Origin of the sequence: Rathayibacter sp. PhB179 (assembly GCF_004345345.1) — a bacterium.
Classification (GTDB): domain Bacteria; phylum Actinomycetota; class Actinomycetes; order Actinomycetales; family Microbacteriaceae; genus Rathayibacter; species Rathayibacter festucae.
The window spans coordinates 111,536-166,825 of sequence record NZ_SLVD01000001.1; the positions used below are offsets into that span (position 1 = coordinate 111,536).

Genomic DNA, 55,290 nt, shown 5'->3' on the forward strand with positions numbered 1-55,290 from the left:
GGTGAAGTTGGTGACCGCGCGGGCCTCCGACATGAAGCGGTCGATGCCGACGATGACGCCGACGCCGTTGACCAGGTCGGGACGGAAGGACTGCAGACCGCCGGCCAGGGTGGCGAGGCCGGCGCCGGTGACGCCCGCGGCGCCCTTGGACGCGACCATCATGAAGAGCAGGAGCCCGATCTGCTCCGGGATCGACATCGGGGCGCCGGTCGCCGAGGCGATGAAGAGCGAGGCCATCGTGAGGTAGATCGCGGTGCCGTCGAGGTTGAAGGAGTAGCCGGTCGGGACGGTGATGCCGACGACGGGCTTGGAGACGCCCAGGTGCTCCATCTTGGCGATCAGGCGGGGCAGAGCGGCCTCGGAGGAGGAGGTGCCGACGATGAGCAGGTACTCGCGGGCCAGGTACTTCATCAGCGAGAAGATGCTGACGCCGGTGACCAGGCGCAGCAGCAGGCCGAGGACGACGACCACGAAGATCGCGCAGGTGAGGTAGAAGCCGATCATCAGGGTGGCGAGGGCGACGACCGCGCCCCAGCCGGTCTTGCCGACCACCGCGGCGATCGCGCCGAACGCGCCGATCGGGGCGACCCAGAGCACCATCGAGAGGATGCGGAAGACCAGCACCTGCAGCTGCTTGATCGCGCCGAGGATCGGCTGGCCCTTGGCGCCCATCTTCTGCAGCGCGAAGCCGACCAGGAGGGCGACGAAGAGCGTCTGCAGGATGCTGCCGTCCACGAGCGAGGAGAACAGCGAGACCGGGATGATCCCGAGGATGAAGTCGCTGGTCGACTCCGCCTTGAGGTCGGTGGTGTCGTAGGTGGCGCTCGAGATGTCGAGGCCCTCGCCCGGGTGCAGGATGTTGCCGACGACCAGGCCGATGGCCAGCGCGAAGGTCGACATCACGATGAAGTAGCCGAGCGCGAGGCCGCCGACCTTGCCGACCGTCGCGGCCTTGGCGATCGAGCCGATGCCGATCACGATGGTGCAGAAGATGATCGGCGCGATCATCATCTTGATGAGGCCCACGAACGCCTTGCCGACGGGCTCGAGCGTCGCGGCGAACGCGGGGGCGACGAGGCCGACGATCACGCCGGCGACGACCGCGATGATCACGGCGATGTAGAGCCAGTGGTTGCGGTCGATCCGCCGGCGGGTCTTCACGGGGGTGAGGGAGGGGCTGAGCCTGTCGGTGCGGGGCCGGTCGGGGCCGCCGGGCGTCTTCGCCATGCGCGTGTCCTGTCTCTTCGTCGAGCTGGGAGGGGGTGAGACGATGCTCGCCCCCGCGGTCCGCCCGGCCGATGTTGCGTTCATACTGTTCACGGACACCGAGCTGTTCACGGACACCGAGCTGTTCACGGACATCGCGGTCCAGGTCGCGGACGAGGAGGTCGGATGCCCGGAACGAGCCCCCGCGGCAGCATCGCCGCGCGGCTGTTCGCCGTGCAGCTGATCTGCATCCTCGTGATCGGCGCGATCGCGGTGCTGGTCCTCGCGTTCGACGCCCGCGGGCGCGCCGGCGACGACGCGGCCCAGCGGAGCCTGGTGGTCGCGCGCACGGTCGCCGACAACCCGTTCGTCCTCGACGCGGCGCAAGGGGCCGACCCGTCGGCCTCGCTCCAGCCCTACGCGGAGGAGATCATGGCCGACACCGGCGTCGACTTCCTCACGATCATGAACCCCGACCGCACCCGCTACACCCACCGCGACCGCGCGCAGATCGGCCTGCCGTTCATCGGCACCATCGCCCCGGCACTCGAGGGCCGCACCTTCACCGAGACCTACACCGGCACCCTCGGCCCCTCGGTGCGCGCCGTCGCCCCGATCGAGAGCGCCGACGGCACCGTCGTCGCGCTGGTGTCGGCCGGCGTGACCCTGAGCCGGGTGGACGCCTCCTTCCTCCCCCGGCTCCAGGTCGTCGCCGGCGGCGTGCTCGGCGCGGTGGCCCTCGGCGGCATCGGCTCCTGGCTGCTCGCCCGCTACCTCCGCCGGGTCACGGGCGGCCGGGGGCCCGAGCAGATGAGCCAGGTCTTCGCCTACTACGAGTCGGTGCTGCACTCGGTGCGCGAGGGGCTGCTCCTCGTCGACGACCGCGGCCGTCTCGTGCTCGCGAACGACCACGCGCTCGAGCTGCTCGGACTCGAGGGCGTGTCGATCCCGGTGCCCGTGGCCGAGCTCGACCTCCCCGACGCCCTGCGCGCGGTGCTGCTCGCCGACGAGCCGGTCGCCGACCGCCTGGTCGTGGCGCACGAGCGGATCCTCGTGGTCAACGAGCGACCGGCCGCCTCCCCCGGTGCCCGGCCTCTCGGCACCGTCACGACGCTCCGCGACCGCACCGAGCTGCAGCGGGTGTCCGGCGAGCTGGAGTCGATGCGCACCCTCTCGGACGCGCTGCGCTCGCAGACCCACGAGTTCTCCAACCGCCTGCACACCATCGCCTCGCTGATCGAGCTCGGCCGACCCGAGGAGGCGCTCGCCTTCGCGGCGGGCGAGCTGAACCTCAGCCAGCGGCTGGCCGACCGGGTGCTCGGCTCGGTGCAGGAGCCGGTGATCGCCGCGCTGCTGCTCGGCAAGGCCGCTCAGGCCCGCGAGCGCGGGGTCGAGCTGCACCTCGAGACGCACCTCGAGCCGGGCTCCCAGGGCTTCGAGCCCGGCGACCTGGTGACCGTGCTCGGCAACCTGATCGACAACGCGCTCGACGCGGCCGCCTCCTCCGCCGCCGACCGCGAGCCGTGGGTCGAGGTCTACCTCGGCCTGGCCGAGGCGTCGGGAGCCGAGGGCGCCGAGCTGGTGCTGCAGGTCTCCGACAGCGGACCCGGCGTCGCCGAGGCGGCCGACGTCTTCGCGCGCGGCTACTCGACGAAGGAGTCCGACGCGTTCGGCCGCGGCATCGGCCTCGCGCTGGTGCGGCAGGTGGTGCAGCGGCTCGGCGGGAGCATCGAGGTGACCCGGCACGTCGGCGCGGTGTTCACGGTGCAGCTGCCGCTGCGGGACCCGGCCGGGGCGACCCGGTGACCGCCGCGCCGATCCGCGTCCTCGTCGTCGAGGACGAGCCGCTGACCGCGAGCGCGCACGCCGACTACGTCCGGCGCGTCGAGGGTTTCGAGGTCGCGGCGGTGGCCGGCAGCGGCGCGGAGGCGATCCGGGCCCTGCGCGCCGATCCCGCGATCGCGCTGATCCTGCTCGACATGAACCTGCCCGACATGGGCGGGCTCGACCTCTGCCGTGCCGTGCGCACCGCGGGCCTGGACGTCGACGTGATCGCGATCACCGCCGTGCGCGACGCCGCCGTGGTGCGCGCCTCCGTCGCCGCCGGGATCGTGCAGTACCTGATCAAGCCGTTCGTCTTCAGCGTCTTCGCGGCGAAGCTCGCCAGCTACCGCCAGTACCGCGAGCGGATGCACGGCGCCGACGTCGCGAGCCAGCACGAGGTCGACGGCGCCTTCGCGGCGCTGCGGACCTCCAACGCACCCGGGCTGGCGAAGGGGCTCTCGGCGGAGACGCTCGACGCGGTGACCGCGCTGCTCGGCCCGGTCGGCCTCTCCGCGGGCGAGCTCGCCGCCCGGCTCGATGTCTCGCGGGTCACCGCACGGCGCTACCTCGAGCACCTCGCCGACTCGGGAGTCGCCGAGCGCGCCCCGCGCTACGGCTCGCCGGGGCGGCCGGAGCTGGAGTACCGCAGGGTCTGAGGGGCTACTGCTTGTACGACGACAGGAAGTTCCCCAGCCGCTCGATCGCCTCGGAGATCACCCGCTCCTCCGGCAGCGTCACGATCCGCAGGTGATCGGGAGTCGGCCAGTTGAAGCCGGTGCCGGGCACCAGCAGGATGTGCTCCGCGAGCAGCAGGTCGTAGACGAGCCGCCCGTCGTCGCGGATCTCGTGCACCTCCGGATCGAGCCGCGGGAACGCGTAGAGCGCGCCCATCGGCAGCTCGCAGGAGACGCCGGGGATCGCCTGCAGTCCCTTCCACGCGGCGTCGCGCTGGCGCCGCAGCCGCCCGCCCGGCGCGATCAGCGCCTCGATCGACTGCACCCCCGAGAGCGCCGCCTGCACCGCATACTGCCCCGGCACGTTGGGGCAGAGCCGGGTCGAGGCGAGCAGGGTGATCCCCTCGAGGAACCCCGCGGCGTGCTCGCGCGGCCCGGTGATCGCGAGCCAGCCGGAGCGGTAGCCGGCGACGCGGTAGGTCTTGGACAGGCCGTTGAAGGTGAGGCAGAGCTGGTCCGGTGCGAGCGACGCCAGCGGGATGTGCTGCGCGTCGTCGTAGAGGATCCGGTCGTAGATCTCGTCGGCGAGCAGCAGCAGCGAGTGCTCCTCGGCGAGCGCCACGATCCCCTCGAGCACCTCGCGGGTGTAGACGGCGCCGGTCGGGTTGTTGGGGTTGATCACGACGATCGCCTTCGTCCGCGCCGTGATCTTCGAGCGGATGTCCTCGAGGTCGGGCTGCCAGCCGTCGTCCTCCGCGCAGCGGTAGTGCACCGCGGTGCCGCCGGCGAGGCTCGTCATCGCCGTCCAGAGCGGGTAGTCGGGCGCCGGGATGAGCACCTCGTCGCCGTCGTCGAGCAGCGCCTGCAGCGTCATCGTGATCAGCTCGGACACCCCGTTGCCGAGGAACACCCACTCCGGGTCCACCGGCGGGAAGCCGGGGACCTCCTCGTAGCGGTAGGTCACCGCGAGGCGGGCCGAGAGGATCCCGCGGCTGTCGCTGTAGCCGTGCGCGCTGGGCATCGCGGCGATCATGTCGCGGACGATCTGGTGCGGCGCCTCGAAGTCGAATCCGGCCGGGTTGCCGGTGTTGAGCTTCAGGATGCGGTGCCCCTCGCTCTCCAGCCGCGACGCCTCCACGAGCGCCTTGCCGCGGATCTCGTAGAGGACGTTGCGGAGCTTGGAGGACTGCTCGAGGGGGCGCGGCGGGGTCATCGGTCCAGTATTCACCGGCCGACGACCCCGAGAGCCGGTCAGCCCCTCGTGGCGCGGACCGCGGCGGCGATCTCCTCCTCGATGAGGTCGTAGTTGATCGCGGCGGCGACGCGGAGGCCGTCGGCGGCCGCCGCCATCACCTGCGACATCGGCTCGACCAGCGAGCCGGCGGCGAAGACCCGCGGCGCGGTGGTGCGGCCCATCGGGTCGACGGTGAGGTGCCGGGCGGCACCGGAGGGGTGGTCGACGAGCTCGAGGCCGAGGCCGTCGGGCAGGTTGCCCTCGACGCGGGGGCCGACGACCAGCGCGTCGAGCTCGAGCCGGCGGCCGTCGACGACGACGCCGACCAGGCGGTCGTCCTCGACGAGGACCTCGGTGACGGCGCCGTCGATCAGCTCGATGCCGCGGGCGGCGAGTCCCTCGGCCTCCTCCGCTCCCGGCGCGAAGACGCCGTTGGTGAGGATCGACACCCGGTCGCTGAGCTGCCGGAACATCTGCGCCTGGTGGCCGGAGAAGCCGCTGCCGAGCACGGCGATCCGGCGCCCGCGCACCTCGAAGCCGTGGCAGTACGGGCAGTGCAGCACGTCGCGGCCCCAGCGCTCGGCGAGCCCCGGGATCCCGGGCAGCCGGTCGGTGGAGCCGCTGGCGAGCAGCAGGCGGCGGGCGCGGAGCACGGTGCCGTCGGCGAGGGTCGCGGTGACGCCGCCGTCGGCGGTCGAGGCCGACACGATCCGCCCCGGGACGACGCGCACTCCGTAGCCCTCGGCCTCGGTCCGGGCGAGGCGGGCGAGCTCGACCGGCGCGGTGCCGTCGCGGGTGAGCACGTTGTGGGCGCCGGGTGAGGGCGCGTTGCGGGGCGGCCCGCCGTCGACGACGAGCACGTCGCGGAGGCTGCGGCCGAGGGCGGTGGCGGCGGCGAGGCCGGCGAAGGAGGCGCCGGCGATGAGGACGTCGGGGAGGTCTGAAGCGGTCATGTCCCGAGCATCCGGCGGCGGCGGCGGTCCGTCGAGGATCCGTGCCGTTCCAGCACGACCGCGCGGCCCGCGTGCCAGGATCGGGGCATGCACCCCGAGCACGACACTCCCTCCGACACTCCCTCCGACGACGAGATCGTCGCCGCTGTCGGACCGCGGCTGAAGCACCTCCGCCTGCGCCGCGACCGCACGATCGCCTCACTCGCCGCGGAGACCGGCATCTCCGCGAGCACGCTCTCCCGGCTGGAGAGCGGCGGCCGGCGCGCGACGCTCGAGCTGCTGCTCCCGATCGCGCGCGCCCTCGGCACCCCGCTCGACGAGCTGGTCGGCGCCGCGCCCGAGGACCCGCGCGTGCACGGCCGGCCGTTCACCCGGCACGGGATGCGGATCCAGCCGCTCAGCCGCGACGCCGGCGCCCTGCAGGCCTTCAAGACGACGATCCCCGCCGGACCGATCCCCGCACCGGAGCAACAGCGCACGCACGAGGGCTTCGAGTGGCTCTACGTGCTGAGCGGCCGGCTCCGGCTGCGCCTCGGCGAGCACGACATCGTCCTGCCGGCGGGCGAGGCCGCGGAGTTCGACACCCGAGTGCCGCACTGGTTCGGCCGGGCCGACGAGCAGCAGGTCGAGTTCCTCAGCCTGTTCGGGCGCCAGGGCGAGCGGATGCACGTCCGCGCGTCGACGCGGCGCTGAGCCGGCGACGCTGAGACGGCGGCGGCGGCGGCTCAGCTCTCGCCGAGCACCTCGCGGACGAAGCCGGTCGTCTTCACGCGCAGGGTCGCGATCCGCTCGGCCTTCGCCGCCTCGACGTCGAAGCCGATGTAGGCGACCGAGGGCCGGGTGCGGACGTTGGCCGAGCACTGGAAGTCCGCGCAGACCAGCGTGCCGAGAGTGTCGCCCGCGCGCCCGGCCGGGCCGGCCTTCTTCGCGCCGAAGAAGACCACGTCGTTGGGCAGCCGGATGTCGCGGCACCAGGAGCACTGCGCCCGCGAGCGCGGGTTCGCGTCGGCCTGGCGGAGCAGGACGCCCACGAGCCGGTCCTCGAGCGGCACGACGACGTAGGCGCGGCGGCCGATCTTCCTGTCGCGCCAGCCGAGATGGTCGAACGACTCCCAGTCGAGGTCGTCGAAGCCGGCGGGGAGCGAGAGATCCGCGACCTCCTTGCGTGAGGCGTTCACGAAGGAGTCGCGGATCTGCTGGTCGGTGAGGGCGCGCATGTCCTCTCCAGCCTAATCAGCCGAGGTGCGCGACGGCCTCCCGCGGTGCCTGCGCGAGGAACTGCTCCTTCTTGATCCGGATCATCGTGAACGCGATGACCGCGGCGAGCACCAGCCCGACGGCCGCCGCGACGAACACCGCGGAGTAGCCGTCGACGAAGGCGACCGGCGAGGACTGCTCCCCCGCCACTACCGCGTAGAGCGTGGTGAAGACGGAGAGGCCGATCGAGCCGCCGATCTGCATCGCGGCGTTGGCGGTCGCTCCGGCGGCACCGGCGTCGTGGCCGGCGATCCCGGTCAGCGCCACGTTCTGCACCGGCACGAAGATCATCGCCATGCCGACGCCGAGCAGGATCAGGCCGGGCAGCACCTGCACGAGGTAGGAGCCGTCCGCGGTGATGCGGCTGAGGTAGAGCAGGCCGGCGGCCGCGATCAGCGGGCCGACGATCATCAGCAGGCGCGGCCCGACAGTCGGCAGCAGCTTGGTGGCGATGCCCGCGACGATCATGATCGTGACGGTCATCGGGAGGTTGGCGAGGCCGGCCTCGAGCGGCGCGAGGCCGAGCACGAGCTGCAGGTGCAGCGTGAGGTAGAGGGTCGAGCCGATCATGACGCTGCCGACGATCGCCTGGATCAGGAACGCGCCGCCGCGGATGCGGTCGGTGACGATGCGCAGCGGGAGCAGGGGGTGGTCGGAGCGGGCCTGGATGCGGACGAAGACCGCGAGCAGCAGGACACCGGCGAGCAGGAAGCCGAGGGTGTCGACGCGGAGCCAGCCCTGCTCGGCGAGCGTGAAGCCGTAGACGAGGCTCGCGAGGCCGAGCGCGACGGTGATCGTGCCGGCGATGTCGAAGCGGTTGCGGCCCTCGGCACGGCTCTCGGTCACCAGCAGGGCGCCGGCGACGACGCCGATCAGCACGACGGGGACGTTGACCAGGAGGCACCAGCGCCAGTCGGCGAACTCGGTGAGCAGACCGCCGAGGACGAGGCCGACCGCGGCGCCCGCTCCGGCGACCGCGCCGAAGACCGCGAAGGCGGTGTTGCGCTCGCGCCCGCCCGGGAAGGAGACGGTGAGCAGCGCGAGGGCGGCCGGGGCGAGCAGCGCGGCGAAGGCGCCCTGCAGACCGCGGGCGGCGATCAGCTCGGTGCCGGAGGAGGCGACGCCGCCCCAGGCCGAGGCCGCGCCGAAGCCGACCATGCCGATGAGGTATGTGCGCTTGCGGCCCGTGTAGTCGGCGATGCGGCCGCCGAGCAGGAGGAGGGCGCCGAAGGCGAGCGCGTAGGCGGTGACGACCCACTGGCGCTCGACGTCGGTGAGGCCGAGGTCGGCCTGCGCGGCGGGCAGGGCGATGGTGACGATCGTGCCGTCGAGGACGACGACGAGCTGGGTCATCGCGAGGATCACGAGGACCCACCAGCGGCGGGAGGAGGAGGGCGCGGGCATTGCTGAGCCTTTCGAAGCGGAGGGAGCGGGACCGGCGGGTCCGGATCCGAGCCGCGTCTCTGGGGCTGAACCACCCCAACTGGTTGGTTGGGCATCGACGAGTGTACAGTTCGAGCGCCCGGAGGTGTAAGCGTGAGCGAGAAGAAGATCGAGCACGATGCGGCGGTCCCCGCCCGCGAGCGCATCCTCCGCGCCGCGACGGCCGAGTTCGCCGAGCACGGCTTCGCCGGAGCGCGCGTCGACCGCGTCGCCGCCGCGGCCGGCCTGAACAAGGAGCGGCTCTACGCCTACTACGGCGGCAAGCGCGGCCTGTTCGTCGCGACCGTGGTCGGCGCCCTGGAGGCGCTCGACGCGACGCTGCTCGCCGAGGCGGACGACCTGCCGGACCTCGCCGGCCGGATGTTCGACCACGTCTGGGACCGCCCCGAGTTCCTCCGCCTGCTCACCTGGGCGCGCCTCGAGGGCGGCGGCGTCTGGGAGGAGGCCGGCGAGCGCCTCGGCGGCATCCCGGCTCCCGAGGCCCGCGTGCAGGAGTGGCAGCGAGACGGGACGGTCGACGCGAGCTGGTCGGCGGAGGACCTCTTCATCGCCCTGCTCGGGCTCTGCGAGATCTGGCACCTGACGCCGTTCGCGCAGCGCGGGGGCGACGGCACCCGCGAGCGCCGCCGCGCCTTCGTCGTGCACGTGGCGGCGCTGGTGGGGGCGCCCGCCGACGGGCCGACCGCGGTCAGTCCGCGGTCGTGAGCCGCTCGAGGTAGCCGGCGAAGGCGAGCAGGTCGGCCTCGGGCCAGCTGCTCAGGGCCTCCTGCATCCGCTGGCGCTGCTGACCGCCCAGGTCGCCCATCCGCTCGCGGCCGTGCTCGGTGAGCGTGAGGAAGCGGGCGCGGCCGTCGGCCGGATCGGCGGCGGTCTCCACCAGCTCCAGCGCGCAGAGCTGGCGGATCTGCCGGCTGATCACGCTGCGGTCCACGCCGAGGCGCTCGGCCGCGACGCTCGAGTGCACGGGACCGCAGCGCTCCAGCATCCGGAGCAGCCGCAGCCCGAACGGCGGCAGCCCGGGGTCGATGCTCGCCGCCGCGTCGCGCACGGCCGTCCGGACCTGCACGGCGAGCGCGGTGATCTGCTCCTCGACCTGGAGCAGCGCGCTCGCCGGGGCGGCGGTCGGGACGGCCGGTGCGGCGGTCATCAGGGGCGCTCGGCCACGTCGATCGCGCCGGTGGTGGTCGCGGCGTGCCGGGCGTGAGCGACGGGAGCCGCGTGGCGGCCGTGCGCGCTGTCGTCGTGAGCGCTGTCGTCGTGGGCGATGTCGACAGCGACGCGGTCGACGTGGATGCGCTCCTCCGCGTGCACCGCGCTGTCGCTCCGGACGCTCTGCCCGACCGGGCGCAGGCCCGCCTGGCCGTCGGAGGCGGCGATCAGCGCGTCCTCCGCGCCGGCGACGACGCCCGAGGGCTCCGTCTTGCGCTGCACGGCGTTCATCGTGCCGAGCGGCGCGTTCGGCAGCAGCAGGACCGCGATCAGCGTGATGACCGCGAGCGGGATGCTGTAGAGGAAGACGTCGCCGACGCCGATGCCGTAGGCGCTCTCGACCACGACGCGCACGGCGTCCGGGAGCGTGTTGACCTGCGGGATCGTGCCGCTGCCGAGCGCCTGGGCGGCGATCGCCTGGTCGGCCGGCGCGAGGCCGGCGATGCCGGTCTTGATGTGGTCGGCGATCACCGTGCCGAGCATCGAGCCCAGCACCGAGACGCCCACGGTGCCGCCGAGGCTGCGGAAGAAGGTGACCGCGCTGGTCGCGACGCCGAGGTTCTTGATGTCGATCGAGTTCTGCACGACGAGCACCAGGTTCTGCATCAGCATGCCCAGGCCCGCGCCGAGGATCGCCATGAAGACGCCCACCAGCACGAGGTTCGTGTCGTAGCGCAGGGTGCTGAGGAGGAAGGTGCCGACGACCGCGAGCACGCCGCCGGTCACCATGATCGCCTTCCACTTGCCGGTGCGCGAGATGATCCCGCCGAAGATGGTGGACGCGATCAGCAGTCCGGCCATCATCGGGATCGTCAGCAGACCCGACTGGGTCGGCGTGGCACCGCGCGAGAGCTGCATGTACTGCGCGAGGAAGACCGCGACACCGAACATCGAGACGCCGACCGAGATGCTCGCCACGACGGCGAGGCTGAAGGTGCGGTTCTTGAACATCCCCATCGGGATGATCGGCTCAGCGACGGTGAGCTCGGTGATCACCGCGGCGACCAGCAGCACGACGGAGCCGCCGACCATGACCGCGGTCTCCCAGGAGGCCCACTCGAAGTTCTTGCCGGCCAGCGAGACCCAGATCAGCAGCAGCGAGACGCCGCCGGCGATGAGGACCGCGCCGAGGTAGTCGATCTTGACGGTGCGCTTGGGGTGCGCGGGGAGGCGCAGCGTCACCTGGAGCAGGATGATCGCGACGATCGCGACGGGCAGCGCGATGAAGAAGTTCCAGCGCCAGCCGAACGCGTCGGTGACGACGCCGCCCAGCAGCGGGCCGCCGACGGTGCCGATCGCCATCACGCCGCCGAAGAGGCCGGCGTACTTGCCGCGCTCCCGGGGGCTGATGATGTCGGCCATGATGATCTGGCTCAGCGCGGCGAGTCCGCCGGCGCCGAGGCCCTGGAAGACGCGGAACACGATCAGCATGTTCGTGTCCTGCGAGAAGCCGGCCGCGGCCGAGCCGATCACGAAGATCGCGAGCGCGAGCTGGATGAGCAGCTTGCGGTTGAAGAGGTCGGCGAACTTGCCCCAGAGCGGGGTGGAGACGGTGGTCGCGAGCAGAGTCGCGGTGACGACCCAGGTGTAGGCGTTCTGGTCGCCCTTGAGGTCCGAGATGATCAGCGGCAGCGAGGTCGACACGACCGTGCCCGCGAGGATCGAGACGAACATGCCCAGCAGCAGGCCGCTGAGGGACTCGAGCACCTGGCGGTGCGACATGGACCCGTCGGGGCTGACGGGGGTGGCGCGCTCTTCTCGAGTGCGCGTGCGCTCTGCGCGGGACATACGGCTCCTTGTTCACGAGGCGGCACCGGTGACGGTGCGGCGGTATTAGTTGACGGCGGTCAACTATTGACCGAGTGCAACTATATAGCCGAGCGAGGTGTTTCCGCCAGTGCTGTGCCCGTGCTGGTGAGTGAGCGTTCTCAGCGGGCGATGCGGCGCCGGCGGAGGAGCACGATCCCCGTCACGACCGCGGCCGCGAGCGCGACGAGGACCGCGACGCCGAGCGGCGAGCCGGCCGCGGCGCCGATCACCGCCCAGAGCACGGCGAAGCCGACCGTCGCGTAGATCAGCGCCCAGGCCGCGCAGCCCGGCAGCATCGCGAGCAGGTAGACGCCGAAGCGCATGCGGGCCGCTCCGGCCGCCGCGTTGATCATCGTCTGGAGACCGACGGTGAGGAAGCTCACGGTGACCGCGGGCGCCCCGTAGCGGGCGAGCAGTGCCGACGCGCGCTTCAGCGCCGGGGACTCCAGCCGCTGCCCCCACCGCCGCGAGGCCGCCCCGGTGACGACCGCCCGCGCGACCCAGTACGTCGCCTGCGCCCGCACCAGCACGATGACGAACAGCGCCGCGAGCAGTTCCACGAACCCCAGCTCGTCGAGGAAGGCGGGCATGCGGCGCCCCCCTCTCCTCGCTCGGCAGAAGGCAAGGCTACCCTTCCCTCCCCCGCGCCGAGTCATGGTGGTCGAGCAGCCCCGCCGGGGCGCATCGAGACCCGCCGCCCTCAGCAGGGCGGGTCTGCAGACTCGTCCGTCTGACGCGGGCGGATCTCGATACGCCCGCTCCGCGGGCTACTCGATCAGCATGGAGCGGTCCGCTCCGCGGCCCGCCCGATCAGCATGATGTGGCGCTCGTGCGCGCCGGCGCGCCTTTCGTGCTGGTCGAGCAGCCCCGCAGGGCGTATCCAGACCCGCCGTGATCAGGCGCGGACCCGCCGTGATCGCGCGGATGCCCGGCGCGGCTCCGACCCCGCCCCTAGGCTCGACGCATGGACAACATCGATCGGAAGATCCTCGATCTGCTGCGCCAGAACGCCCGCGCGGGCTACGGCGACATCGGCGGTGTCGTGGGGCTGTCCGCGTCCGCCGTCAAGCGCCGCGTCGACCGGCTGGTGGCCGACGGCGTCATCCGCGGCTTCACGATCAAGGTCGACCCCGCCGTCGACGGCATGGCCACCGAGGCCTACGTCGAGCTGTTCTGCCGCGGCACGGTCGCCCCCGACGAGCTGCGCCGCATCCTCTCGGCCGTCCCCGAGGTCGTCGACGCAGGCACGGTCACCGGCTCGGCCGACGCGATCGTGCACATCCGCTCGCGCGACATCCCGAGCCTCGAGCTCGCCCTCGAGAAGGTAAGGATCGCGCCGAACGTCGACCACACCCGCTCCGCGATCGTGCTCTCCCGCCTGATCCAGCGCGGCGAGGCCTAGCAAGAGCGCTCCCGCCTCAGTGCGAGCGGCCCGCGACCACGTCGGCGATCGTCGCGAGCGGTGACGTCGTCGCCCGGCCCCGCGCCTCCGCCGCGTCGGCCAGGCCGTAGGCGCGGTAGAGCGACGTGACCGCCAGCCAGCGCAGCGGCTCCGGCTCCCACGGCCGCACCCGGTGGCCCACCCACGGCAGCTCGGTGAGCGGCGTGCTCTCGCCGAGCACGAGGTCGCGCAGCGTGCGCCCGGCGAGGTTCGTCGCCGTGACACCGGTGCCGACGAAGCCGCCCGCCCAGCCGAGGCCGGTGGCGCGGTCGAGCCCGACGGTCGCGTGCCAGTCGCGGGGCACGCCGAGCACGCCGGACCAGACGTGCTCGATCCCGACGCCGCGCAGCACCGGGAAGAACCGCTCGAGGATCTCGCGCAGCCGGCCGACCGTGCGCGGATCGGTCGCCCCGTCGCGGTCGATCCGGGAGCCGAAGCGGTAGGGCACGCCCCGCCCGCCGATCGCGATGCGGTCGTCGGCCGTCCGCTGCGCGTACATGTAGGCGTGCGCCGCGTCGCCGAGGGTCTCGCGACCGGCCCAGCCGATCTCGTCCCAGACCTCGGGCGCGAGCGGCTCGGTCGCGATCAGCGACGAGTTCATCGGCAGCCACTCGCGGTGGTGTCCGGAGAGCCCGGCGGTGAAGCCCTCGGTCGCGCGCAGCACGATCGGCGCACGGACGACCCCGCGGGGTGTGACGGCCGCGCCGGGTCGGATCTCCTCCACCCGGGTGTCCTCGAAGATCCGCACGCCCAGCGCCTCGACCGTGCGGGCGAGTCCGGCCGCGAGCTTCGCGGGGTGCAGGCGCGCGCAGTGCGGGTGCCAGAGGCCGGCCGACGCGCCGCTGACCGCGATCCGCGCGGCCGTCTCCCGCTCGTCGAGCAGCTCGACGTCGGTGTGCGCGCGGGCACGGGCCGCCGCCGCAGTGGCCAGGAGCCGGGCCCGCTGCGCCTCGCCGCGCGCCACCTGGAACTCGCCGCCCTTGACGATGTCGGCGTCGATCCCCTCGGCGGCCGCGGCCTCGATCACCTCGTCGACCGTCTCGTTCATCGCGAGCTGGAAGCGGTCGACCGCCTGCGCCCCGTGCGAGCGGGCGTAGGAGGCGACGCCGCCGGTGATCTCGTTGGTCAGCCAGCCGCCGTTGCGACCGGAGGCGCCGAAGCCGGCGAAGCGCTGCTCGAGGATCGCGATCCGCAGCGACGGGTCGGCCTTCGCGAGCGAGTACGCCGTCCACAGGCCGGTGTAGCCGGCGCCGACGATGCAGACGTCGACGTCGAGCGGACCGGGCAGGGCGGCCCGAGGCGTGGAACGACCGAGGGAGGCCCACCAGAACGACACGTCGCCGTTGATCACAGTGGGCCTCCCCCGGTCTCGCGGATCTCAGCGGGCGAGAGTCCCGCGAAGGATCAGAGTCCCGAGCTCGGGAACGTCTGCATCATCTCCGAGAACAGCGCCGCGGTCCAGCCGATCGCGATGATGAAGGAGACCGCCACCACGCCGAGGAAGATCCACAGCGGGAGCAGGCCGCCGCCGGTCACGCGCTTCACGACGACGCTGCGCCCGATCACGTAGACGTACGGAGCGGCGAGGAACGCCCAGGCCCAGTGGAACGGGCGCTGCACGCCGGCCTTCTTCAGCTGCCGGTAGTCGAGGAACGCGAAGACGACCTCGGCCGCGTAGATCAGGAAGCCGACGACCTGCACGGCGCCGAGCCCGACGAGGTAGGCGGTCGACATCCCCATCGAGGCTCGCGGTCCGTAGGTCGACGAGACCGCCGAGTCGGCGATGGCCCCCGGCGAGAGCAGGAAGATCGACAGCGCCGACAGCAGCGGCAGGAGCACGACGACCCAGATCCACGGGGTGCTGGTGACGATGCTCGGGTCGCGCGGCTGCGGCGCGGGGCGGCCGGCGTAGGCGGGCTGCTGGCCGTACTGCTGGCCGGGCTGCTGGCCGTACTGCTGCGGGTACTGCTGGCTGTACTCCTGCGGCGGCTGCTGGCCGTGCTGGGGCTGCTGGCCGTACTGGGGCTGCTGAGCGTACGGCTGCTGCGGCGTCTGCTCGCCGTACCGCGGCTGCTGCGGGATCTCGCGCTCCGGAGCCGACTGACCGGACGCCGACTGGCCGTAGCTCGTGGCCTGGCCGCTCGAGGTCTCGCCGTAGGCGGGGCCGGCGACGGGCGGCACGATCGGCGGCTGCGGCGACGCGGGCGGCTGCGGTGCGCCCTGCGCAGCGGGAGGGGTCGGGGCAGCGGGAGGGGTCGGGGCGGCGGGAGCCGCGGCGGGGGCGTCGCGCAGCGAGTCGGTCCAGCCCTGGCCGTCCCACCAGCGCTGGCGCGGTGAGCCCGCGGGATCCGGGTACCAGCCGGCGCGCGGTCCGGAGGCCGAGGCAGCGCCCCGCTCCTGCTCGCCGTTCCGGTCGTCGCCGTGCTCGTTGCCGCCCTGGTCGTCCGTCATCGCGTCCTCCGCTCCCCTTCGGGCGCTCTGCCCGCCATCGGAGACGAGCGTATCGCCGCGATCCCCGGTCGCACCTGGACGCGGCCTTGCCGCGGCCTCTGCCGCGCCTGAGCGGACGCCGTGCGCCCACCTCCGCCAGGATGGACGGATGCCGCACCTCCTCCGCGCCCGCGCCCTGCTCTTCGACATGGACGGCACCCTCGTCGACTCCACCGCGATCGTGGAGACGATCTGGCGCTCCTTCGCGGAGCGCTTCGCCCTCGACCCCGCCGTCGTCCTGGGCGCCGTGCACGGGGTCCGCGCGGAGGACAGCGTCCGCCGCTTCGCCCCCGCGGGCAGCGACGTCGCGGGGATCGTCGACGAGCTGAACGCCTACGAGCTCGAGCACACGGAGGGCACGGTCGAGATCCCCGGCGCCGTCGCCTTCCTTGCCGCGCTTCCCCGCGACCGCGTCGCGCTGGTCACCTCGGCGAGCCCCGCGCTGGCCGCCGGTCGCCTCGCCGCCGCGGGCGTCCCCTCCCCCGCGGCCGTCGTCACCGCCGACGACGTCGTGCACGGCAAGCCGGCCCCCGACGGCTACCTCGCCGCCGCCGGGCTCCTCGGGGTCGACCCGGCCGACGCGGTCGTCTTCGAGGACGCCGAGGCCGGGATCCTCGCGGGTCTCGCCGCCGGCATGCGCGTCGTCGTCGTCGGCGCGCACGAGTCCGAGACCACCCGCGGGCTCCCGCGGATCCCGCACTACTCCGACGCGGGCGTCGAGCGCGACGGCGACGAGCTGGTGCTCACCCTGCCCTGAGCCGGCACGCGCCTCCGGCGCTCAGTACCGGATCGCGTCGATCACCTTCACCCGGACCGCCACGATCGCGGGCACGAGCCCGGCCAGCGCGCCCACGAGCGTCGCCGCCCCGAGCCCCAGCAGCGCCGCCTCGACCGGGAACGGCGGGATGTCGCTGATCCCGTTCTCCTTGACGAGCGCGACCGTCCACGGGTTCGTCACCAGGATCACCGCGATCGTCACGCCGACCACGCCGGCGACGACCGTCGCGACGACGCTCTCCATCATGATCGAGAAGAAGATCCGCCCCGAGGAGGCGCCGAAGCTGCGCCGGATGCCGATCTCGCGGATCCGCTGCCGCACGGTGACGAGCGCGATGTTGAGCAGTCCGAGCGCGCCGAGCGCCAGCACGAGGCCGGCGACACCGCCGATCACCCAGGTCAGCACCGCGAACGGGTCGGAGTCGTAGCTGAGGTAGTCCTGCCGGTAGACGTCCGCCTCGAAGCCCGGGCCGAGCGCCGCGGTGACGTCGCGCTTGACGGCCTCGATCAGCGGGTCCGCGATCTCGAGCGGCACCCACATCTCGTAGTTCGGCAGCTGCGGCCCGCCGAACGCGGGGTCCGCCTCGGGCGCGACCGCCGAGTAGGCGTCGACGAGCATCATCGCGCTCGGAGTGGTGTCGTACTGGTTCGAGGGCGTCACCCCGATCACGACCGCGGTCGTGTCGTGCTCCCCGCCGAGGAGGGTCGCGGTCGGGTGCGTCCGCAGGTCCGGGCGCCCGAGGCGGTCCCAGAAGACCTCGTTGATCACGAGAGCGGGAGCGAGCCGCCGCTCGTCGCCCTCGGCGAACCAGCTGCCGCTCGTCAGCTCCACCCGGTGCATCTCCGCGTAGGGCTGGTCGACCGCGGTGATCCCGACGTCGACCGCGCCGTCGGTGAACTGGACGCGGGTGCCGCCGTAGGTCGTGCGGCTCGCGTAGTCGATGCGGTAGCGCTCGAGCACCTTCTCCCAGGCGTTCTGCATCACGACCGGGTCGACGACGCCCTCGGGGCCGGTCGTGTAGGCGCTGATGTAGAGGCTCGCGGGCCGGCCGCCGCTGCGCTCCGAGACCTCGATGTTCGCCTGCCGGGCGATCCCGCCCGCGGCGACGACACCGGTGAGCGCCGCGACGGCCACCGCCACGCCGATCAGCGAGAGCAGCACGCGGCCGCGGTGGATCCGCAGCTCGGTCCACGCCTCGACGATCGCGCCAACGACGCCGGTGAGGCCGCCCATCAGTGCCGCCCCGAGCTCGTCGCGGGGGCGGCGGTCGCGGACGTCGAGGCGCTGAGCCTGCCGTGGTCGAGCCGGTAGTGCCGCTCGGCGCGGGCCGCGATCGCCGGGTCGTGGGTGATGGTGACCAGGGCCGAGCCGGACTCCTGGGCGATCTCGTCGAGCAGGCTCATCACGCTCTCGCCGGTGTCGGTGTCGAGCGCGCCGGTCGGCTCGTCGGCGAGGATCAGCCGCGGACGGCGCACCAGCGCGCGCGCGATGGCGATCCGCTGCTGCTCGCCGCCGGACATCCGGCCGGGCATCGAGTCGACCCGGTGCCCCAGCCCGACCCGCTCCAGCATCTCGGCGGCCAGCGACGCCCGCCGCCAGAACTCGGTGCCGGTCGCGTAGAGCAGCGGCGTCATCACGTTCTCGCGGGCGGTGCGGCCCTCGAGCAGATTGAACTGCTGGAAGATGAAGCCGATGCTGCCGCCGCGGATCCGCGCGCGGGCCCGCGAGGAGAGCGACTCGGTGGGCTTCCCCTCGAGCAGCATCCGCCCCTCGGTCGGCTCGTCGATCAGGCCGAGGATGTTCAGGAGCGTCGACTTGCCGGAGCCGCTGCGGCCGACGACCGAGACGTGGTCGCCCTCGCCGACCTCCAGGTCGACGCCGTCGAGGATGGTCAGCGGGGGTGCGTCGGGCAGGGGGACGACCTTGCGGATCCCCTCGAGCCGCAGGATCGTGCGCTTCCCGTCGGTCACGAGCCCGTCCGTCACGAGCAGTACACCGAGCCGTCGGCGTTCTGCACGCAGTTCCCCTCGAGCTGCTCGCCCTCGCCCGCGGCGGCGCCCGGCACGAACTGCAGGATCTCGGCGCCCTCGTCCACGCCGCCGGTGACCTCGATGCTGATCCCGTCGGTGAGGCCGAGGGTGACCGGGACCTCCTCGGTCGAGCCGTCCTCGGCGAGGCGGTAGACGACGCCCGACTCGGCGGTGCCCTCGACGGCGGTGGTCGGCACGACGAGCACGTTCTCGGCGAGGCCGCCCGCGAGGGTGACGGTGGCGGCGAGGCCGGGGAACACGGTCACCTCGCCCGGGACCTGGCAGCGGAAGCTGGTGCCGGATCCGCCGGTCGCGCCCGTGCCGCCGGTCTCGCCCGCGGGCGTCTCGCCCTCGCCTGCGAGCGGGGTGGTGATGGTGAGCCCGGTGCAGGTGAAGGCGGCGGGGCCGCCGGTGACGGCGATCTGCGCCTCGGTCGGCCGGTTCTGGATCCGGTACAGCTGCTCGGCGTCGATCGAGCCGGTGACCGCGTAGGTCGGCGGGGCGACCTGGCCGGTGACCTCGCCGACCGCGACGGCCTGGTCGTGGATGACGCCGAGGGCGCTGAGCACGCCGGCCGCCGGGGCGTAGACGCGCTCGAAGCGGACGGAGGGCGGCGGCTGGGTGACGGTGACCAGGCCGTCCGCGCCGGTCGTCTCGACGGGATCGCGCACGGTCTCGACGCGGATGTCGTAGATCAGGTCGCCCGAGGCGACGGTCGCGCCCTGGGTGATGTAGACGTCGTCGACGGTGCCGACGGCGGTCGCCTTGACCGGCACGGCCGGGTCGGCGGCGACGGTGCCCTGCAGCGTGAGGTCGTTGGTGACGGTGCCGCGGCCGACGACGACGGTCGGCTCGGTCAGCTCACCGGTGGGGACGGTCGGGTCGGCCTCGGCGGACCCGTCCGGGAAGAACGCGATCTTGACCAGCGCGACCGCGACGGCCCCGACGACCACCAGCCAGAGGATCGGGAACACCCATCGTCGAACCGCACCCATGTCTGTCCCCCGACTCCGGCGCCCGTGCGCCCTGCGGCGCTCCCCCGTGGCGCGCCGATCGGCAGCCTATCGACCGCGTGACGCACCGCGCGTCAGCCGCTGTGACTACTCCGGGGGCGGGTCTCGATACGCCCCTCCGGGGCTACTCGACCAGCATGGTGCGGCGGGCCCATGCTGATCGAGTAGCCCGCGCAGCGGGCGTATCGAGATCCACCGGCGTCAGGCGCCGAGCTTCGCGACGACCGCGGCGACGCGGCGCGCCCGCGTCTCGGCGGCCTTCGCGCCCTCGACGGCGGTGACGTGGGCCTTCCGCGCACTCGGCGAGAGGGCGTCGAAGGCGGCGGTGGCCCCGGCCGCGCTCAGCGCGGCGGCGAGGTCCTCCGGCACGGCGACCGTGCGCGGGGCGGAGTCGAGCTCGAGGTCGACCTCGATCGCGTCCCCGCCGGCAAGACCCGACGCGGCGCGCTTCTCCGACGAGAAGGAGATCAGCGCACGGCCGCCCATCGCACCGACCGTGCCTCGGAAGGCGTAGCCGTTGACGACGACGCTCACCGCGGGCCGCTTGCCGCCGCCGAGGGCGTCGAGCACCTCGGACGGAACCTCGATGCCGGTGTTGTTGCCGATCTGGAAGAGCGTCGTCGTGTAGCGCACGGGACGAGGATGGCACGCGGTGGGGATGCCCGCCAGGGGCTCAGCAGTCGCGGTCGGCCGGGTCCTCGCCGTCCTGCCGGCCGGGATCGCCGAGCGCCGAGCGCACGGCGTCGACGGTCATCCGGCCCTCCGGATCGAGGCGGGTGAGCATCCGCGTCATGATGTCGGCGAGCTGCGGGATCTGCTCCGCGTCGAGCGGGTCGATGACGTCCGCGAGCACCGTCGCGACGTGACCCGGGGCGGTGTCGACGATCTTTTGCAGCCCGGCATCCGTGAGCACCGCGTTGGTCGCGCGCCCGTCGGTCGGGCACGGCCGGCGCTCCAGGTAGCCGCGGGCGACGAGCCGGGTGACGACGTGCGAGAGCCGCGGGAGGGTGGCGTTCGTGCGGGCGGCGAGCGTCGTCATCCGCAGGGCCCGGTCGGGCGCCTCCGACAGCATCGCGAGCGTCATGTACTCGAAGTGGGTCAGCCCCGCGTCGCGCTGCAGCTGGGTGTCGAGCGCGCCGGGCAGCAGCTCGACCACCGCGACGAACCGCAGCCACGCCGCCAGCTGCTCCTGCGTGAGCCAGCGCGTACCCGCCGCACCCGCCGCTCCCCCGTCATCCATCCCCCCACCCTACCGCTTTGTTGCCGCGACAAGTAAGCGGAGCGAGCGAACGCCCGTGACAGGAAGCCTCCGAATCGGCGCCCACTCTCAAGGCGATCCGCGGATTCGCGTGCCAGCGAATCCGCGAAGCCGAACGCACCCCGCTCTGCGAAACGCGCCCGCCTCGCGAGCCGACCGCGCCGAGCCGCACAGGGGGCGGCTCGGAAGACAACTCAGACGACGTCGTCGGACAGATCGATCGACGCTCCGAAGCGGTGGTTGGTGATCGAGATCGACTGCTCCCGGAGGAAGGGCAGCAGCTCCACCCGGCCGGCCGGAGTGACGGGGTCGGCGTAGATCGCGACGTCGGGCGAGCCGCCGAGCGCCTCGGCGAGCGCCGTCGACAGCGGCACCCGCGAGCCGTCCGCGCGCACGAGCGGGACGGGCTTGCCGGTGCTGCCGCGGGTCATGCCGCTGACCACGTCGGTGAAGGAGCGGGTGGAATCGCGGACGCTCTGCAGCGCCTCGATCGAGGAGTCCGGGCCGAGCGACGGCGCGGTGCCGCCCTGGGGTCCGCCGAACTCGTCGACCCGGTCCGAGACGATGTCGCCGACGATCCGGATCCGCGAGGCGGTGATCCGGCCGGCCGCGGCGCGGGCGAGCCACTGCGCGTCCGACTCCACGATCACCTTCGGCGCCAGGCCCGCCATCTCGAGCAGCTCGTCGCCGGCGAGCATCCCGGCGACCTTGGGCGGCAGCGGGATCGACGTCGACACGTCCAGGCGCGCCCGCACGAGCAGCGCCGCGGCGATGACGCGGAGGAGCTCGCCGAGGTCGCCGCCGTCGGCCAGCCGCACGGCGACCGGCACCCGGAGGTAGCGGAACAGATTGCGCTCGACGCCGACCTTCGAGATGTCGGAGACGACGCCGAACTCGGTCGCCCAGGCGAGCTGGTCCGAGAGCGCCGAACGGCGCAGCAGGTCGAACTGCTCGAACTGCAGCGAGGACTGCGCGGCCTCGATGAACTGCCGGGCGCGGTCGTCCAGGCCCCGGAGGTGCAGGGTCGTCGACGGGCGGGCCGGCGAGGGCTTCCAGGAGCCGAGCCCGATCAGGTGGTTCGGCCCGCCGGCCTTGGCCCCGCCACCGACGGAGGAGCGCTTCCAGCCGCCGAACGGCTGGCGGCGGACGATCGCCCCGGTGATGCCGCGGTTGACGTAGAGGTTGCCGGCCTCGACCGAGTCGAGCCAGAGCGCGAGCTCGTCCGAGTGCAGCGAGTGCAGCCCGGCGGTGAGGCCGTAGTCCGTGGCGTTCTGCAGGCGGATCGCGTCCTCGAGGGTCGCGGCGTGCATGATGCCGAGCACCGGGCCGAAGAACTCGGTGAGGTGGGCGTAGCTGTTCTCGGTGACGCCCTCGCGCACACCCGGCGACCACAGCCGCCCGGTGTCGTCGAGGCGCTTCGGCTCGACGAGCCAGGACTCCCCCGCGCCGAGGGTGGTCAGCGCGTGCGCGAGCTTGCCGGTCGGCTTCTCGATCAGCGGGCCCATCGCGGCGGCCGGGTCGCTCGGCCAGCCGACGCGGAGGGACGTGACGGCGTCGACCAGCTGCGCGCGGAACCGCTTCGAGCGGGCGACCGAGCCGACGAGGATCACCAGGGAGGCGGCCGAGCACTTCTGCCCGGCGTGCCCGAAGGCGCTCCGCACGATGTCGGCGACAGCGAGGTCGTAGTCCGCGTGCGGGGTGACGACGATCGCGTTCTTGCCGCTGGTCTCGGCGAGCAGCGGCAGGTCGGGGCGCCAGGAGCGGAAGAGCTTCGCCGTCTCGTAGGAGCCGGTGAGCAGCACCCGGTCGACCAGCGGGTCGGTGATCAGGGCGCGGCCGAGCGTCTCCTCGTCGAGGTCGACGAGCGCGACGAGGTCCTGCGGGATCCCGGCGTCCCAGAGCGCCTCCACGAGCACCGCGGCCGAGCGCCGGGCCTGCGGGGCCGGCGTGACGACGACTCCGGAGCCCGCGGCGAGCGCCGCGAGGATCGAGCCGGCCGGGATCGCGACGGGGAAGTTCCACGGCGGAGCGACCACGGTGACCCGCTCGGGCACGAAGGTGGCGCCACCGACGGCGTCCAGCTCGCGGGCGCGGGTGGCGTAGTAGTGGGCGAAGTCGATCGCCTCGGACACCTCGGGGTCGGCCTCGGCGACCGTCTTGCCGGTCTCGGAGGCCATCACCTCGATCAGCCGGTCGCGGTTGGCCGCGAGCGCGAGCCCCGCGCGGTCGAGGATCGCGGCGCGGTCGTAGCCGAGGCGCTCGCCCCAGCGCTCCGCCCGGAGCGCGACCCGGCGCAGCAGCTCCTGCAGCTCCGCCGCGTCGGTGATCCGGGCGCGGTCGGCCGCGAGGGTGCCGATGGTCGATCGCGCGATGCGGTCGGTGATCAGCCGGGCCCAGCGGCGGTTGCCCGGGAGCGCCGGGTCGGTGTCGGGCTCGTTGCGGAAGGCGCTGGTCGCCGCGGTCGCCCCGGAGCCGCGGCGCAGCCCCAGCACCGCCTCGGTGAGACCCTCGGCGGCCGGATCCTGCACACGGGCGCCGGCGCCGGCGTGCTCGCGCACGAGACGGACACCGGAGCCGGACGACCACTCGCGGAGGCGGTCCTGAATGCGGTTCGGGGTCGGCACCGTGTCGTCGAGCGCCTCGAGCGAGGCGCGGAAGCGGCCGAGCTCGCGCTGCAGCACGCTCTCGTCCTCGAGCTCGAAGACGGCCGAGAGGAAGTTCTCCGGGCTGGAGTTCTCCTCCAAGCGGCGGATCAGGTACGAGATCGCGACGTCGAATTCGCGCGGGTGCACGACCGGCGTGTAGAGCAGGAGCCGGCCGACGTCCTCGCGGACGGCGCGCGCCTGACCGGTCGCCATGCCGAGCAGCATCTCGATGTCGACCGCGTCGGCGACGCCGCGCTCGTTCGCGGTGATCCAGGCCCAGGCGATGTCGAAGAGGTTGTGACCGGCCACGCCGATCCGGACCGCGTCCGTCCGCTCGGGCCGCAGCGCGTAGTCGAGCAGCCGCTTGTAGTTCGTGTCGGCCTCGGCCTTGCTGCCGACCGTCGCGAGCGGCCAGTCGTGGATCGCCGCGTCCACCCGCTCCATCGCGAGGTTCGCGCCCTTCACCACGCGGACCTTGATCGGCGCTCCGCCGAGCCGCCGGCGCTCGGTCGCCCACTCCGTCAGCGAGGCCAGCACGCCGAGGGCGTCGGGGAGATACGCCTGCAGCACGATGCCGGCCTCGAGCTGCTGCATCCCCGGCTGCTCGAGGAGACGGCGGAACACCGCGACCGTGAGGTCGAGGTCCTTGTACTCCTCCATGTCGAGGTTGATGAACTTGGGCTCCGGGCTCGCCGCGGCGAACTGGTAGAGCGGGGTCAGCCGCTGCACGACGCGGTCGACGGCCTCGTCGAACGCCCACATCGAGAGCTGGCTGGCGATGCTGGAGACCTTGATGCTCACGTAGTCGACGTCGTCGCGCTCGAGCAGCCGCCGGGTGCCCTCGAGGCGCCGGTCGGCCTCGCGCTCGCCGAGCACGGCCTCGCCGAGCAGGTTGAGGTTGAGGCGGTCGCCGCCCTCGCGCAGCCGGCGGATCGCCGAGCCGAGCCGGGCGTCGGAGGCGTCGACGACGAGGTGGCCCACCATCCGGCGCAGCACCTGGCGGGCCGCCGGGACGACGACCCACGGCAGCACCGGGCCGACGGCGCCGCCGGTCGCGACCGCGGCGCGCAGGTAGGAGGGGAGGAACGCGGGGGTCTTCGCGGTCAGCGCGGCGAGGTTCTCGGCCGCGACCACCGGGTCCTCCGGGCGGGCGACCCCGTCGACGAAGCCGACCGTGAAGTCGAGACCGTTCGGATCCTGCAGGACACCGGCGAGGCGCTGCGCCGCGGGGTCGACCGGGAACGCCCGGCTGCGCACCAGCCAGCGGCGCACCAGCGCCTCGACGCGGGACAGGATCGGCGCCTCGACGTCGAACTCGGGCTTCTGCCGGGGCAGCCGCAGCGCCATGCCGGTCTGGTACTGGCCGGTGTCGCTCAGGGCGTGGCGGTCGACCTTCTCGTCGCGCTCGGTCGGCTCGTCGTGCTCGGTCGGCTCGTCGTGCTCGGTCGGCTCGTCCGGCTCGTCCGTCCGGTCCTGCGGGTCGATCGTCTCGTCCTGCTCCGGGTCGTTCCCGGGCACGGCTGAGGGCGTCGACTTCTCCATCCCCCGAGGCTATGCCCGAGCCGGTGCGACGGCCGGTCGTGTCGCCCCGTCTGTGGACACTCGACGGAGAACTGCCGCTGTGGACGGCCCCCGTCGAGTGGCGATGGACGCGAGCCCGGTGGAGGAGCACCATGGGCGCACCCGACACTCCCGCTCCCGATCGGAGACCCCGATGGATCCGCTGCCCATCCCCCGCGCCGCGATGATCGCCGCGCAGGCCCTGATCGACAGCTCCGCGTCCTACGACGGCGAGGCGACCGGCACCGTCAACCGCGCCGTCCTCGAGCGCGCGCTGAGCCCGATCGAGAACGGCGTGCTGGACGAGGACGGCGTCGTCGTGCCCACCTCCTCGGACGTCGCCGGCGCCGCGGTGATCTGCCTCACCTGGCTGACCGGCCGCCTCGTCGAGGCGAGCGGCCGCTCGAGCGAGGAGATCCTCTTCTCCCTGCGCGAGTTCGTCACCGAGGCGCTGCGCAGCGACGAGCCCTGACCGCCGCGCGCCACACTGGGAACCATGGCCCGACGCGACAGGCACCGCACCCGAGACCTCTCCGAGCGCAGCGGCACCGCGCCCGGCCCGCTGCGCTCCGACACCCCCGCCGCGGTCGATCCCTCGGTCGACGTCGTGATCGTCGGCGCCGGTCACAACGGACTGGTCGCGGCGGCCTACCTCGCCCAGGCCGGACTCGACGTCCTCGTCCTCGAGCGCGGTGCGCGCGCGGGCGGCGCGACCGTCTCGGAGTACCCGTTCCGCGGCGTCGAGGCGCGGCTCAGCCGCTACTCCTACCTCGTCAGCCTCCTGCCGCCGTCGATCCTCGCCGATCTGCGGGTCGACGTGCCGCTCGTGCGCCGCCGCTACTCCTCCTACACGCCCGACCCCGCCGATCCGACGCGCGGGCTGCTCGTCGACACCGGCGACGAGGCCGCGACCGCCGCCTCCTTCGCGCGGATGGGCACCCCGGAGGACGCCGAGACCTTCGCCGACTTCTCCCGGCACACCTCGCGGCTGGCGCGCGCGCTCTGGCCGACCCTCACCCAGCCGCTGCTGCGGCGGGAGGAGGCGCGGCGGCTCGTCGGCGAGGACGCGATCTGGCGGGCGATGATCGAGCGGCCGATCGGCGAGGTGATCGAGCGGAACATCGCGGGCGACGCGGCGCGCGGCGTCCTGCTCACCGACGCGCTGATCGGCACCTTCGCCAGGGCCGGCGACGCCGACCTCGCGCAGAACCGCTGCCTGCTCTACCACGTGATCGGCGGCGGCACCGGCGACTGGGACGTCCCGGTCGGCGGCATGGGCAGTGTCTCCGGTGCGCTGGAGCGAGCGGCCCGGAACGCCGGCGCGCGGATCCTCACCGGCGCCGAGGTGACGAGCGTGGATCCGGCCGGCGAGGTCGTCTACCGCCGCGGACCGCGCAGCCGCCGGGTGCGGACGCGCTTCGTGCTCTCCAACGTCGCCCCGTTCGTCCTCGACAGGCTGCTGGGCGACGGCGAGGCCCTGCGCCCGGGAGTCCGGCGCCCCGAGGGCGCGCAGGTGAAGGTCAACCTGGTGCTGCGCCGCCTGCCGCGCCTGCGCGACGAGAGCGCCGCCCCGGAGGCGGCCTTCGGCGGCACCTTCCACGTCAACGAGGGCTACCGCCAGCTCGACGAGGCCCACCGCGCCGCGGAGCAGGGCCGCGTGCCCTCGCCGATCCCCTGCGAGATCTACTGCCACTCGCTGACCGATCCGACGATCCTCTCCCCGGAACTCGCCGCGAGCGGCGCGCACACGCTCACCGTCTTCGCCCTGCACGTCCCCGACCGGCTGCTGACCGGCGACGACGCTCCGACGCGCGAGCAGCTCGAGACCGCGATCCTCGACTCGATCGACTCCGTGCTCGCCGAGCCGATCCGCGAGCTGCTGCTCCTGGACGCCGACGGGAACCCCTGCATCGAGACGCGCACGACCCGCGACCTGGAGGAGAGCCTCGGCCTGCCCGGCGGCCACATCTTCCACGGACCGCTGTCCTGGCCGTTCGCGGAGGACGACGAGCCGCTGGACACCCCCGCCCAGCGCTGGGGCGTGGCCACCGAGCACCCGCGGGTGCTGCTCTGCGGCGCGGGCGCGCGCCGCGGCGGCGGGGTCTCCGGGATCGGCGGCCAGAACGCGGCGATGGCGGTGCTGGAGGCGCTCGGCGCCTGAGAGCGGGACCGCCTCAGTGCACTCGGCGGATCAGTGCACTCGGCGGATCAGTGCCACCGGTGGTCCTGGATCGTCATCCGCGGGCCGTGCCGCGGCTTGCGCGCGCCGCTCGTCCCGATCAGGCGGATGATCCGCTGCCGGTGCCCGCGCCACGGCTCGAGCAGCTCGAGCATCCCGTCGTCGTCGACCCCGAGGCGCCCGGTCAGCGCGAAGCCGACCGCCGCGGCCAGGTGGTAGTCGCCCACGCTCACCGCGTCCGGGTCGCCGTGGGCCCGCATCATCACCTCGGACGCCGTCCACGGCCCGATGCCGGGCACCGACTGCAGGCGCTGCGCCACCACCTCGCCGCCGCGGCCGAGGGCCAGCGTGCGCTCGAGCCCCTTCGCCACCAGCGCCGCCGTGAGCACGGTGCGCGAGCGCCGCGGGTCGACACCCGCCCGGTGCCAGTCCCAGGACGGGACCCGGCGCCACTGCTCGGCCGACGGCGCCACGTGCAGCGGCACCGGCCCGGGAGCCGGCTCGCCGTGCAGCCGCACCAGCGCGCGGTAGGCGCGCCACGCCTCCGTGCTGGTGACCTTCTGCTCCAGGATCGACGGCGCCAGCATCTCGAAGACGAGGTTCGCCCGGGTCAGCCGCAGCCCCGCCGAGCGGCGCAGCACCTCGGCCAGCGGACCGTGCGCGGAGAGATCGAGCGCGCTCCAGTCGTCGCCGTGGCCGAGCAGCTCGGGCACGTGATCGATCAGCCACTCCGCGCCCTCGCCCCAGGCCCGCGCGTGCACGGCGCCGTCGGCCGCCTGCCGCAGGTGCAGCGTGCCGGGGCCGAGCGGCGTGCGGAAGGCGCGCCAGAAGCCGGTCGCGTCGATGAGCATCGTCGGGTCGCCCGAGCCGCGCAGCAGCGTGCGGAGGGTGAGCGCGAGGCTCACCGGCACGGCGGGCGCGTAGACCGTGGCCAGGAACGGCACGGGAGCGGGGACGGCGGACGACACGCAGCGATGGTAGCCGCGGCCGCCGACACTCGCGGAGGGACCCGGAACGGCGGGCTGATCAGGTGTCCCGCAGAACTGCCATCCACGACGTGTTCGGAGCGGCGGGCGCCCCGGATTGGTTCAGACCGGATGAACACATGCGCAATCTGGATCGCCCGATTCCGCTAGGCAGTGCCCCGATTCCGGGCGTAGTTTCGCGCTGTCGCGGCACAGTCCGTCAGCCCGGCCAACCGCCTATCACTGGAGATGCGCACATGTTCGACACCACATTCATCCGCAACGCGATCGTCAGGAGCTCGGAGACGGCTCTCGACCGTCGCCGCTTCTTCGAGGCCACCGGCGTCGCCGGACTCGGCATCGGAGCGGCGGCCCTGGCCTCCGCCCCCGCCGCCTCGGCCGAAGAGGTCGCCGCTGAGGGCCCCGGCGACGCCGCCGTCCTCAACTTCGCGCTCAACCTCGAGTACCTCGAGGCCGAGTTCTACCTCCGCGCCGTCACTGGCTCCGGCCTCGCGAGCAGCGACACCGGCGGCACCGGCAAGCTCGGCGGCGTCAAGGGCGGCCGCGCCGTCCCGTTCAAGACCCCGTGGCTGAAGTCCTTCGCCCGCGAGGTCGCCAACGACGAGAAGGCGCACGTCAAGTTCCTCCGCGGCCAGCTCGGCGCTGCCGCCGTCGCCCGCCCCTCCATCAACCTCGAGGCCAGCTTCAACGCGGCGGCAGCCGCGGCCGGCCTCATCCCCGCGGGCGGCACGTTCGACCCGTTCCTCAACGAGCAGAACTTCCTGCTCGGCGCCTTCGTCTTCGAGGACGTCGGAGTCACCGCCTACAAGGGCGCTGCCCCCCTCATCCAGTCGAAGCTCTACCTGGAGGCGGCCGCCGGCATCCTCGCGGTGGAGGCGTACCACGCCGGTGCCATCCGCTCGGCGATCTACAGCGCCGGTCTCGACGTGCAGGCGGGCAAGCTGTCCGACGCGCGCGACAGCCTCGACGGCCCCACCGACGACGACCAGGGCGTCAAGGTCGACGGGCAGGCAAACATCCAGCCCACCGACGCCAACGGCATCGCCTTCAGCCGCAACCCCGGCCAGGTCCTGAACGTCGTCTACCTCAACAGCAAGGCCGCGACCTCCGGTGGATTCTTCCCCGCCGGCGTCAACGGCGTCGTCAACACCAGCCAGGCCAACTAGTCACTGACACTCTCTAGTCCCTGAACGACGAAGGGCCCTTCCTCGAGGCGGCGAGGAGGGGCCCTTCGTCGTATCCGGCCGGAGCGGGCGACCCGACCCCGTGCCCGCGTCCTCTACTCTGAGCGGGTGAAGATCGGGATCCTGACCTCCGGGGGCGACTGCCCCGGGCTGAACGCCGTCATCCGCGGTGCCGTGTACAAGGGCATCAAGGTGTACGACCAAGAATTCGTTGGCTTCCGCAACGGGTGGCGCGGAGTGGTCGACGGCGACCTCCTCCCCCTCGGGCGGCCCGAGATCCAGGGCATCGCCAAGCAGGGCGGCACGATCCTCGGCACGAGCCGGACGAACCCCTTCGAGGGCGACAACGGCGGCCCCGAGAAGATCGCCGAGATGATGCACCGCAACGGCATCGACTCGATCATCGCGATCGGCGGCGAGGGCACCCTGGCCGCGGCGAAGCGCCTCACCGACGCGGGCCTCAAGATCGTCGGCGTCCCGAAGACCATCGACAACGACCTCGGCGCCACCGACTACACCTTCGGCTTCGACACCGCCGTCGGCATCGCCACCGACGCGATGGACCGCCTGCGCACCACCGGCGACTCGCACGGCCGCTGCATGGTCGCCGAGGTCATGGGCCGCCACGTCGGCTGGATCGCGCTGCACTCCGGCATGGCCGCCGGCGCGCACGTCATCCTCATCCCGGAGAAGAAGACCTCGATCGAGCAGATCGTCGAGTGGGTGCAGAGCGCCCAGGACCGCGGGCGCGCCCCGCTCGTCGTCGTCGCCGAGGGGTTCTCGCTCGACTCGATGGACGACGCGCACTCCGAGCGCGGCCTCGACGCCTTCGGCCGCCCGCGCCTGGGCGGCATCGGCGAGATGCTCGCTCCGATGATCGAGGACCGCACCGGCATCGAGACCCGCGCCACCACGCTCGGCCACATCCAGCGCGGCGGCACCCCCAGCGCCTTCGACCGCGTCCTCGCCACCCGCCTCGGCATGGCCGCGGCCGACTCCGTCGTCGCCGAGCACTGGGGCCGCATGGTCGCCCTGCGCGGCACCGACATCTACCACGTCGACTTCGCCGAGGCCCTCGGCACCCTGAAGACGGTGCCCGACTCCCGCTACGAGGAGGCGCGCACCCTCTTCGGGTAGCGCGGATCTCGAGACGCCCGTTGCGCGGATGCTCGGTCAGCACGCTGCATGCTGGTCGAGTAGCCGCGCAGCGGCGTATCGAGACCCGCCGTCGTCAGCCCTTCGCGCCGTCCGGGGTCGCCGTCGCGACCAGCACCGCTCGCGCGAGCGTGTGGAAGTGCGCGTTGAAGCCGAGGATCGCCGGCGTCGACTCCGGGTCGAGCTCGAGCTCCTCGACGTCGAGCGCGTGCACGACGAAGAAGTAGCGGTGCTCGCGGTCCGGCGGTGCCGCTCCGATGAACTGGCGCAGCCGCATCTCGTTCGGCAGCGTCTGAGCGCCCGCGGGCAGCAGCTCGAATCCGGCCGCCCCGGCGCCGGTCGGCAGCTCGGTGGTGTCGGCCGGCAGGTTGTAGACCGCCCAGTGCCAGAAGCCCGAGCCGGTGGGCGCGTCCGGATCGAACACGGTCACCGCGAAGCTCTTGGTCTCGGCGGGCGCTCCCGACCAGCGCAGCTGCGGCGAGACGTCCTCGCCGCCCGAGCCCTCGCCGTAGTGGCGCGGGGCGAGCGCTGCGCCGTCGCTGATGTCGTCGCTCTCGAGGGTGAAGGTCGGCACCTCGCCGAGGCGGGCGTAGGGGTCGTAGTTCCAGTCGGACATCCGGTTCTCCGTTCGGGCGCGGCAGTCGCGCGCCTGGGTCCAGCCTAGGAACCGACGGCCGCAGGTCGAGGGCTTGCGCCGCTCAGGAACCGAGGTAGCGGCCCGGCCGGTGGTTGAAGGCGAGCACGAGGTTCAGCACCACGACGCCGGCGGCCGAGATCAGCACGTTCAGCGGCGGCACCACCAGCAGCGCCGCGACGACCACGCAGGCGTCGAGCGCCATCATCACGTAGCCGGCCCGCCAGCCCAGCCGCTCCTGCGCGAGGAGGGCCAGGATGCTGAAGCCGCCCAGGCTCGAGCCGTGCCGGAACAGGATGAGCAGGCCGATCCCCGCGAGCACGTCGCCGGTGAGCACCCCGTAGACCGGATCGATCCGGAGCGTCCCGAAGGCGAGCGGGTGCAGCCCGGCGAGCACCGAGACCAGCACGATCGAGGACATCGTCCGGAGGGTGAAGCGCCAGCCCTTCTTCCAGAGCGAGAGCGCCAGGAACGGCAGGTTGACCACCACGAGGATCACGCCGAACGGGATCGGCACGACGTAGCCCAGCAGCAGCGCGAGCCCCGCGGTCCCGCCGGTCACCGCCTCGCTCGCGCGGAGCAGGAACAGGCCGAGCGAGACGACGAACGCACCGGTCACGAGGCCGAAGACGTCCTCGAAGCGGCTGTGCGGCACGGGGAGGGGGGCGTCGGTCACCGGGAGATGCTGTCACACCCGCGTTGCCGGAGCGTTTCGGCCGACCCGTCCCCGCCCTCGTAGGATGACCCGGTGCTGCCGAAGATCCTGCTGTTCTACCGCTTCGTGCCGCTCGCCGACCCCGAGTCCGTCCGGCTGTGGCAGCGCGAGCTCGCCGAGCACCTCGGCCTGCGCGGCCGGGTCCTGCTCTCGAAGGACGGCGTCAACGGCACCCTCGGCGGGGAGATGGGCGCGCTCAAGCGCTGGGTCCGCCGCACCCGCGAGCACTCCGCCTTCCGCGGTCTCGAGGTGAAGTGGAGCGACGGCACGGGCCTGGACGACGAGGGCCGCAGCGTCGACTTCCCCGGGCTCTCGGTGAAGGTGCGCGAGGAGATCGTGTCGTTCGGAGCGCCCGAGGAGCTGCGCGTGGACGAGTCCGGCGTCGTCGGCACCGGCGTCCGGCTCGCGCCCGACGAGGTCGACGCCCTGGTCGCCGAGCGCGACGACGTGGTCTTCTTCGACGGCCGCAACGCCTTCGAGGCCGAGATCGGCCGCTTCGACGGCGCGGTCGTGCCGGGAGTCGTGAGCACCCGGGAGTTCGTCGAGCAGCTCGACTCCGGCGCCTACGACCACCTCAAGGGCCGGCCGGTCGTCACCTACTGCACCGGCGGGATCCGCTGCGAGGTGCTCTCGAGCCTGATGCTCGCCCGCGGCTTCGGCGAGGTGTACCAGCTCGACGGCGGCATCGTCCGCTACCAGGAGGCCCGCCGCGACACGGGGCTCTGGCGCGGTGCGCTCTACGTCTTCGACGGGCGCGGCTCGCTGACCTTCTCCCCGGACGCCGAGGTGCTCGGCCGCTGCGCCGTCTGCGCGGAGCCGACCAGCCGGATGCGCAACTGCACCGATCCCGCCTGCCGCGCCCAGCTCGTCGTCTGCGAGGGCTGCGGGAGCGCGGCCTGCGCGGCGCACCGCGGGGACGTCGCGGAGCGGGCTACGGTGCTCGGATGAGCATCGAAGCGCGCGGCCGCACCCTCGTCGACCTCCACACCGCCCCCGAGCTGCTGAGCGTGGTGAACGTCTGGGACGTGGTCTCGGCGACCACGATCACCGCTCTCCCCGAGACCCGGGCGCTCGCGACGGCGAGCCACTCGATCGCCGCGACCTTCGGCTACGAGGACGGCGAGCGGATCCCGCTCGACCTGCACCTGAGCATGATCGAGCGGATCGTCGCCGCGGTCGACGTCCCCGTCTCGGCGGACCTCGAGGCCGGCTACGGCGACGCCGGCGAGACCGTCCGCCGCGCCATCGAGGTCGGCGTCGTCGGCGCGAACCTCGAGGACCAGGCGAAGCCGCTCGCCGAGGCGCTGCGCTCAGTCGAGAAGGCGGTCGCCGCCGCCGAGGAGGAGGCCGTGCCCTTCGCCCTCAACGCCCGCACCGACGTCTTCCTCCGCGCCGGCGACCGCGACCGCGGCGAGGTGCTCGCCGACGCGATCGAGCGCGGACGCGCCTATCTCGACGCGGGGGCGACCTGCTTCTTCGTCCCCGGCCTGCTCCAGGACGCGGAGCTCGAGGCCCTCGTGGCCGAGCTCGGCCGCCAGCGGGTCAGCGTGATCGGCGTCCCCGGCTCGCAGTCGCCCGCCCGTTTCGAGGAGCTCGGCCTGGCCCGCGTCTCCTACGGACCGTGGACGCAGCGCGTCGCGCTGACCGCGCTGCAGGACGCGGCGACCGCCCTCTACGCCGGCGGTGCGCTGCCCGAGGGCACCCGGCCGCTGAACTGACCCCGCCGCCCGGGCGCGTTCCGCGCGCTCGGGCGTAGCGTGGGCTCATGTTCCGAGCCGTCGTCGTCGAGCAGCACTCCTCCTCCGACACCGAGACCCCGAATCGCGCACGACTGACCGAGCGGGACGATCCCGACCGCTCGCACGGGGACGTGACCCTCGCCGTCGAGTACTCGAGCGTGAACTACAAGGACGCCCTCGCTCTCGCCGGCCGGCCGGGTGTGGTGCGCCGCACCCCGCTGATCGCGGGCATCGACGTCGTCGGCACGGTCGAGTACGCGGACGGCGCCGCGGCCGAGCGCTTCGACTCCGGCGACCGCGTGGTGCTCAACGGCGCCGGCCTCGGCGAGCGCTTCGACGGCGGCTTCACCGAGCGGGCCCGCGTCGACTCCGCGTCGCTGCTGCGCATCCCCGGCGCGATCTCCTCCGCCCGCGCCGGCGCGATCGGCACCGCCGGCTTCACCGCGATGCTCGCCGTCCTCGCCCTCGAGCGGCACGGCGTCCGCCCCGGCGACGGACCGGTGCTGGTCACCGGTGCCTCGGGCGGCGTGGGCTCCCTCGCCGTCGCGCTGCTCGCGAAGCTCGGCCACGAGGTGGTCGCCTCGACCGGGCGCGCGGGCGAGCACGGCGAGCTGCTCCAGCGCCTGGGCGCGACGGAGGTCCTCGACCGGGCCGAGCTGTCCGAGAAGGGCAAGCCGCTGCAGTCGGAGCGCTGGGCCGGCGCGATCGACTCCGCCGGCTCGCACACCCTCGCCAACGCGCTCGCGCAGACCCGCTGGGGCGGCACCGTCGCCGCCTGCGGTCTCGCGCAGGGCGGTGACCTGCCCGCGACGGTGATGCCGTTCATCCTGCGCGGAGTGACGCTCGCGGGCATCAACTCGGTGGAGGCACCGAGGAAGCTCCGCGAGGAGGCGTGGCGCCGGCTGGCCCACGACCTCGACCTGGAGCTGCTCGACGGGCTGACCACGGCGGTGCCGCTCGCGGGCGCGATCGACGCCGCGGCCGACCTGCTGGAAGGTCGCGCGCACGGGCGCACGCTGGTCGACGTCCGGGGCTGACGCTCCGGAGCTCGGGTCGCGCGGCGGTCCGAGCTACTCGGCGGCCTCGGTCGCGCCGCTGGGCTCGGCGGAGGCGTGACCGACGGAGGAGTCGGGGCGCGGCTTCGCGGCGGGCTTCTTCGGGGTGGGCTTCTTCGCTGCGGGCTTCTCGGGCGCAGGCAACTCGGCGGCGGGCTTCTCAGGCGCCGGCGCCTCGGTGCCGGGCTTCTCGGCGACCGGCTTTTCGGGCGCCGGCTTCTCGGGCGCCGGCTTCTCGGGCGCCGGCTTCTCGGGCGCCGGCTTCTTCGCGGGCGCCTTCTTCGCCGCGGGCTTCTTCGCGACGGTCTCCTTCTCGGCCGGCGTCTCCTCCGCAGGCGTCTCCTCCGCAGGCGTCTCCTCCGCAGGCGTCTGCTCGTCCCTGCGCTCCGCCTCCGCCTGCGCCGCGGCCAGGCGCTCGGCGGCCTGCTCGGCGACGGCCGGCACGACGACGAGATCGTCGGTGTCGATGACGGGGATCGCCGAGGTCGCGGTCCCCAGCTGCAGCGCCGCGATCAGCTCGGGGGCGTGCTTCGTGCTGACGATCAGTCGCGAGTACTCCTCGTCGACGAGGTCGATCACCACCGCAGCGGCCGTCCGCTTGATCAGCAGGAAGTCCTTGCCGCCGTGGAACTTCCAAGTGCCGGCTGCGAGGGTCAGCGGCACCGCGGTCCCCGGCGCCCGGATCCCGCGCACCCAGATCCACGGATCCTCGGTGACGGTCGCCGAGCGGATGCTCGAGCGCTCGACGACGACGTCGCCGCGGTGCAGGGCGAGCAGCCGTTCGGCGCGGGTCAGGCGGAGTTCGAGGCGGTCGGGGAGCACGGTCACGACGGGCATGCCCCTAGTCTGCCCCGCCCATCGCACTCGGCGCCCGGGGGTCGCGGTGGCAGCATGGAGGGATGGCCACGGATCCGGACGAGCGGCGCCTCCTCGACGCGCGCCTCGCCGAGCGGCAGGCCGAGGCCCGCCGCGAGGCGGCGGCACTCGACGAGTCCCTCCTCGAGCTCCTCCTCGACCGCGCCGACGGCACCGCCGACGACGAGCACGACCCGGAGGGCACCCCGCTCTCGGCGGAGTGGTCGCGGATGGCCGGGGTACGCGACGCTCTCGCCCGCACCGAGCGCGATCTCGCCGCCGCCCGCGCGCGCCTCGCCGCCGGCGACTACGGCGACTGCGCCCGCTGCGGCCGCCCGATCGGCGCCGCCCGCCTCGAGGCCCGCCCCACCGCCGACCTCTGCATCGACTGCGCCCGCGCCGCCGAGTCCCGCCGCCGCTGACGGCGGTTCCGCCCCCGCACCTGAAGGCCCCCACAGGCCAAGGCGTGCAGAAACCCGGGTGCTCCTGCGAGAGTTCACATGCGGTCGTACCCCCGATGGGTGGTCCCGCTCCCCCTCCCCCCTTTCTCCCGCCTCTCGAAAGGCCTTCCTCCGCATGACCGAGACGTCGTCCGACCGCGTGACCGGCGCCCCGCCGGCCCCCGACCGCCGCGCCTGGCGCTCCCTCGTGGTCCTCCTGGCGGGCATGTTCATCGCCCTGCTCGACACCACCATCGTCAACGTCGCCCTGCCGACGATCCGCACCACCCTCGACGCCTCCGAGTCGACGCTCTCCTGGATCATCTCGGGCTACGCGCTCGCCTTCGGCCTCGCGCTGATCCCGGCCGGCCGCCTCGGCGACCGCTTCGGGCACAAGTGGGTCTTCGTCAGCGGCGTGGCGCTGTTCACCGTCGCGAGCTTCGCCTGCGGCCTGGCCGCCGACGACGTCCAGCTCGTCATCGCGCGCGTCGTGCAGGGCCTCGCGGGCGGGATCTTCGTCCCGGCGGTCAACGCCTACATCCAGATCCTCTTCCGCGGCCCCGCCCGCGGCAAGGCGTTCGCGGTGATGGGCGCCGTCCTCGGCGTCTCGTCGGCGCTCGGCCCGATCATCGGCGGACTCATCATCCAGGCCTTCGGCGACGAGAACGGCTGGCGCCTGGTCTTCTGGGTCAACCTGCCGATCGGCGTCGCGACGCTCATCGCCGCCGCGATGCTGCTGCCGACCCGCCGCGAGCTCCAGGACGGCGACCGCGCCCCGAGCGGCGGCGTCGACTGGCTCGGGCTGATCCTCGTCTCGGGCGGGCTCGTCGCGCTGCTCGTGCCGCTGATCCAGGGCGAGGACGAGGGCTGGCCGCTCTGGACCTTCCTCTCGATCGCCGGCGGCGTGATCCTCCTCGCCGCGTTCGGCGCCTGGGAGGTCGCGTACACCCGCCGCGGCCGCGCGCCCCTCGTTCCGCCGACCCTGTTCCGCCACCCCGCCTTCACCGGCGGCGTGATCCTGGCGCTGGTCTACTTCGCGGCCTTCACGAGCATCTTCTTCACCATCTCGCTGCTCTGGCAATCCGGCCTCGGCCACACCGCGCTGGAGTCGGGCCTCGTCTCGATCCCCTTCGCGATCGGCAGCATCGTCAGCTCCTCGCAGAGCAACCGCCTCACCGCGAAGCTCGGCCGCAACGTCCTGGTGCTCGGCAGCGGACTGCTCGCCGTCGGCCTGATCTGGGTGTGGCTGGTGCTGCTGACCGCGACGCCGGACTCGATCACCAACTGGCAGCTGCTCGCGCCGCTGTTCATCGCCGGCGTCGGCAACGGCTTCTTCATCGCGCCGAACGTGCAGTTCATCGTCTCGACGGTCGACCCGCAGGACGCGGGCGCGGCCAGTGGCGTCATCTCCGCGATCCAGCGGATCGGCTCGGCGGTCGGCATCGCCGCGATCGGCAGCATCCTCTTCGGCGGCCTGGTCATCACCGGCCCGGACACCGTCGCCTCGGGCTTCCTCGACGCCGCGGCCCCGGCGATGCTGGTCAGCGCGCTGATGGCGATCGCCGCCTTCGCGCTCGTCTTCGTGCTGCCGAAGTCGGTGTCGCGCCGGGGCTGATCCCCGGCGCGACCGCCTACTCCTGCGGGCGCGCCGCCGCCGCGGCCTTCGCGGCGGCCGGCAGCGCGTCGACGATCCGGCCGATCGCCGCGTCGTCGTGCGCGGCCGAGACGAACCACGCCTCGAACACCGACGGCGGCAGCGAGACGCCCGCGTCGAGCATCGCGTGGAAGAAGGCCGGGTAGCGGAACGACTCCTGCGCCTGGACCTGGGCGTAGTCGCGCACCGGTCCACCGATGTCGGTGAACATGAAGCTGAAGAGGCTGCCCGCGCTCTGCACCGTGTGCACGACGCCCTCCGCCGAGAGCGCGGCCGAGACCTCGCGCTGCAGCGTCACGGCGGTGCGGTCGAGCGAGGCGTAGACGGCGTCGTCGGCGAGCTGCAGGGTGCGGATGCCGGCGGCCACGGCGACCGGGTTCCCGGAGAGCGTGCCCGCCTGGTACACCGGCCCGAGCGGGGCCAGGTGGTCCATCACGTCCGCGCGGCCGCCGAGCGCCGCGACCGGCATGCCGCCGCCGATGACCTTGCCGAAGGTGTAGAGGTCGGCGACGTAGTGCGCCTCGGCGCCATCGGCACCGGCGCCCGCGTTCTCGAGCCCCCACCAGCCGCCGGCGCTCACGCGGAAGCCGGTCAGCACCTCGTCCATGATCAGCAGCGAGCCGTTGGCGTGCACGAGCTCGGCGAGTGCCGCGTTGAAGCCCGGCGCGGGCGGGACGACACCCATGTTCGCCGCGGCCGCCTCGGTGATCACCGCGGCGATCTCGGAGCCGCGCTCGGCGAGGACCGCGCGCACCGCGTCGAGGTCGTTGTAGGGCAGCACGATCGTCTGCGCCGCGGTGGCCGCGGTGACGCCGGCGGAGGCGGGCAGGGCGAGCGTCGCCAGGCCGGAGCCGGCGTCGGCGAGCAGGCCGTCGGAGTGGCCGTGGTAGTGGCCGGAGAACTTGATCAGCAGATCACGGCCGGTGACCCCGCGGGCCAGGCGGATCGCGGTCATCGTCGCCTCGGTGCCCGTGGAGACCAGGCGCAGCTTCTCGATCGGCGAGACCCCGCCGGCCGTGATCCGCGCCTCCACCAGCTCGGCGAGCTCGGTCTCGGCCGGGGTCGACGCGCCGAAGGAGAGCCCGCGGGCCGCCGCCTCCTGCACGGCGGCGACGACCTCGGGGTGGGCGTGGCCGAGCACGGCCGGACCCCAGGAGCAGACCAGGTCGACGTACTCGCGGCCGTCGGCGTCGGTGATGTACGGGCCGGTCGCCGACACCATGAACCTCGGGGTCCCGCCGACCGAGCGGAAGGCGCGGACCGGCGAGTTCACCCCGCCGGGGATCGCGTGCCGGGCACGCTCGTACAGGGTGTCGTTCGCGGTGGGAGTCACCCGACCACGATACGGCGCGGACCCTTCACGGAGGATGTGCCTACTTCAGCAGATCGTTCGCCAGCTCGACGGCCCAGTAGGTGAGCACGGCGTCGGCGCCGGCGCGGACGATGCCGGTGACCGACTCCACGATCGCGGCCTCGCGGTCGATCCAGCCGTTCGCAGCGGCGGCCTCGATCATCGCGTACTCGCCGGACACCTGGTACGCCCAGACCGGCACGTCGGAGATCGCGGCGACGTCCGAGAGCACGTCGAGGTAGGACATCGCCGGCTTCACCATCACGACGTCCGCGCCCTCGGCGAGGTCGAGCGTCGCCTCGCGCAGCCCCTCGCGGCGGTTCGCCGGGTCCTGCTGGTAGGTGCGGCGGTCGCCCTCGAGCGTCGACTGCACGGCCTCGCGGAAGGGGCCGTAGAAGCTGGAGGCGTACTTCGCGGAGTAGGCGAGGATCGCGGTGTCGAGGTGGCCGGCGCCGTCGAGGGCCGCGCGGATCGCGCCGACCTGGCCGTCCATCATCCCGGAGAGGCCGAGCAGGTGCGATCCGGCCTCGGCCTGCGCGAGCGCCATCTGCTCGTAGCGGAGCAGCGTCGCGTCGTTGTCGACCCGGCCGTGCGCGTCGAGCACGCCGCAGTGCCCGTGGTCGGTGAACTCGTCGAGGCAGAGATCGGTCTGCACGACGAGCGCGTCGCCGACCTCCTCGACGACGACCCGCGTGGCGGCGTTGAGCACGCCGTCGGGATCGGTCGCTCCGGAGCCCACCGCGTCGCGGGTGGTCGGCACGCCGAACAGCATGACGCCGCCGAGCCCCGCCTCGGCCGCCTCGGTCACCGCGCGGCGGACGCTGTCCAGCGAGTGGTGCGACACCCCCGGCATCGAGCCGATCGGCTGAGGTTCCGTGATGCCCTCGGCGACGAAGAGCGGGAGGACGAGCTGGGCGGGGTGGACGCGCGTCTCCCGCACGAGCCGGCGCAGGGCCGGGGTCGTGCGGAGGCGCCGCGGGCGGATCGCGGTCATGCCTCCAGCCTAAGCCGGGCTCGCGTCGCGCCCCCTGACCGTCGACATCCACTCCTCCACAGGATCGTCTCGTCGTCCTTCCTGTACAGATCACCGACGAGCGCCCGCACCCGAGGCGGTGTTCCGCCACCGTCGACACCATGGACGGAGTCGGCTCTCTCCCCGCCTCGGGCGGCGGGTTCGCTCCCGCGAGCGCCTTTCGCGCCGCCGGCGTGGACCGGTCCGCGGTCGAGCGCGCCCTGTCGACGGGCGAGATCGTCCGCGTGCGGCGCGGCTGGTACGCGATGGCAGGAGCGCCCGAGGCCGAACTGGCCGCCGTGCGTGCGGGCGGAGTCCTCACGTGCGTCTCTCTGCTGCACGCTCTCGGGCTCTGGACCACCGAGCGGCCAGGCCTGCACATCGCGCTCGGCGACTCCTTCGTCCATACCCTGCGTCCGGGGGCGGTCGGCCACTGGCGGCGATGGCCGGGTCAGGGCCGTCGCTCGTTCTCGCAGGACGGGATCGGTGCGGCGGTCCTGAATCTCATCACCTGCATCGGTGAGGACGACGCCGTCGTGACGATCGACTCGGCTCTCAACCTGGGCCTGCTCGCTGAGGACGACCTGCCGACGCTCCGCGCGCTCGCTCCGGCGGGGAAGCGGGAGGTCTTCGCCCGCGTCGACGGCCGCAGTCAGTCCGGCCTCGAGACGAAGACCCGCTTGAGCATGCGCAGCCGCAACGTGCCGGTCCGCCCGCAGGTCCTCGTCCCGCGTGTCGGCCGTGTGGACGAGGTGATCGGTGAGCGGATGGTCCTCGAGACCGACGGCTACCGCTACCACTCCAGCATCGAGCAGTTCCACGAGGACCGGCGGCGCGACCTCGAACTCGCCCGCCAGGAGTACCTCTGCATCCGGCTCGACAACCACCAGATCATGGACGACTGGCCCCGCACCGAAGCGGCCCTCTTCGAGATGATCCGCCGGAACGAGCACATGTGGACTGCAGCGCAGCGCAGGCGCCGGGCACTCGAACACCGGTGAGCGTCCACCTCGACCAGCGACGGCCGCACAACATCAGCTGAGAAGGGGGTACCTCCTCTGTCAGCGGAGGCCCACCCGTCTCAGCTGATGTTGTGCGCGAAGAGCGCCGGTCAGCGGGGCGCGCGCTCCGCGGCGACGCCGGCGACGGCCTCGATCAGGGACGAGGCCGAGCGCTCGTCGGCGACGACGTCGACGCGCAGGCCGAAGGCGCGCGCGTCCTTCGCGGTCTGCGGGCCGATCGCGGCGACCAGCGTCGACTCGGGCACCGGGCCGAGCTGCTTCTGCACCTGCTCGGCCACGCTCCCCGAGGTGATCAGGATGGCGTGGACGGCGCCGCTCGCGACATCGGCGACGACGCGGTCCTCGACCTGCACGCCGACGGTGCGGTAGGCGACCACCGAGCGGACGTCGTGGCCGATGCGCTTCAGGCCCTCGGTCAGCAGCGGCTTCGCGATCTCGGAGCGCAGCGTGAGCACCCGGAGCGGGTGCTGCCCGCCGGTCGCCTGCTCCCACTCGGCGAGCAGGCCCTTCGCCGAGTTGTCCTCGGACGGGACGAGATCGACGGAGTAGCCGGCCGCCACGAGCGCCGCGGCCGTGGTCTCGCCGACGGCGGCGACCTTCGTCCCCGCGGGCACGGTGGTGCGCAACAGGGACAGCACGTCGACCGTGGTCGCGCTCGTCACCGTCATCCAGTCGAAGGCGCCGGCCTCGAGGTCGGCCAGGGCCTGCTCGAGCGCCGGGAAGTCGTCGGTCGGCGCGAAGTTGATCATGGGCGCGACGACGGGCGACGCTCCCTTCGCGCGCAGGGCACCGGCGACGCCGTCGCCCCACGGACCTCCGCGGGGGACGAGGACACGCCAGCCCTGCAACGGCTTCTCCCACTGGGAGTAGGCGGCGGGCACGATCACGAAGAGGCTCCCAGAGGTGCGAGTTGGGCGGCACCCGCACCGAGAAGCGCGTCAGCGAGCAGAGAGCCGCAACGGAACGCGGCTTCGACGACGGGCAGTTCGCGACCACCATACTGCGAAACCGCCAGGTGTCGAGGTCCGTCGACCGAACCGTTATCGATCGGCTCCGCCACCTCCCGAGAGAGGGACGCCGAGCCGTCGACCGCGAAGACCACGCCGCGCGTCACCACACGGCCGACCTCGACCGTCGCGCTCGCGCCGATCGGCGCCGCGCAGCCCGCCTCGAGCACGGCGAGCAGCGCCCGCTCGGCGGTGATCGCCGCCCGGGTGGGACCGTGCTCGACGGCCGCGAGCGCCGCGCGCAGATCGTCGGACGGCTCCTCGTCCCGGACCTCGATCGCCAGCGCACCCTGACCGGGCGCGTGCGGCGAGACGCCGAAGTCGAGCACCTCGGTGACGGCGTCGGTGCGCCCGAGGCGCCGCAGCCCCGACAGGGCGAGCACGATCGCGTCCAGCGGCGACGAGCTCCCGTCGGCCACCCGGCCGAGCCGGGTGTCGATGTTCCCGCGGATGTCCACGATCTCGAGGTCGGGGCGCGCCGCGAGCAGTGCCGCGCGACGCCGCGGAGACCCGGTGCCGACCCGCGCACCGCGGGGCAGCGTCGCGAGGGTCGCGCCGTCGCGGGCGCAGAGCGCGTCGCGCGGATCCTCTCGCTCGGGCACCGCGCCGAGGACGAGGCCCTCGACCGGTGCCGTCGGCAGATCCTTCAGCGAGTGCACGATCGCGTCGCAGCGCCCGGCCAGCAGCGCGTCGCGCAGCGCGCTCACGAAGACCCCGGTGCCGCCGAGGGAGGCGAGCGAGCCGCGCATCCGGTCGCCGTCGGACTCGATGCGCACCAGCTCGACGGGCACGCCGGCGGCCTGCGCCATCCGATCGGCGGTCATCCGGGTCTGCGCCACCGCGAGCGCGCTCGCGCGGGTGCCGACTCGGATGCTCACGGGGCGATGCTCCCCGTCACAGGGCGACCTCGCCCGTCACGGCGCGATCCCCGCCAGCGCCGGCTTGAAGCCCGCGCGCACGTTCTCGCAGCAGCCGGGACGGCAGACGTCGTACCAGGGTCCGAGCGCCGTCATCGACGGACGGTCCTCCACGGGCGTGCCGTTGACCCGCTCCATCACCAGGTCGACGAGACCGGAGACGTAGACCGGGTCGGTGCCCGGCGTCGCCACGCGGACGGCGACGAGGCCGTGCTCCTCCGAGGTCTCGAGCGCCTCGTTGTCGAGGTCCCACATGACCTCCATGTGGTCCGAGACGAAGCCGAGCGGAACGATCACCAGCGCCCTGCGGCCCTTGGCGGACAGCTCGGCGATCGCGTCGTTGATGTCGGGCTCGAGCCACGGCTGGGTGGGCGGGCCGGAGCGCGACTGGTAGACGAGCTGCCACGGCACGTCCTCCGCGCCGGCGGCCGCCATCACGACCTCCGCGACCGCGAGGTGCTGCGCCTCGTAGGCGCCGCCGTCGCCGAAGTGGTGCACGTCGACGACGGTGCCGTCCTCGTGCCGCTCGTGCGGGCCGCTGCGCGCGGCGTCGGTGGAGGGGATCGAGTGCGTCGCGAAGAGCACCTCGACCTCGGTGGTCGCGTCGAGCCCGGGCAGGCGCGAGCGCAGCTCGTCGAGGCCGTCGTGGACGGCCTTCACGAACGGCATGACGAAGCCGGGGTGGTCGAAGAACTGGCGGACCTTGTCGATCCGCAACTCGCCCTCGAGGCCGGTCGCGTCGAGCGCGGCCGCGAAGTCCTCGCGGTACTGCCGGCAGGAGGAGAAGGAGGAGTAGGCGCTGGTGGCGATGGCGATCAGGTTCGAGAAGCCGCGCTCCTTCGCCTCCGTCACCGCCTCGCTCATGTAGGGCGCCCAGTTGCGGTTGCCCCAGAGCACCGGGAGGTCGATGCCGCGGTTCGCGAGCTCGGCCTCGAGGGCGGCCTTCAGCGCGCGGTTCTGCGCGTTGATCGGGCTGACGCCGCCGAAGTGGCGGTAGTGGTGGGCGACCTCCTCGAGGCGCTCCTCCGGGATGCCGCGGCCGCGGGTGACGTTGCGCAGGAACGGGATGACGTCGTCCTGGCCCTCGGGGCCGCCGAAGCCGGCGAGCAGGATCGCGTCGTAGGCGACCGGCTCGGTGACGTGCTCGGGGCCGGACGCCGCCGCCGGCGTGGCACCGCGGACGAGGACGCCCTCGGCGACCTCGGGGACGGGTTCGGCGAAGTCGCGCGCCTCGGGGGCGGGGACCGTGCTGCTCATCGGAGGACCTCGGCGATCTGGTCGGCCTCGATGCGCCGACCGGTGTAGAAGGGGACTTCCTCGCGCACGTGGCGGCGGGCCTCGGTGGCTCGCAGATCGCGCATGAGGTCGACCAGGTTGACCAGCTCCTCGTCCTCGAGCGCGAGGATCCACTCGTAGTCGCCGAGCGAGAACGAGGCCACCGTGTTGGTCAGCACGGAGCGGAAGCGCGAGCCCTGACGGCCGTGCTGGGCGAGCATCGTGCGGCGCTCCTCCTCGGGGAGGATGTACCACTCGTAGGAGCGGACGAACGGGTAGACCGTCAGCCAGCGGGCGGGCGCCTTGCCGCGCATGTAGGCGGGGAGGTGGTTCGCGCTGAACTCGGCGTCGCGGTGCACGCCCATCGCGTTCCAGGTGGGCAGCAGCGCGCAGAGCATCTCGGTGCGGCGCAGCTCACGGTAGGCGCGCTGCAGCTCCTCGGGCGCGGCTCCGGTGAGCCAGAGCATGATGTCGGCGTCGGCGCGCAGGGCCGAGACGTCGTAGGTGCCGCGCACCGTGACGCCCTCGCCCGCGAGCCGCGCGACGGTGTCCTCGTAGCCGGCGGCCGCCTGGGCGGCCTCGTCGGCGGAGAGGGTGAACGGACGTGAGGGATCCCTGCGGAGAACCGCCCAGAGCGTGTATCCCAGGGCCTGATCGGAGTGATCCTGATCGGCGGGGGGCTGCGGCGCCGGAGCGGCGCTCGTGTCGGGGGCGGACTGAACGGGACCCGCCGTGTCGGCGGTCTGATCGGTCATTGATCCATCATCCCTCCGCTCGTGCGGATGCACAAAAGCGGGAGGGGCTCTGGCGCCGAGGGGTCCGGAGCGCTAGCGATCCGGACCCCTCCGCGCCAGGAGGTGACGCGGGTGCAGTCAGTCCTCGACGACGGCGCGGACGATGCCCCAGACGACGAGGCCGACCGCGGCGGCCGCGCCGGCGGCACCGGCGATCAGGGCCTCGGGGTGGTGCTTGCGCACGACGGAGACCTTGCGCTCGAGCGTCCGCTGGACGTTCCGCACCTTGCGCGGGACGTTCACCTTGTACTCGATCGCGTCGAGCGTCGCGGCGAGCTCGGTGCGCGCGCGCTCGATGTCGGCCTTCAGCTGGCTCGGCTGGAGCTCCGCCGGGTCGACGAAGCGGGGCGTGGTGCTGGATACAGCGCGATCAGTTGTCATAGCTGCCGACTCCCTTGAACGCCTGGACGTCCTTCTTGATGCTCTCGATCGAGTCCTGCGGAACGGGCGGGACGGCCTTCTTGATCGACTTGACGCCGACCAGGATCAGCACGACCGCCACGAGCAGGAAGAACACGGTCACGATCAGCGCCGACAGCCAGGCGGGGAGCCAGGAGGCGATGCCGATGATCGCGAAGGTGACGAGGGTCGCCCACGCGGTGAGGAGGAAGAAGGCCGCGACCGCGAACAGCGCGACCGCGAGGCCGGCGCTCTTCGCCTTGCCGGACAGCTCGTTCTTGAGGGACGCGATCTCGGCCTTGACGAGCTCGATCACGAGACCGGGGAGGTCGCTGACCAGCTCGCCCAGCGATCGGGCGTTCTTCGGATTGCGTTCGTTCACCACGGGGGCTCCTCGGAGGGTGGTCGTGCCGGGCCTCGGCCGAACGGACGGCCCGGAGGGATGAGGACTACGCCTTGCTGGTGGAGGACGACGACGTCGATCCTCCGGAGCCGGCCGCGGCGGCGGCCTCGTCGACCTTCGACGCGGCCGAGCGGGCCGCGGCGGTCGCCTCGGCCGAGGAGGCGCCCTGGGCCTTCTTGCCGCCGGACACCGCCTTCACCACGACGGTGCGGACGAGCTCGTAGGCCTTGTCCGAGACGGTGCTGAGCTGCGTCTTCGCCGCTCCGCCGACGGCGCCCGCGACGTCCTGCACGGGCTGCGTCTTCCAGAACTTGTTCGCCGCCGAGGCGATCTGCTCGTACCGCTTGCGACCGGCACGCGCTCCCAGCACGTAGCCGGCTGCGGCTCCTGCCACGAAAAGAATCTTGCCCTTCACGCCTACTCCTCGTCCTGGGCCGCTCTCGCGGCTCGTTCACGCGGTCGATGACCACTCGTGTCGGGGCACGCCGCAGTCATGCGGGAGCCTCCGACCCAGAGTAGCCGTCGCCGTCATATTCTTCGCGCGGTATGCCGACGCCTTGACGCACCAGTCGGCGGCGGATAAGAGCGGCGGTCTCGGCGGCGTGCGGGAGCACCGAGGCCAGCCCGGTCCCCGCGAGCCAGGTGCCGGTGACGGCGATCCCGGCGACCGGGGCGAGCGCCGCACGGAAGGCCTCCAGGTGCGCGCGGCGGCCGAGCGCCGCGGCCGGGCGGACGTTCGCCCAGCGCACGCGTGCCGAGTCGACGAGGGTCGCCGGGTCGAGCTCGATCCCCAGCAGGATCGACGCGTCGCGCAGGGCGGTCGCGGCCGCCTCGGCGTCGCTCGCGCCCTCCAGCGGCGGATGCTCGCCCGGGCGCCCGTAGGAGAGGCGGAGGACGTGCCGTCCCGCGGGCAGGCCGGCCGCCAGCCAGGCCCACTTCGCGGTGGCGTGGGTGATCGCCTTCGCCGTGACGTCCCGGGCGGTCGGCGCGACGAGCACGCCGGAGCCGCGCGGGGCGGCGTCCAGGCGGGCGTCGTCGACGACGAGGGTGACCAGCTCGACGGAGTCGTGCAGCACCTCGGCCGCCTCGTCGCGCACGGCGGGGACGATCCCGGCGAGCAGCTCGCGCGCGTCGCGCTCGGGCGTCGCGACGATGACGGCGCGGGCGCTGAGCACCGCGCCGTCGCCGAGGGTGAGCAGGAACGGCTCGCCGTCGCCCTCGAGCCGGGTCACGCCGGTCCGCACCCGGATCTCGCCGGAGAGGTAGTCGATCCGCTCGACGAGCGCGGCGACCAGCCGGTGCATCCCGCCGTCGATCCCGCGGACGGCCACGCCGGCCGGGAGGTTCGCACGCAGGGCGGCGACCGCGCCGGCGAGCGAGCCCGCCCGGGTGATCGCTCCGTTCAGGCCGGGGGCCGCCGCGTCGACGTCGATGTCCTCGGGGCGGCTGGAGTAGACGCCGGAGACGACGGGCGCCACGAGATCGTCCAGGACCCGCTGCCCCATCCGGGTGCGCACCAGCTCGGCGAGGGAGTGGGCCCGGCCGATCCGCAGCACCGGCATCACGGCGTCGAGCCAGGCGCGCGCGGCGCCGCGGCGGCCGATCGCGCGGACGACGTCGGGTGCGAGCGGGGTGCCGGGGATGCCGAGGATCCCGGCGCGCGGCGAGGGGACGGAGCGCCCGCCCGCGAGGTGCAGCCAGGAGCCGCCGGTCCGCGGCTCGACGATCGACTCGGCGAGCGGCCGGCCGTCGAGGGTGAGCGCGGCGAGCGCCTTCTCGACGTGACCGCCGCGGGTGGCGAAGCTCTCGGCGCCGGCGTCGAGGACGGCTCCGGCGATCTCGAGCGGGGCGACCGAGCCGCCGACCGCGTCGCCCGCCTCGAGCACCACCACGCGCAGGCCGATCCGCAGGCACTCGGCGGCGGCGGCGAGCCCCGCCACTCCCCCGCCGACGACCGCGACGTCGTAGTCGGCGCCGGCCCCGGTGCCGTGCCCCTCGGTGCTGGTCCCCTCGGTGCTGTTCCCCTCGGTCATGGCCGCCAGGCGTGCACGTGCGCGACCAGGCGCGTCAGCACGTCGGGGTCGGTCTCGGGCGGCACGCCGTGGCCGAGGTTGAGCACGTGCGCCGGCGCGCTGGTGCCGCGGCGGAGGACGTCGTCGACGTGCGCGGCCAGCACCTCCCACGGGGCGGAGAGCAGCGCCGGGTCGACGTTGCCCTGCACCGGGACGAAGCCGCCGAGCCGGTGGTTCGCCTCGTCGAGCGGGATCCGGTAGTCGACGCCGACGACGTCCGCGCCGATCCCGTGCATCGCGCCGAGCAGCTCGCCGGTGCCGACACCGAAGTGCACGATCGGCACGTTCCGGCGGATCTCGCCGTGGTCGTAGGCCAGGTCGCGCACGTGGGTCAGCGCCCGCGAGGAGGCGGGAGCCACGTGCGCCGTGTAGTCGGCGAGGGACAGCGCGCCGGCCCAGGAGTCGAAGAGCTGCGCGGCGCTCGCCCCGGCCAGCACCTGCGCGCGGAGGAAGCGGCCGGTGACCTCGGCGGTCCACTCCATCAGCCGGGCCCAGGCCTCGGGGTCGGCGTGCATCAGGGTGCGGGCGCGGATGTGGTCCTTGGACGGCCCGCCCTCCACGAGGTAGGCCGCGAGGGTGAAGGGGGCGCCGGCGAAGCCGATCAGCGGTGTCCCGCCCTCGCCGATCTCCCGCAGACCCTCGACCGTGCGGCGGACGCCCTCGCGGATCGGCTCGAGCGTCTCGTCGAGCAGGGCCGGATCGAGCGCGACCAGCTCGTCGACGTCCGCGGCGGTGCGCACCGCCTTCTCGAGAACGGGTCCGCGCCCGGGGACGATGTCGACCGCGACGCCCGCGAGGCGCAGCGGGATGACGATGTCGCTGAAGAAGATCGCCGCGTCCACGCCGTGACGGCGGATCGGCTGCAGGGTGATCTCGCTCGCGAGCGCCGGGTCGAGGCAGGCGTCGAGCATCTGGGTGTCGGTGCGCAGCGCCCGGTACTCGGGCAGGCTGCGACCGGCCTGGCGCATGAACCAGACGGGCGTCGACTCCGGTCGATCGGAGCGGTAGGCCCGCAGGAGGGAGGAGTCGGCCGTGCGCCCGGAGGCGAGCGGGTGCAGCGGATCGAGCAGGCCGGCGATGGGGGAGGTCACCGCGGCATTATTCCAGGCCCCGCTGATCCGGGAGCATTCGTGCAGTCTTCCCCAGGACCGCGGCCGACCCCCGGACGCCCCGGGTAGACTGCCCTGGTGCTTCTGTGTCTGACGGCGTCGCACAAGAACGCCAGCTTCGATCTCCTCGAGAAGCTCTCCGTCGACTCCTCCGCCGTCGCGTCGGCGCTCTCGGACGGCATCGACTTCGTCTCGGGTGCCGTGGTCGTCGCGACCTGCAACCGCTTCGAGGCCTACCTCGACATCGACGAGCCGCTCACCGCCGCGCAGGCCGTGACCGTCGAGGCCGCCACCGCCGCGGTGAGCGCCGCGACCGGCGTCGAGCAGGAGGAGCTGCGCAGCTCCGTCACGGTCGTCTCGGGCGACCGCGTCGCCGAGCACCTCTTCGCCGTCTCCAGCGGGCTCGAGTCCGTCGTCGTCGGCGAGGGCGAGATCGCAGGCCAGGTCCGCCGCTCGCTCGAGGAGGCCCGCCGCCTCGGCACCACCTCCTCCGAGCTCGAGCGCCTCTTCCAGCGCGCCTCGCAGACCTCGCGCGGGATCAAGAACCGCACCGGCCTCGGCAGCGCCGGCCGCTCGATCGTGCGCCTCGCCCTCGACCTCGCCTCCAGCCGCATCACCGACTGGCGCGCCGCCCGGGTGCTGCTGATCGGCACCGGCAGCTACGCCCGCGCGACCGTCGCCGCGCTGCGCGACCGCGGCGTGCTCGAGATCGCCGTCCACTCCCCCTCCGGCCGTGCCGAGGGCTTCGCGACCCGCCGTGCGCTCCGCCCGATCGACGGCGCCGAGCTGGCGACCGAGGCCGTGGCCGCCGACGTCGTCATCACCTGCACCACCACCCAGGAGCCCGTCCTCGACGCGGCGATCCTCGCGGAGGGACGCCTGCGCGGCTTCTCCCGCGAGCGCCAGCTGGTCATCGACCTCGGCCTCCCCCGCAACGTCGCCGCCGACGTCACCACCGTGACCGGCGTCGAGCTGCTCGACCTCGAGACGATCAGCCTGCACGCCCCGCTCGACGTGCTCGACGCGTCGACCCAGGCGCGCGCCCTGGTCGACAAGGCCGTCCGCAAGTTCTCCGACGTCGCCGACGAGAAGAGCCTCACCCCCGCCGTGGTCGCCCTCCGCGCCCACGTCTTCGATGCGCTCGACGCCGAGATCGAGCGCGCCCGTTCGCGCGGCGACGAGGACGGCCGCACCGAGCAGGCGCTGCGGCACCTGGCCGGCGTGCTGCTGCACACCCCGAGCGTCCGCGCCCGGGACTACGCCCGCGCCGGCGAGCAGGAGGCGTACCTCACCGGCCTCGAGGCGCTGTTCGGCATCGAGGTGCCGGCCGAGCGCACCGCCGCCCGCCCGCTCGAGGCCGGCGACGCGTCCGCGGCCTCGGCGTGACGCCGCTCCGGCTCCCGTACGAGGCGGAGCCGATCGAGACGGAGCGGCTGCTGCTGCGTCCGCTCTCGCTCGACGACGCCGAGGACCACGCCCGCTACCAGGGCGATCCGGAGGCCGTCCGCTATCTGCGCTGGCCGGTGCGGACCCCCGAGGAGTCGCGCGCGCACCTGGCCGTCCGGCTGCCGTCGGACCGGCTCGCGGCCGACGGCGACGTCGTCGTGCTCGCGATCGTGCCGCGTTCCGGGCCGTTCGCCGGCCGGGTGGTCGGGGATCTCACGCTGATCGCGACCTCGACGGAGCAGGCCGGCGTCGAGATCGGCTGGGTCCTGCACCCGGAGGCGCAGGGTCGGGGCCTCGCGACGGAGGCCGCCCGCGCCCTGATCGAGCTGGCCTTCGACCGGCTCGGCGCCCACCGGATCGTCGCGCAGCTCGACGCGCGCAACACCGCCTCCGCCCGCCTCTGCGAGCGACTCGGTCTGCGCCTCGAGGCGCATCACCTCGACGACGAGTTCTGCAAGGGCGAGTGGACCTCGACCCTCGTCTACGCCCTCCTCGCCCGCGAGCGCTGACGCCCTCCGCGTCTCGATACGCCCCTGCGGGGCTACTCGACCAGCACGATCCTCCGCTGATCGAGTAGCCCGCGGAGCGGGCGTATCGAGATCCAGGAAGGGTCAGGCGCCGCGCAGGCCCGTGAAGAGGTGGGTCTCCAGCTGGTCGAGCGGGATGCGCTCCTGCTTCATGGTGTCGCGGTCGCGCACGGTCACCGCGTTGTCCTCGAGCGAGTCGAAGTCGATGGTCACGCAGTAGGGCGTGCCGATCTCGTCCTGGCGGCGGTAGCGTCGACCGATCGCGCCGGAGTCGTCGAAGTCGACGTTCCAGAGCGCGCGGAGCCGGTCGGCGACCTCGCGGGCGAGCGGCGAGAGCGCCTCGTTGCGCGAGAGCGGCAGCACGGCGACCTTCACCGGCGCGAGACGCGGGTCGAGGTGCAGCACGGTGCGCGTCTCGACCTTGCCCTTCGCGTTCGGCGGCAGCTCCTGCTCCTCGTAGGCGTCGACGAGGAACGCCATCAGCGCGCGGGTCAGGCCGAAGGACGGCTCGATCACGAACGGCACGAAGCGCTCGTTCTTCGTCTGGTCGAAGAAGGAGAGGTCCTTGCCGGAGTGCTCCATGTGCGTCTTGAGGTCGAAGTCCGTGCGGTTCGCGACCCCCATCAGCTCGCCCCACTCGCCCGACGCGAAGCTGAAGCGGTACTCGATGTCGACGGTGCGCTTGGAGTAGTGGGAGAGCTTGTCCTTCGGGTGCTCGAACTGGCGGATGTTCTCCGGCGAGATCCCGAGGTCGACGAACCAGTCCCAGGCCAGCTGCATCCAGGTCTCCTGCCATTCCTCGTCCGTGCCGGGCTCGACGAAGAACTCGAGCTCCATCTGCTCGAACTCGCGGGTGCGGAAGATGAAGTTGCCGGGGGTGATCTCGTTGCGGAACGCCTTGCCGATCTGGCCGATGCCGAACGGCGGCTTCTTCCGCGCGCTCTGCAGCACGTTGGCGAAGTTGGTGAAGATGCCCTGCGCCGTCTCGGGGCGGAGGTAGTGCAGCCCCGACTCGTCGTCGACGACGCCGAGGTAGGTCTTCATCAGCCCGGAGAACTGCTTGATCTCGGTCCACTGGCCGATCTTGTCGGGGTGCTCCGGGTCCGGGATGTCGGCGAGGCCGTTCTCGGGCGCGTGCCCGTTGACCTCCTCGTACTTCTCGAAGAGGTGGTCGGCGCGGTAGCGCTTGTGCGTGATCAGCGACTCGGTCAGCGGATCGGAGAAGACGCCGACGTGACCGGAGGCGCTCCAGATCGCGGTCGGCAGGATCACGGCCGAGTCGAGGCCGACGACGTCGCCGCGGCCCTGCACGAACGCCTTCCACCACTGGCGCTTGATGTTCTCCTTGAGCTCGACGCCGAGGGGGCCGTAGTCCCAGGCGGAGCGGGTGCCTCCGTAGATCTCGCCCGAGGGGAAGACGAACCCCCGGTGCTGGGCGAGGGTGACGACCTTGTCGAGGGTGGTGGGTTCTGCCACGGGGAGCTCCTAGCTGTTCGGGCGCACGGGGCCCTGGCGCGCGCCGGCTGCGCGCGTCCTTCTGGTGTGCGTCCATGGTAGCCGCGGGCCCCGGCGGCCGACCGCGGGCGGGGTCCGTCCGCGGGCATGATGGCGGGATGAGCAGCCTCCCTCCCCTCATCGTCTCCGCGGTCGCCGTCCTGCGCGAGCGCCGCGTGCTGATGGTGACGGCTCGCGGGCGCGACGTCGTCTACCTCCCCGGCGGCAAGGTCGACCCGGGCGAGACGAGCGCCGAGGCGGCGGCGCGCGAGACGGAGGAGGAGCTCGGCACCGCGCCCACGGCCCTGCGCGAGCTCTTCACCGTCCGCACCCAGGCGCACGGCGAGCCGGAGGGGCGGGAGGTGCACATGACGGTCTTCGCCGCGGAGCTCGCCGGCGAACCGCGCGCGAGCGGCGAGATCGACGCGCTGCACTGGATCACCGGCGCCGATGCGCACCGCTGCCCGCCGGCCGGGGTCGACACGCTCGAGCGGCTGCGCGCCCTGGACCTCGTCGACTGAGCGCGACCTCGTCGACCGACGCCGCTGGCGAAGGGCCCTCGCGCAGGCGGCTAGCCTCGTGGCGTGGAGACGAGACGACGCGCCAGAGACCATCCGACCGGAGGCGACGTTCCGCGCCTAGAAGCGGTCCGGCTGGAGGCGGCTGTGCCGATCCTGAGGATCTTCTCCGTCGCCAAGGCGGGCGAGTTCTACGTCGACTACCTCGGCTTCACGGTCGACTGGGAGCACCGCGCCTCGCGCGACGCACCGCTCTACCTGCAGGTCTCGAGGTCGGGTCTGCGGCTGCACCTCAGCGAGCACCACCGCGACGGGAGCCCCGGAGCGGCGGTGCACGTGGCCCTCCGCGGGGTGCGCGAGCTGCACGCCGAGCTCGACTCGAAGGAGTACCCGTACCTCAACCCACGGATCACGCGATCGCCGTTCGGCTTCGCTCTCGATCTGATCGATCCGTTCGGGAACCAGCTCCGCTTCGCCGAGGCCGCCCCGGACGCCGCTAACGCCTGAGAGTCCGCTGGTCAACCGTTCACCGCCTGTCCACCGCTTTCCGATGCGGGTCCCCTAGCGTGGCCGGGATGGTGACTCGGGGGACGACACGACGACCGGACGAGGTCCGGACGCAGGGCATCCGCCTGCGCGCGCCGCTGCTGTCGACGGCGGCGCCCCTGGCGGTCGGGCTGATCGGCTCGCTCGCGATCCTCGCGGGCTCCCTCGCGGTCGGCTACCTGCCGCTCGACTCGCCGATCCGGAGCTGGCCGCTGATCGCGGCACTGCGCGCCTCCGCCGGCGCCACCGAGCTCGGCGTCGTCGCCGTCGTCGGCGGCGGGATCCTGCTGCTCGTCGCCTGGCTGCGCCTGCGCGCGGTCGCGCTGGACGACCGGCCCGGCTCGGTCCGGGCGATCCTGGTCGCCGCGCTGGCCTGGGCCGCTCCCCTGCTGCTCGCCGTCCCGCTGTTCAGCCGCGACATGTTCTCCTACGTCGCGCAGGGCCGGCTGATGACGGCCGGCGTGAACCCGTACTCCAGCGGGGTCGCCACCCTCCCCGGCTGGTTCGCCCTCGGCGTCGATCCGCGCTGGGCCGACACCCCGACGCCCTACGGCCCGCTCTACCTGCTCGCCGAGCAGACCGCCGTGCACGTCGCCGGCTGGACCTTCCCCGAGCTCTCGATCGCGATGCTCCGCGCGCTGTCCGTCGCCGGGGTTGCGGTCAGCGCCGTCTACGCGCTCCGGCTCGCCCGGCTGCGCGGGCTGTCCGTCCCGCTCACCGCCTGGAGCCTCGTCGCCAACCCGCTCACCCTCGTCCTCTTCGTCGTCGCCGGGCACAACGACTCGGTGATGATCGCGCTGATCCTCGCCTCGCTCTACTACGGGCACACCGACCGCCGGGTGGCGGCGGTGCTGCTGATGGGAGCGGCGATCGCGGTCAAGCCGGTGGCGGTCATCGCGCTGCCGGTGCTCGCGCTGCTCTGGCTCCGCCACGACGCGACGCTGCGCGAGCGGATCCGCGCCTGGGCCTGGAGCGGCGCCGGCGCGCTCGCCGTCGTGGTCGCGATCGGCCTCGCCGCGGGCGTCGGCGTGGGCTGGATCGGCGCGATGATCGTGCCCGGCTCGATCCTGCACTGGTACGCGCCGATGTCCGCGGTCGTCGTCGCGGTCTCCACGGCCGTGCAGATGACCGGCCACGACCCGGCGACGGCGATCGCCGTGGTCAAGATGCTCGCCCTGCTCGCCGCCGGGCTGATCGCCGGCGCACTGATGCTGTCGCGACGGGCGATCGACCCGCTCGCCCGCCTGACCGGCGCGCTGCTGGCCTTCGTCACCGCGTCGACCGCCATCCACCCGTGGTACGCGCTGTGGATCCTGCCGATCGCCGCGCTCTCACGGCCCTGGCGCAGCACCCACCGGCACCTGGCGGTCTACGCCACGGTCTTCCTGATGTGCGTCACGCTCGCCGAGCCGGTCGACGGCGGAGGCGGCGCGGTCGACCAGATCCCGGTCCGCGTCGCCACCATCGCCGCGATCGTCGTCGTCGGCGTCTACGTGCTCGTGAGCTACTCCGACGAGGAGCACGTCGACGCGCGCCGTCTCGTCGGCGCCGTGCCCTTCGGCTCCGAGATCCTGCAGCGCCTCAGCGGCGGCCGCCTCGGCGCCCCGGCACCCCTGCGCATCCCGGCCCGCAAGTAGCCGGCGGCCCTCGCCTTCACATGCTGGTCGAGTAGCCCCGCAGGGGCGTATCGAGACCCACCGTCCTCAGCAGGGCGGGTCTGCAGACTCGACTTCCGACGATGGTGGATCTCGATACGCCCGCTCCGCGGGCTACTCGATCACCATGCACATCATGCTGGTCGAGTAGCCCCGCAGGGGCGTATCGAGACCCGCCGGCCGCAGCAGGGTGGTCAGGTGCCGTCGGTCCGGCGCGCGCGGCGCTCGAGCGCCGCCTGCGCGGCGGCCGCGGCGGTGTCCTTCTCGGTGCCGCCGAGGACGCCCGAGAGCGAGGAGAGCCAGTCGGAGTCGTTGCGCCGGTC

General features: G+C 73.3%; 54 protein-coding genes (2 of these 54 only partly in view). 21 read left to right on the top strand and 33 right to left on the bottom strand.

Going from position 1 to position 55,290, the window contains the following annotated elements; all coding sequences use genetic code 11:
* Nucleotides 1-1,227: the 5' portion of a cation:dicarboxylase symporter family transporter gene (locus EDF43_RS00540; protein ID WP_123734922.1), read on the bottom strand. Its footprint begins 225 nt before the window's first position; the window shows 1,227 of its 1,452 coding nt (coding positions 1-1,227); its start codon is at nucleotides 1,225-1,227; its stop codon lies off the left edge, out of view.
* 165 nt (nucleotides 1,228-1,392) lie between these two features.
* Here EDF43_RS00540 and EDF43_RS00545 point away from each other — a divergent pair, with 165 nt between their 5' ends.
* Complete coding sequence (locus EDF43_RS00545; RefSeq protein WP_132434784.1) at nucleotides 1,393-3,012, top strand: sensor histidine kinase; 1,620 nt, start codon at nucleotides 1,393-1,395, stop codon at nucleotides 3,010-3,012.
* Complete coding sequence (locus EDF43_RS00550) at nucleotides 3,009-3,686, top strand: response regulator (RefSeq protein ID WP_173287141.1); 678 nt, start codon at nucleotides 3,009-3,011, stop codon at nucleotides 3,684-3,686. Before EDF43_RS00545 ends, EDF43_RS00550 begins: the two co-directional genes overlap by 4 nt.
* Nucleotides 3,687-3,690: 4 nt before the next feature.
* On the opposite strand, the gene EDF43_RS00555 is transcribed toward EDF43_RS00550, so the two are convergent.
* Both EDF43_RS00555 and EDF43_RS00560 read right to left on the bottom strand, forming a co-directional pair.
* Nucleotides 3,691-4,917, bottom strand: coding sequence for a pyridoxal phosphate-dependent aminotransferase (locus EDF43_RS00555; RefSeq protein ID WP_123701857.1), 1,227 nt, complete (start codon nucleotides 4,915-4,917; stop codon nucleotides 3,691-3,693).
* A 38-nt stretch (nucleotides 4,918-4,955) separates the two neighbouring features.
* Nucleotides 4,956-5,891 (bottom strand): NAD(P)/FAD-dependent oxidoreductase, encoded by a 936-nt coding sequence (locus EDF43_RS00560; protein ID WP_132434786.1) that lies wholly within the window; start codon nucleotides 5,889-5,891, stop codon nucleotides 4,956-4,958.
* A gap of 87 nt (nucleotides 5,892-5,978) precedes the next feature.
* Between EDF43_RS00560 and EDF43_RS00565 the strand changes: the two genes are divergently transcribed.
* A complete protein-coding gene (locus EDF43_RS00565) occupies nucleotides 5,979-6,584 on the top strand; it encodes an XRE family transcriptional regulator (RefSeq protein WP_132434788.1) in 606 nt (201 codons plus the stop codon).
* Nucleotides 6,585-6,616: 32 nt separating this feature from the next.
* Here EDF43_RS00565 and EDF43_RS00570 read toward each other — a convergent pair whose 3' ends face one another.
* Entirely contained in the window at nucleotides 6,617-7,108 is a 492-nt protein-coding gene (locus EDF43_RS00570) for an FBP domain-containing protein (protein ID WP_132434790.1), read from the bottom strand.
* A gap of 16 nt (nucleotides 7,109-7,124) precedes the next feature.
* Nucleotides 7,125-8,552, bottom strand: coding sequence for an MFS transporter (locus EDF43_RS00575; RefSeq protein WP_132434792.1), 1,428 nt, complete (start codon nucleotides 8,550-8,552; stop codon nucleotides 7,125-7,127).
* Nucleotides 8,553-8,684: 132 nt separating this feature from the next.
* Here EDF43_RS00575 and EDF43_RS00580 point away from each other — a divergent pair, with 132 nt between their 5' ends.
* Nucleotides 8,685-9,296, top strand: a complete 612-nt coding sequence (locus tag EDF43_RS00580; RefSeq protein ID WP_165908966.1) for a TetR family transcriptional regulator — start codon at nucleotides 8,685-8,687, stop codon at nucleotides 9,294-9,296.
* Here the strand turns inward: EDF43_RS00580 and EDF43_RS00585 are convergent.
* From EDF43_RS00585 to EDF43_RS00595, 3 genes are all read right to left on the bottom strand, one after another.
* Nucleotides 9,280-9,738 carry a MarR family winged helix-turn-helix transcriptional regulator gene (locus EDF43_RS00585; protein WP_132434796.1) on the bottom strand — a complete coding sequence of 153 codons (459 nt, stop codon included), beginning with the start codon at nucleotides 9,736-9,738 and terminating at the stop codon, nucleotides 9,280-9,282. The genes EDF43_RS00580 and EDF43_RS00585 overlap by 17 nt on opposite strands.
* Nucleotides 9,738-11,522, bottom strand: coding sequence for an MDR family MFS transporter (locus tag EDF43_RS00590; protein ID WP_243646218.1), 1,785 nt, complete (start codon nucleotides 11,520-11,522; stop codon nucleotides 9,738-9,740). Before EDF43_RS00590 ends, EDF43_RS00585 begins: the two co-directional genes overlap by 1 nt.
* 206 nt (nucleotides 11,523-11,728) lie before the next feature.
* The gene (locus EDF43_RS00595; protein WP_132434798.1) at nucleotides 11,729-12,199 is read right to left on the bottom strand and encodes a VTT domain-containing protein; all 471 of its coding nucleotides are present in this window, start codon (nucleotides 12,197-12,199) and stop codon (nucleotides 11,729-11,731) included.
* A 374-nt stretch (nucleotides 12,200-12,573) separates the two neighbouring features.
* On the opposite strand from EDF43_RS00595, the gene EDF43_RS00600 reads away from it, so the two are divergent.
* The gene (locus EDF43_RS00600) at nucleotides 12,574-13,011 is read left to right on the top strand and encodes an Lrp/AsnC family transcriptional regulator (protein ID WP_055786568.1); all 438 of its coding nucleotides are present in this window, start codon (nucleotides 12,574-12,576) and stop codon (nucleotides 13,009-13,011) included.
* A 16-nt stretch (nucleotides 13,012-13,027) separates the two neighbouring features.
* On the opposite strand, the gene EDF43_RS00605 is transcribed toward EDF43_RS00600, so the two are convergent.
* Together EDF43_RS00605 and EDF43_RS00610 are read right to left on the bottom strand one after the other, a co-directional pair.
* Complete coding sequence (locus EDF43_RS00605) at nucleotides 13,028-14,401, bottom strand: FAD-dependent oxidoreductase (protein WP_132434800.1); 1,374 nt, start codon at nucleotides 14,399-14,401, stop codon at nucleotides 13,028-13,030.
* Nucleotides 14,402-14,454: 53 nt separating this feature from the next.
* Nucleotides 14,455-15,501, bottom strand: coding sequence for a DUF2510 domain-containing protein (locus tag EDF43_RS00610; protein ID WP_165908967.1), 1,047 nt, complete (start codon nucleotides 15,499-15,501; stop codon nucleotides 14,455-14,457).
* Nucleotides 15,502-15,649: 148 nt separating this feature from the next.
* Here EDF43_RS00610 and EDF43_RS00615 point away from each other — a divergent pair, with 148 nt between their 5' ends.
* Complete coding sequence (locus tag EDF43_RS00615; protein ID WP_132434804.1) at nucleotides 15,650-16,297, top strand: HAD-IA family hydrolase; 648 nt, start codon at nucleotides 15,650-15,652, stop codon at nucleotides 16,295-16,297.
* A gap of 21 nt (nucleotides 16,298-16,318) precedes the next feature.
* Here the strand turns inward: EDF43_RS00615 and EDF43_RS00620 are convergent, their stop codons facing one another.
* The 6 genes from EDF43_RS00620 to EDF43_RS00645 form a co-directional block, all read right to left on the bottom strand.
* A complete protein-coding gene (locus tag EDF43_RS00620; protein WP_132434806.1) occupies nucleotides 16,319-17,551 on the bottom strand; it encodes an ABC transporter permease in 1,233 nt (410 codons plus the stop codon).
* Nucleotides 17,551-18,288, bottom strand: a complete 738-nt coding sequence (locus tag EDF43_RS00625; RefSeq protein WP_123735562.1) for an ABC transporter ATP-binding protein — start codon at nucleotides 18,286-18,288, stop codon at nucleotides 17,551-17,553. Before EDF43_RS00625 ends, EDF43_RS00620 begins: the two co-directional genes overlap by 1 nt.
* 11 nt (nucleotides 18,289-18,299) lie before the next feature.
* Nucleotides 18,300-19,322, bottom strand: a complete 1,023-nt coding sequence (locus tag EDF43_RS00630; RefSeq protein ID WP_132434808.1) for an efflux RND transporter periplasmic adaptor subunit — start codon at nucleotides 19,320-19,322, stop codon at nucleotides 18,300-18,302.
* A 240-nt stretch (nucleotides 19,323-19,562) separates the two neighbouring features.
* Nucleotides 19,563-19,994, bottom strand: coding sequence for a DUF1905 domain-containing protein (locus EDF43_RS00635; protein WP_132434810.1), 432 nt, complete (start codon nucleotides 19,992-19,994; stop codon nucleotides 19,563-19,565).
* Between the two features lie 40 nt (nucleotides 19,995-20,034).
* Complete coding sequence (locus EDF43_RS00640; protein ID WP_123734904.1) at nucleotides 20,035-20,601, bottom strand: MarR family transcriptional regulator; 567 nt, start codon at nucleotides 20,599-20,601, stop codon at nucleotides 20,035-20,037.
* A 212-nt stretch (nucleotides 20,602-20,813) separates the two neighbouring features.
* Complete coding sequence (locus EDF43_RS00645) at nucleotides 20,814-24,806, bottom strand: bifunctional proline dehydrogenase/L-glutamate gamma-semialdehyde dehydrogenase (protein WP_243580993.1); 3,993 nt, start codon at nucleotides 24,804-24,806, stop codon at nucleotides 20,814-20,816.
* Nucleotides 24,807-24,978: 172 nt separating this feature from the next.
* Here EDF43_RS00645 and EDF43_RS00650 point away from each other — a divergent pair, with 172 nt between their 5' ends.
* Complete coding sequence (locus EDF43_RS00650; RefSeq protein ID WP_123701821.1) at nucleotides 24,979-25,296, top strand: hypothetical protein; 318 nt, start codon at nucleotides 24,979-24,981, stop codon at nucleotides 25,294-25,296.
* Between the two features lie 24 nt (nucleotides 25,297-25,320).
* Nucleotides 25,321-26,985 (top strand): NAD(P)/FAD-dependent oxidoreductase, encoded by a 1,665-nt coding sequence (locus tag EDF43_RS00655; protein ID WP_207901591.1) that lies wholly within the window; start codon nucleotides 25,321-25,323, stop codon nucleotides 26,983-26,985.
* 47 nt (nucleotides 26,986-27,032) lie between these two features.
* Here the strand turns inward: EDF43_RS00655 and EDF43_RS00660 are convergent, their stop codons facing one another.
* Nucleotides 27,033-27,971, bottom strand: a complete 939-nt coding sequence (locus tag EDF43_RS00660) for a DNA-3-methyladenine glycosylase (RefSeq protein ID WP_132434812.1) — start codon at nucleotides 27,969-27,971, stop codon at nucleotides 27,033-27,035.
* Between the two features lie 254 nt (nucleotides 27,972-28,225).
* Here EDF43_RS00660 and EDF43_RS00665 point away from each other — a divergent pair, with 254 nt between their 5' ends.
* Both EDF43_RS00665 and EDF43_RS00670 read left to right on the top strand, forming a co-directional pair.
* Nucleotides 28,226-29,155 (top strand): ferritin-like domain-containing protein, encoded by a 930-nt coding sequence (locus EDF43_RS00665; RefSeq protein ID WP_123701817.1) that lies wholly within the window; start codon nucleotides 28,226-28,228, stop codon nucleotides 29,153-29,155.
* A gap of 126 nt (nucleotides 29,156-29,281) precedes the next feature.
* Nucleotides 29,282-30,310, top strand: coding sequence for a 6-phosphofructokinase (locus EDF43_RS00670; RefSeq protein WP_132434814.1), 1,029 nt, complete (start codon nucleotides 29,282-29,284; stop codon nucleotides 30,308-30,310).
* Between the two features lie 94 nt (nucleotides 30,311-30,404).
* Here the strand turns inward: EDF43_RS00670 and EDF43_RS00675 are convergent, their stop codons facing one another.
* Nucleotides 30,405-30,944 (bottom strand): YbhB/YbcL family Raf kinase inhibitor-like protein, encoded by a 540-nt coding sequence (locus EDF43_RS00675; protein WP_123701810.1) that lies wholly within the window; start codon nucleotides 30,942-30,944, stop codon nucleotides 30,405-30,407.
* A gap of 82 nt (nucleotides 30,945-31,026) precedes the next feature.
* On the bottom strand, nucleotides 31,027-31,638 hold the full coding sequence (locus EDF43_RS00680; RefSeq protein WP_132434816.1) for a YitT family protein: 612 nt from the start codon (nucleotides 31,636-31,638) through the stop codon (nucleotides 31,027-31,029).
* 72 nt (nucleotides 31,639-31,710) lie between these two features.
* Here EDF43_RS00680 and EDF43_RS00685 point away from each other — a divergent pair, with 72 nt between their 5' ends.
* Genes EDF43_RS00685 through EDF43_RS00695 form a run of 3 tightly spaced genes read left to right on the top strand, consistent with a single transcriptional unit; the run spans nucleotide 31,711 to nucleotide 34,453 of the window.
* Complete coding sequence (locus EDF43_RS00685) at nucleotides 31,711-32,625, top strand: rhodanese-related sulfurtransferase (protein ID WP_132434818.1); 915 nt, start codon at nucleotides 31,711-31,713, stop codon at nucleotides 32,623-32,625.
* Nucleotides 32,622-33,395, top strand: coding sequence for an isocitrate lyase/phosphoenolpyruvate mutase family protein (locus EDF43_RS00690; RefSeq protein ID WP_132434820.1), 774 nt, complete (start codon nucleotides 32,622-32,624; stop codon nucleotides 33,393-33,395). Before EDF43_RS00685 ends, EDF43_RS00690 begins: the two co-directional genes overlap by 4 nt.
* 47 nt (nucleotides 33,396-33,442) lie before the next feature.
* Nucleotides 33,443-34,453: an MDR family oxidoreductase gene (locus EDF43_RS00695; RefSeq protein ID WP_132434822.1), complete on the top strand. Its 1,011-nt coding sequence runs from the start codon at nucleotides 33,443-33,445 to the stop codon at nucleotides 34,451-34,453.
* A gap of 33 nt (nucleotides 34,454-34,486) precedes the next feature.
* On the opposite strand, the gene EDF43_RS22225 is transcribed toward EDF43_RS00695, so the two are convergent.
* The gene (locus tag EDF43_RS22225) at nucleotides 34,487-35,308 is read right to left on the bottom strand and encodes a hypothetical protein (RefSeq protein ID WP_243699268.1); all 822 of its coding nucleotides are present in this window, start codon (nucleotides 35,306-35,308) and stop codon (nucleotides 34,487-34,489) included.
* A gap of 62 nt (nucleotides 35,309-35,370) precedes the next feature.
* Between EDF43_RS22225 and EDF43_RS00705 the strand changes: the two genes are divergently transcribed.
* Both EDF43_RS00705 and EDF43_RS00710 read left to right on the top strand, forming a co-directional pair.
* On the top strand, nucleotides 35,371-35,748 hold the full coding sequence (locus tag EDF43_RS00705) for a TraR/DksA C4-type zinc finger protein (RefSeq protein ID WP_132434824.1): 378 nt from the start codon (nucleotides 35,371-35,373) through the stop codon (nucleotides 35,746-35,748).
* Nucleotides 35,749-35,902: 154 nt separating this feature from the next.
* Nucleotides 35,903-37,381 (top strand): MFS transporter, encoded by a 1,479-nt coding sequence (locus EDF43_RS00710; RefSeq protein WP_123701800.1) that lies wholly within the window; start codon nucleotides 35,903-35,905, stop codon nucleotides 37,379-37,381.
* A 16-nt stretch (nucleotides 37,382-37,397) separates the two neighbouring features.
* Here EDF43_RS00710 and hemL read toward each other — a convergent pair whose 3' ends face one another.
* Together hemL and hemB are read right to left on the bottom strand one after the other, a co-directional pair.
* Nucleotides 37,398-38,753: a glutamate-1-semialdehyde 2,1-aminomutase gene (gene hemL, locus EDF43_RS00715; protein WP_207901592.1), complete on the bottom strand. Its 1,356-nt coding sequence runs from the start codon at nucleotides 38,751-38,753 to the stop codon at nucleotides 37,398-37,400.
* 40 nt (nucleotides 38,754-38,793) lie between these two features.
* Nucleotides 38,794-39,765, bottom strand: a complete 972-nt coding sequence (gene hemB / locus EDF43_RS00720) for a porphobilinogen synthase (protein ID WP_123444876.1) — start codon at nucleotides 39,763-39,765, stop codon at nucleotides 38,794-38,796.
* 212 nt (nucleotides 39,766-39,977) lie between these two features.
* Here hemB and EDF43_RS00725 point away from each other — a divergent pair, with 212 nt between their 5' ends.
* Nucleotides 39,978-40,784 (top strand): hypothetical protein, encoded by an 807-nt coding sequence (locus EDF43_RS00725; RefSeq protein ID WP_132434826.1) that lies wholly within the window; start codon nucleotides 39,978-39,980, stop codon nucleotides 40,782-40,784.
* 110 nt (nucleotides 40,785-40,894) lie between these two features.
* Here EDF43_RS00725 and EDF43_RS00730 read toward each other — a convergent pair whose 3' ends face one another.
* From EDF43_RS00730 to hemE, 9 genes are all read right to left on the bottom strand, one after another.
* On the bottom strand, nucleotides 40,895-41,689 hold the full coding sequence (locus EDF43_RS00730) for a uroporphyrinogen-III synthase (RefSeq protein ID WP_132435642.1): 795 nt from the start codon (nucleotides 41,687-41,689) through the stop codon (nucleotides 40,895-40,897).
* Nucleotides 41,689-42,690, bottom strand: coding sequence for a hydroxymethylbilane synthase (hemC, locus tag EDF43_RS00735; protein WP_132434828.1), 1,002 nt, complete (start codon nucleotides 42,688-42,690; stop codon nucleotides 41,689-41,691). The genes EDF43_RS00730 and hemC overlap by 1 nt, the downstream gene beginning before the upstream one ends.
* A gap of 36 nt (nucleotides 42,691-42,726) precedes the next feature.
* Complete coding sequence (locus tag EDF43_RS00740) at nucleotides 42,727-43,986, bottom strand: ferrochelatase (protein WP_132434830.1); 1,260 nt, start codon at nucleotides 43,984-43,986, stop codon at nucleotides 42,727-42,729.
* Nucleotides 43,983-44,759 carry a hydrogen peroxide-dependent heme synthase gene (gene hemQ / locus EDF43_RS00745; protein ID WP_132434832.1) on the bottom strand — a complete coding sequence of 259 codons (777 nt, stop codon included), beginning with the start codon at nucleotides 44,757-44,759 and terminating at the stop codon, nucleotides 43,983-43,985. The genes EDF43_RS00740 and hemQ overlap by 4 nt, the downstream gene beginning before the upstream one ends.
* A 117-nt stretch (nucleotides 44,760-44,876) precedes the next feature.
* Nucleotides 44,877-45,179 carry a DUF3618 domain-containing protein gene (locus EDF43_RS00750; protein WP_123444872.1) on the bottom strand — a complete coding sequence of 101 codons (303 nt, stop codon included), beginning with the start codon at nucleotides 45,177-45,179 and terminating at the stop codon, nucleotides 44,877-44,879.
* The gene (locus tag EDF43_RS00755) at nucleotides 45,169-45,582 is read right to left on the bottom strand and encodes a phage holin family protein (RefSeq protein WP_123733381.1); all 414 of its coding nucleotides are present in this window, start codon (nucleotides 45,580-45,582) and stop codon (nucleotides 45,169-45,171) included. The genes EDF43_RS00750 and EDF43_RS00755 overlap by 11 nt, the downstream gene beginning before the upstream one ends.
* 64 nt (nucleotides 45,583-45,646) lie before the next feature.
* Nucleotides 45,647-45,994, bottom strand: a complete 348-nt coding sequence (locus tag EDF43_RS00760) for a YtxH domain-containing protein (protein WP_185020070.1) — start codon at nucleotides 45,992-45,994, stop codon at nucleotides 45,647-45,649.
* A gap of 97 nt (nucleotides 45,995-46,091) precedes the next feature.
* Nucleotides 46,092-47,633 (bottom strand): FAD-dependent oxidoreductase, encoded by a 1,542-nt coding sequence (locus EDF43_RS00765; RefSeq protein ID WP_132434834.1) that lies wholly within the window; start codon nucleotides 47,631-47,633, stop codon nucleotides 46,092-46,094.
* On the bottom strand, nucleotides 47,630-48,763 hold the full coding sequence (gene hemE / locus EDF43_RS00770) for a uroporphyrinogen decarboxylase (RefSeq protein ID WP_243646196.1): 1,134 nt from the start codon (nucleotides 48,761-48,763) through the stop codon (nucleotides 47,630-47,632). The genes EDF43_RS00765 and hemE overlap by 4 nt, the downstream gene beginning before the upstream one ends.
* Before the next feature lie 96 nt (nucleotides 48,764-48,859).
* Between hemE and EDF43_RS00775 the strand changes: the two genes are divergently transcribed.
* A complete protein-coding gene (locus tag EDF43_RS00775; protein ID WP_132434836.1) occupies nucleotides 48,860-50,167 on the top strand; it encodes a glutamyl-tRNA reductase in 1,308 nt (435 codons plus the stop codon).
* Nucleotides 50,164-50,736, top strand: coding sequence for a GNAT family protein (locus EDF43_RS00780; protein WP_243646197.1), 573 nt, complete (start codon nucleotides 50,164-50,166; stop codon nucleotides 50,734-50,736). The genes EDF43_RS00775 and EDF43_RS00780 overlap by 4 nt, the downstream gene beginning before the upstream one ends.
* 102 nt (nucleotides 50,737-50,838) lie before the next feature.
* On the opposite strand, the gene EDF43_RS00785 is transcribed toward EDF43_RS00780, so the two are convergent.
* Nucleotides 50,839-52,230 (bottom strand): glycine--tRNA ligase, encoded by a 1,392-nt coding sequence (locus EDF43_RS00785; protein ID WP_123444868.1) that lies wholly within the window; start codon nucleotides 52,228-52,230, stop codon nucleotides 50,839-50,841.
* Between the two features lie 137 nt (nucleotides 52,231-52,367).
* Here EDF43_RS00785 and EDF43_RS00790 point away from each other — a divergent pair, with 137 nt between their 5' ends.
* From EDF43_RS00790 to mptB, 3 genes are all read left to right on the top strand, one after another.
* Complete coding sequence (locus tag EDF43_RS00790; RefSeq protein WP_123701781.1) at nucleotides 52,368-52,769, top strand: NUDIX domain-containing protein; 402 nt, start codon at nucleotides 52,368-52,370, stop codon at nucleotides 52,767-52,769.
* 63 nt (nucleotides 52,770-52,832) lie between these two features.
* Nucleotides 52,833-53,273 carry a glyoxalase superfamily protein gene (locus tag EDF43_RS00795; RefSeq protein ID WP_260300714.1) on the top strand — a complete coding sequence of 147 codons (441 nt, stop codon included), beginning with the start codon at nucleotides 52,833-52,835 and terminating at the stop codon, nucleotides 53,271-53,273.
* A 68-nt stretch (nucleotides 53,274-53,341) separates the two neighbouring features.
* Nucleotides 53,342-54,949 (top strand): polyprenol phosphomannose-dependent alpha 1,6 mannosyltransferase MptB, encoded by a 1,608-nt coding sequence (gene mptB, locus EDF43_RS00800; RefSeq protein WP_132434838.1) that lies wholly within the window; start codon nucleotides 53,342-53,344, stop codon nucleotides 54,947-54,949.
* 212 nt (nucleotides 54,950-55,161) lie between these two features.
* Here mptB and EDF43_RS00805 read toward each other — a convergent pair whose 3' ends face one another.
* Nucleotides 55,162-55,290 carry the 3' portion of a hypothetical protein gene (locus EDF43_RS00805; protein ID WP_123734888.1) on the bottom strand. Its footprint extends 126 nt past the window's final position, so the window shows 129 of its 255 coding nt (coding positions 127-255); the start codon falls outside the window, past its right edge — the gene reads right to left on this strand; it ends in the stop codon at nucleotides 55,162-55,164.

What these genes read in the sequence shown, in the direction of transcription:
- EDF43_RS00650 (WP_123701821.1), top strand. Translation starts at nt 24,979, where the DNA reads ATGGATCCGCTGCCCATCCCCCGCGCCGCGATGATCGCCGCGCAGGCC.
- EDF43_RS00705 (WP_132434824.1), top strand. Translation starts at nt 35,371, where the DNA reads ATGGCCACGGATCCGGACGAGCGGCGCCTCCTCGACGCGCGCCTCGCC.
- EDF43_RS00710 (WP_123701800.1), top strand. Translation starts at nt 35,903, where the DNA reads ATGACCGAGACGTCGTCCGACCGCGTGACCGGCGCCCCGCCGGCCCCC.
- EDF43_RS00665 (WP_123701817.1), top strand. Translation starts at nt 28,226, where the DNA reads ATGTTCGACACCACATTCATCCGCAACGCGATCGTCAGGAGCTCGGAG.
- EDF43_RS00675 (WP_123701810.1), bottom strand. Translation starts at nt 30,944, where the DNA reads ATGTCCGACTGGAACTACGACCCCTACGCCCGCCTCGGCGAGGTGCCG.
- EDF43_RS00565 (WP_132434788.1), top strand. Translation starts at nt 5,979, where the DNA reads ATGCACCCCGAGCACGACACTCCCTCCGACACTCCCTCCGACGACGAG.
- EDF43_RS00790 (WP_123701781.1), top strand. Translation starts at nt 52,368, where the DNA reads ATGAGCAGCCTCCCTCCCCTCATCGTCTCCGCGGTCGCCGTCCTGCGC.
- hemB (WP_123444876.1), bottom strand. Translation starts at nt 39,765, where the DNA reads ATGACCGCGATCCGCCCGCGGCGCCTCCGCACGACCCCGGCCCTGCGC.
- EDF43_RS00595 (WP_132434798.1), bottom strand. Translation starts at nt 12,199, where the DNA reads ATGCCCGCCTTCCTCGACGAGCTGGGGTTCGTGGAACTGCTCGCGGCG.
- mptB (WP_132434838.1), top strand. Translation starts at nt 53,342, where the DNA reads ATGGTGACTCGGGGGACGACACGACGACCGGACGAGGTCCGGACGCAG.
- EDF43_RS00640 (WP_123734904.1), bottom strand. Translation starts at nt 20,601, where the DNA reads ATGGATGACGGGGGAGCGGCGGGTGCGGCGGGTACGCGCTGGCTCACG.
- EDF43_RS00575 (WP_132434792.1), bottom strand. Translation starts at nt 8,552, where the DNA reads ATGCCCGCGCCCTCCTCCTCCCGCCGCTGGTGGGTCCTCGTGATCCTC.
- EDF43_RS00765 (WP_132434834.1), bottom strand. Translation starts at nt 47,633, where the DNA reads ATGACCGAGGGGAACAGCACCGAGGGGACCAGCACCGAGGGGCACGGC.
- EDF43_RS00740 (WP_132434830.1), bottom strand. Translation starts at nt 43,986, where the DNA reads ATGAGCAGCACGGTCCCCGCCCCCGAGGCGCGCGACTTCGCCGAACCC.
- EDF43_RS00610 (WP_165908967.1), bottom strand. Translation starts at nt 15,501, where the DNA reads ATGACGGACGACCAGGGCGGCAACGAGCACGGCGACGACCGGAACGGC.
- EDF43_RS00695 (WP_132434822.1), top strand. Translation starts at nt 33,443, where the DNA reads ATGTTCCGAGCCGTCGTCGTCGAGCAGCACTCCTCCTCCGACACCGAG.
- EDF43_RS00560 (WP_132434786.1), bottom strand. Translation starts at nt 5,891, where the DNA reads ATGACCGCTTCAGACCTCCCCGACGTCCTCATCGCCGGCGCCTCCTTC.
- hemQ (WP_132434832.1), bottom strand. Translation starts at nt 44,759, where the DNA reads ATGACCGATCAGACCGCCGACACGGCGGGTCCCGTTCAGTCCGCCCCC.
- EDF43_RS00555 (WP_123701857.1), bottom strand. Translation starts at nt 4,917, where the DNA reads ATGACCCCGCCGCGCCCCCTCGAGCAGTCCTCCAAGCTCCGCAACGTC.
- EDF43_RS22225 (WP_243699268.1), bottom strand. Translation starts at nt 35,308, where the DNA reads ATGCCCGTCGTGACCGTGCTCCCCGACCGCCTCGAACTCCGCCTGACC.
- EDF43_RS00585 (WP_132434796.1), bottom strand. Translation starts at nt 9,738, where the DNA reads ATGACCGCCGCACCGGCCGTCCCGACCGCCGCCCCGGCGAGCGCGCTG.
- EDF43_RS00590 (WP_243646218.1), bottom strand. Translation starts at nt 11,522, where the DNA reads ATGTCGCACCGCCAGGTGCTCGAGTCCCTCAGCGGCCTGCTGCTGGGC.
- EDF43_RS00615 (WP_132434804.1), top strand. Translation starts at nt 15,650, where the DNA reads ATGCCGCACCTCCTCCGCGCCCGCGCCCTGCTCTTCGACATGGACGGC.
- EDF43_RS00570 (WP_132434790.1), bottom strand. Translation starts at nt 7,108, where the DNA reads ATGCGCGCCCTCACCGACCAGCAGATCCGCGACTCCTTCGTGAACGCC.
- EDF43_RS00545 (WP_132434784.1), top strand. Translation starts at nt 1,393, where the DNA reads ATGCCCGGAACGAGCCCCCGCGGCAGCATCGCCGCGCGGCTGTTCGCC.
- EDF43_RS00620 (WP_132434806.1), bottom strand. Translation starts at nt 17,551, where the DNA reads ATGGGCGGCCTCACCGGCGTCGTTGGCGCGATCGTCGAGGCGTGGACC.
- EDF43_RS00645 (WP_243580993.1), bottom strand. Translation starts at nt 24,806, where the DNA reads ATGGAGAAGTCGACGCCCTCAGCCGTGCCCGGGAACGACCCGGAGCAG.
- EDF43_RS00750 (WP_123444872.1), bottom strand. Translation starts at nt 45,179, where the DNA reads ATGACAACTGATCGCGCTGTATCCAGCACCACGCCCCGCTTCGTCGAC.
- EDF43_RS00600 (WP_055786568.1), top strand. Translation starts at nt 12,574, where the DNA reads ATGGACAACATCGATCGGAAGATCCTCGATCTGCTGCGCCAGAACGCC.
- EDF43_RS00690 (WP_132434820.1), top strand. Translation starts at nt 32,622, where the DNA reads ATGAGCATCGAAGCGCGCGGCCGCACCCTCGTCGACCTCCACACCGCC.
- EDF43_RS00655 (WP_207901591.1), top strand. Translation starts at nt 25,321, where the DNA reads ATGGCCCGACGCGACAGGCACCGCACCCGAGACCTCTCCGAGCGCAGC.